This window comes from Ramlibacter monticola (assembly GCF_016722785.1).
Classification (GTDB): domain Bacteria; phylum Pseudomonadota; class Gammaproteobacteria; order Burkholderiales; family Burkholderiaceae_C; genus Ramlibacter; species Ramlibacter monticola.
Genome location: NZ_JAEQNE010000003.1, coordinates 108391 through 162924, shown reverse-complemented (window position 1 = coordinate 162924; position 54534 = coordinate 108391). Strand labels below are relative to the sequence as shown.

Genomic DNA, 54534 nt, shown 5'->3' with positions numbered 1-54534 from the left:
GGACAGCTGGTGTGGCCGATGTTCGCGGCGGGCTGGGTGCTGTCGCTGCTGGAACGCGGCAAGGCGGCCTGGGCGCGGCTGCAGCCGGTGCTGGATGCGCCCCTGGGCGTGGAGGATCGCGGCACGGTCCCTTCGGTGCAGCCCGGGGCGATCGCCTTCCGCGAGGTGCGCTTCGGCTACGCGCCCGGCGCGCGCGCCGCCCTGGACCGCGTCTCGCTCGTGCTGCCGCCCGGCCGCACGCTGGGGCTGGTGGGCCCCACCGGCGCGGGCAAGACCACGCTGCTGAAGTTGCTGCTGCGCCAGCACGCGCCCGATGCGGGCGAGCTGCGCTGGAACGAGGTGCCGCTGCCGGACTACACGCTGGCCGCGCTGCGCGCCGGCATCGCCTGGGTTCCGCAGGAGCCCTTCCTCTTCTCCGCCCCGGTGGCCGAGAACATCGCGCTGGCGAAGCCAGGCGCGACCCGCGCCGAAGTGGAGCGGGCCGCGCAGCTCGCCGCCGTGCACGAGGACATCCTGCGGCTGCCGCGCGGCTACGACACGCCGGTGGGCGAGCGCGGCGTGACGCTGTCCGGCGGGCAGCGCCAGCGGGTCGCGATCGCGCGGGCGCTGCTGGCCGACGCGCCGCTGCTGCTGCTGGACGACGCCCTGTCGGCGGTGGACACCGAGACCGAGGCGCGCATCCTGGCCCACCTGCGCAAGGCGCGGGTCGGGCGCACCGTCGTCATCGTGAGCCACCGGCTGAGCGCGGTGGTCGACGCCGACGAGGTCGTGGTGCTGCGCGACGGCCACATCGTGGAGCAGGGCGGGCACGCGGCGCTGGCCGCGGGCCACGGCTGGTACGCGCGCCAGTGGCGCTACCAGCAATTGCAGGCAAGCCTCGATGCCAGCTGAATCGGTCGACACTCCGCGCGAGGGCCTCGCGCCCGCGCCCCGCAGGCGCTTCCCCGCGCAGGCCGCCTCGCTGCTGCTGCGCGCCGCCCTGCCGGAGCGCCGCCACCTCTGGCAGGGCGTGCTGTGGCTGCTGGCCGCCGCCGGCCTCGAGGCGCTCGGGCCGCTGGCGGGCAAGTACCTGATCGACAACTACCTGCTGCCGCGCGACGCCGACCTGCCGCGGATCGCGGGCCTGCTGCTCGGCGCGCTGTTCGCCGGCGCCGTCGCGAGCTGGCTGCGCTACCTGCAGCTGGTGCGGCTGGCCGGCGTGGCGATGCGTTCGGTGCAGCGCCTGCGCGAGCAGGTGTACCGGCACGTGCTGCGGCTGCCCATGGCCTTCTTCGACCACGCCATCACGGGCCAGCTCGTGAGCCGCGTCACCAACGACACCGAGGCGGTGAAGACGCTCTACGTGCAGGTGCTGTTCGTGATCCTGGACAGCCTGATCCTGCTGGCCGGCGCGATGATCGCCATGCTGTGGCTGGACTGGCGGCTGATGCTGATCGTGGCGGCGCTGGTGCCGGCGGTGACGCTGATCGTGGTGCTGTACCAGCGCCTGTCGGCGCCGGCGGTGACGCGCAGCCGCGAGCTGCGCAGCGAGCTGAACGCGCACGTGGCCGAGTCGATCGCGGGCATGGCGGTGCTGCAGGCCGCCAATGCGGCGCCCCGCTTCCGGGAGCGCTTCGGCTCGCTCAACGAAGGGCACTACCAGTCGCGGCTGGGCGAGCTGCGCGCCAATGCCTGGCTGCTGCGGCCGGTGCTGGACTTCCTCAACGTGGGGCTGCTGGCGGTTATCCTGTGGGTGTTCGGGCAGCGCGCTTCCAGCGGCCCGCTCGGCGCGCTGGAGGTCGGCATCGTCTACGCGTTCATCAGCTACATCTCGCGCGTGATCGAGCCGCTGATCCAGATCACCATGCAGTTCTCGCAGCTGCAGCAGGCGCTGATCGGAGCGTCGCGGGTGCACGCCCTGCTGGCCGAAACGGAAGCGCCGGCCGCGCGCGACCAGGGCCGCGTGAGCCGGGGCGAGATCGCGATCGAGCGCCTGACCTTCGCCTACCAGCCGGGCCGGCCGGTGCTGCACGGCATCGCCCTGCGCATTCCCGCCGGCAGCTTCCACGGCATCGTCGGCCACACCGGCAGCGGCAAGACCACGCTGCTGTCGCTGCTGCTGCGCTTCTATGCCGCGCCGGGGCACGTGCGCATCGACGGCGTGCCGCTGGAGGCCATCGCCGAGGACAGCTTCCGCGCCAGCGTGGGCATGGTGCCGCAGGAGCCCTTCCTGCTGGCGGCCAGCGCGCGCGAGAACATCGCCATGGGCCGGCCGCTCACCGACGCGCAGGTGGAAGCGGCGGCACGCGCGGCGCATGCGCACGGATTCATCGCGGCGCTGGAACAGGGCTACGACACACTGCTGGGCGAAGGCGGCGCGCGGCTGTCGGTGGGGCAGAAGCAGCTGCTCGCGATCGCGCGGGCGCTGGCGGGCGAGCCGCGCATCCTGTTCCTCGACGAGGCCACGGCGCACATCGATTCGGAGACCGAGCAGCTGGTGCAGCGCACGCTGGCGCGGCTGCACGGACGGGTGACGGTCGTGGCGATCGCGCACCGTCTGTCCACCGTGCGCGACGCCGACCGCATCGTCGTGCTGAACCACGGCCGCGTCGCGGAACTCGGCACGCATGCGGAGCTGATGGCGCTGGAGGGCGGGATCTACCAGCGGCTGTACCAGTTGCAGCAGCTGGAGGAAGAGGACGAAGCGCAGCAGTGACGCTCAGCGCGAGCCCGAGCGCCTGCGCGGTGCCGCCTCCGGCTCCACGTGCACCAGCCGCCCGCTGCTCACCTGCTCCACCAGTTCCGCCGGCGTGTCGAACACCATGCGCGAACGCTCCGGTGAGAGCAGCATGCAGACGAATTCCACCGGCTGGCCGGCCTGGTCGTGCACCAGCCGGTCCACCACGATCAGGGCGGAGCCCACCTCGACCTGCAGCCGCTCGGCCTGCAGCGGATCGGCCAGCGTGGCGCTGATCTCCTGCACCAGCCGGCCCACGCGCACGCCGCGCTGCGCGAGCAGCTGGTTCAGCGAGCGCCGGGTGAGCTCGGCGCGCGTGATGCTCGCTGCCAGCGGCAGCGGGACCCATGCCGTGAGCAGCACCAGCGGCCGGCCCTGGCGCTCGCGCACCCGCACCGAGCGCTGCACCGGCGCGCCCATCGGGATCCGCAGGCGCTCGGCGACGCGGGCCGTGGCCGGCACGTCGCCGAGTTCCAGCACCTTCACGCTGGTGTCGGCGGCGAGATGCCGCACATCCTCGATGTAGCCCTCCGACGGCGCCCCCGCGGCGCGCGCAGGCTGCACCCGCACGTAGGTGCCGCGGCCCTGCACGCGCTCCAGCAGGCCTTCGCGCTCGAGGTCGCTGACGGCGCGCCGCAGCGTGATGCGCGAGACGCCGAACTGCTGGCACAGCGCCGGCTCGGGCGGCAGCTGCTGGCCCGGCTGGAACACGCCGCCCAGCAGGCGGTCGCGCAGCACCAGGAACACCTGCCGGTGCAGCGAGGTGCCCGTGCGCGCGAGGCTCAGCGGTGGGGAATCTGCGGGTTTACGCGAAGGCATGATGCGTTGACGATCTTATCGTCATAGACCTATGATGACATCATCCTATTCCTAAGACGATCCGGGGACTTTCCCGCGGTCGCCCCCTCCAAGGAGACAAGCCATGGGCCACCCCACCCGGCGGCACGCGCTGCAGGCGCTGGCCGCGCTGCTCGCCGCGACGCTGCCTTTCGCGGCGGCCGCGCAGGGCTTCCCCAGCAAGCCGATCAAGCTCGTGATCCCGCACGCGGCGGGCGGCAACTCCGACGCCTTCGGCCGCATCCTCGCGCAGAAGCTGTCCGAGCGCATCGGCCAGCAGGTCGTGGTGGAGAACCGCACCGGCGCCGGCGGCACCATCGCCTGCGCCTCCGTCGCGAAGTCGGCGCCCGACGGCTACACGCTGGTCGTGGCCGACAACGGCACCCAGGCGATCGCGCCCACCCTCTACGGCCACCGCCTGCAGTACGACGTGTTCAAGGACTTCACGCCGGTCACGCTGGCGGCCACCTTCCCCTCGCTGCTGCTGGTGCCGCCGAACTTCCCGGCGAAGACGGCGAAGGAGTTCGTGGCGCTGGCGAAGAGCCAGCCGGGCAAGCTGACCTACTCCTCGGCCGGCACCGGCAACGGCTCGCACCTGACCCTGGAGCTGTTCCGGGCCGCCGCGGGCGGGCTCGACATGGTGCACGTCCCTTACAAGGGCGGCGCCCCCGCGGTGCAGGCGCTGCTGGCCGGCGAGGTGCAGCTCACCTCCGTGAGCGTCAACACCGCGCTGCCGCACGTGCAGGCCGGCAAGGCGCGGCCGCTCGGCGTGGCGTCCGCGAAGCGTTCGCCGGCGCTGCCCGACGTGCCCACCTTCAACGAGGTCGGCATCCCGTTCGAGGCCGACAACTGGCTCGCGATCCTGGGGCCCGCCGGCATTCCCGCCGATGTCGCGGCCAGGCTCAATACCGAGATCACCGCCACGCTGCGCAGCCCCGACGTGCAGGAGCGGCTGGCGAAGCTGGGGCTGGAGGTCGTCGCCTCCTCGCCGGCCGACTACACCAAGCTGCTGGCCAGCGACGTGCCCAAGTGGGGCAAGGCCGTCAAGGACTCCGGCGCCGTCGCCGAATGAACAACGGGCAGAAAAGCATGCACTCCCTCACCACCACCGACACCTCCAACGCACCCGGCACGCTGCGCCGCACGCTGGAACGCGGCGAGTTCGTCGTCGCCCCGGGCGTGTACGAGATGTTCACGGCCAAGATCGCCGACCGCATGGGCTTCAAGGCCCTCTACATGACCGGCTACGGCGTCTCGGCCTCGCACCTCGGCCTGCCCGACGCGGGCCTCGTGGGCTACACCGACATGGTGGGCCGCGCCGGCACGATCGCGCAGGGCATCACGCGCCCGCTGATCGCCGACGCGGACACGGGCTTCGGCGGCCTGATCAACGTGCGCCACACGGTGCGCGGCTACGAGGCCGCCGGCGTGCAGGCGATCCAGATCGAGGACCAGGAGTCGCCCAAGAAGTGCGGCCACACGCCCAACCGGCGCGTGGTGCCCCTGGCCGAGGCCGTCAAGCGCATCGAAGTGGCGGTGGACGCGCGCCGCAGCAAGGACTTCCTGGTCATCGCCCGCACCGACGCACGCACCGCGCTGGGCCTGGACGAAGCGATCGCGCGCGGCCGTGCCTTCGCCAAGGCCGGCGCCGACATCGTCTTCATCGAATCGCCGGAGAGCGTGGACGAATTCCGCCGCGTCGGCGAGGAGCTCGCCGGCGGCGGCGCCTGGTTGATCGCCAACATGGTGCCGACCGGCCGCTCGCCGGAGCTGTCGGCGCAGCAGTTGCAGCAGATGGGATTCGACCTCGCGATCTGGCCCGGCGCGCTGATGTCGGTGGTGTGCCAGGCGGCGGAGGACGCGCTCGCGTACCTGGCGAGGAACGGGACGACCGAGGGCAGCCCGGTCCCCAGCTACGACATGAAGAGGCTGCACGAACTGGTTGGTTTTCCCGAAGTATGGGAATTCGAGAAACGCTACGCCTCGTGAATCCGCGCACGCTGTTCGAGAAAGTCTGGGACGAGCACGTCGTCGCGCAGCTCGCGCCCGGCATCGCTCTCCTGCACGTCGACCGCCACCTGCTGCACGACCTGGGCGGCGGCGACGCCATCGCGGCCGTGCTGCGCAGCGGGCACAAGGTGCGCAACCCCGAGCTGACCTTCGCCACGCCCGACCACGTGGTCGAGACGCGGCCGGGCCGCACCGGCGGCATCGCACCCTGGGCAGACGAACTGATCGCGAGGTTGCGCGAGCAGACCGCGAAGACCGGCGTGCGCCTGTACGACCTCGGCGACGAAGGGCAGGGCATCGTGCACGTGGTCGCGCCCGAACTGGGCCTGTCGCTGCCGGGCCTCACCATGGTCTGCGGCGACAGCCACACCTGCACCAACGGCGCCTTCGGCGCGCTCGCGTTCGGCATCGGCGCCAGCGAGGTGCAGCACGTGCTGGCCACGCAGACGCTGCCGCAGCGCCGGCCGAAGACCATGCGCGCGCATTTCGAGGGCAGGCTGCCGCCGGGCGTGGGCGCCAAGGACATGATCCTCGCGCTGGTCGGCCGCATCGGCACCGCCGGGGGCACCGGCCACGCGCTGGAGTACACCGGCGAGGCGGTGCGCGCGCTCGACATGGAAGGCCGCATGACGCTGTGCAACCTGGCGATCGAATGCGGTGCCAAGGTCGGCATGGTGGCGCCGGACGAGACCACCTTCGCCTGGCTGAAGGGGCGGCGCCACGTCCCGCGGGGGGAGGCCTGGCAGGAGGCCGAGGCCTACTGGCGCACCCTGCCTTCGGACCCGGACGCGCGCTTCGACGCCGAGGTGCTGATCGACTGCACGCAGCTCGCCCCGCACATCACCTGGGGCACCAGCCCGGAGCAGGTGGTGCGCATCGACCAGCGCGTTCCCGTCCCGGCGCAGGCGCCCGACGACGTCCACCGCCAGTCCTGGAGCGAGGCGCTCGCGTACATGGGCCTCGAGCCCGGGCAAGCGATCGCCGGCACCCGCATCGACCGCGTCTTCATCGGCTCCTGCACCAACGCGCGCCTGCCGGACCTGCGCCGCGCGGCCCGGGTCGTGAAGGGGCGGCGCGTCGCGTCGCACGTCGAAGCCTGGGTCGTGCCCGGCTCCGAGCGCGTCAAGCGCGAGGCGGAAGCCGAGGGCCTGCACGAGGTGTTCCTCGCCGCCGGCTTGCAGTGGCGCGAGCCGGGCTGCTCGCTGTGCGTCGGTGCCAACGGCGAGCTGGTGGCGCCGGGCCAGCGCTGCGTCTCCACCTCCAACCGCAACTTCGTCGGCCGCCAGGGCCCCGGCGCACGCACGCACCTGGCCAGCCCCGAGATGGCGGCGGCCGCCGCGATCGCCGGTGCCATCGTGGACGTGAGGAGCTTCTGATGCGCCAGTTCGAAGTGGTCACGGCCGTGGCCGCGCCCTACCCGCACGCCAACGTCGACACCGACCGCATCATCCGCATCGAACGCTGCGCCCGCACGCCGCGCGAGGAGATGGGCGCCTGGGCGTTCGAGATGGAGCGCTTCCTCGCCGACGGCGCCGAGAACCCCGACTTCGTGTTCCACCGCGTGCCCTTCCGCGGCGCCGGCATCCTGGTGGCGGGCGAGAACTTCGGCTGCGGCAGTTCGCGCGAGATGGCCGTCTGGGCCGTGGCCGGCCTGGGCATCCGCTGCGTGATCGCGCCCTCCTTCGGCGAGATCTTCTTCGGCAACTGCTTCCAGAACGGCGTGCTGCCGATCCGGCTGCCCGTCACGACCGTGCAGCGGCTGCAGCGGCAACTGGCCGAGGCGACCACGCGCGAGGACGCCACCCTCCGCATCGACCTGCCCCGCCAGCGCATCGCGATGCCGTCGGGCGAGGAGATCGCCTTCGAAGTCGAGCCGCTGCGCAAGCAGGCGCTGCTCGAAGGCCTGGACGCCATCGGCGCCACCCTGAAGAACGCCGCCGCCATCGCGGCCTTCCAGCAGCGCCAGCGCGCCGAACGGCCCTGGGTCTGGCAGGCCTGAACCCCGAATCCCCATCCATCCCACTCCACAGGAGACCGCTTCCCATGGACCGCGCCCAAGAATCGCCCGCCCGCATCAAGGTGTTCTGGCAGCCCGGCTGCTCCTCGTGCCTGCGCACCAAGGAATTCCTGACCAAGCAGGGCATCGAGTTCGAATCGATCAACGTGCACAACAACCCGGCCGGCATGGCCGAACTGGCGAAGCTCGGCGCGCGCAGCGTGCCCGTGGTGGCGCTGGGCGGCAAGTACACGCTGTGCCAGTCGTTCAACGACGTCGTCAAGTTCCTGGACCTCAAGACCAAGCTGATGGACCCGCTGCCGCCGGCGCAGCTGGTCGCGAAGCTGGACCTGGTCCTGGACGCCGCCGCGCGCTACGTGCGCCAGTTCGCCGACCCGGAACTGCGCGAAGTGTTCCGCAACCGCAACCGCACGCCCGGCGGCACCGCCTTCCACGTCTTCCGCGTGTCCGAGATGGGGCTGGAGGCCGCGCAGGGCATCGAGCTGAAGTTCGAGGGCTTCAACGACGTGCCGCCGGAGCACTGGAGCGGCGAGGACATCGCCCGCTGGGGCCTGCAGGTGCGCGACCGCGTGCTGGCCTGGTGGAAGGAGCAGGAGCGCAAGGACCCGGCGCTCGACTTCACCGTGCCAACCTACTACGGCCAGCGCCCCATGCACGACGTGCTGGAGCGCACCACCTGGCACGCCGCCCAGCACACCCGCCAGGTGATGCTGATGCTGGAGACCTACGGCCACCAGCCCGACGGCCCGCTCACTTCGCAGGACCTCGCCGGCCTGCCGGTGCCGGACGAAGTCTGGGACCGCTGAAGAGAATCACCCCCCAGGAGACAAAGCAGTGAAGTTCCCCTCCCTCCTCACGAAGCTGGCGCTCGGCCTGGTCGTCGCCGGCAGTGCCGCCCTCGCCGCCGCGCAGGACAACTGGCCCACCCGCCCGGTCAAGATCATCGTGCCCTTCTCGCCCGGCGGCGGCGGCGACGCGGTGGTGCGCATCATCAGCGACAAGCTCGGCGAGCGCCTCGGCCAGCCGGTGGTGATCGAGAACCGCCCCGGCGCCTCGGGCTACATCGGCGCGCAGGCCGTGGCCGGCGCGGCGCCGGACGGCTACACCATCCTCATGGGCTTCGACGGCGCCATGGTGGCCGCGCCCAACCTGATCAAGGCGCCCTTCGATCCGGTCAATGACTTCGTGCCGATCACCAAGCTCAATGACGCGACCCTGATCCTCGCCGCGCATTCCTCGGTGCCGGCGAAGAACCTCAAGGAGCTGGTGGACTACTCGAAGACGCAGCCGGGCGGCCTGGGCTTCGGCTCCTCCGGCACCGCGACCACCACCCACCTGGCGGGCGAGCTGCTCGCGCTGCGCTCGGGCGCGCAGCTGCGCCACGTGCCCTACAAGGGCGGCGGCCAGGCGGTGACCGACGTGGCCGGCGGGCAGATCCCCCTGATCTACACCGTGATCCCGACGATCGCCGGCTTCGTGAAGGACGGTCGCCTGCGCCCCATCGCGGTGTCGAGCGCGAAGCGCTCCCCGGTGCTGCCGGAGGTGCCGACGATGATCGAGTCGGGCCTCGCCGGCTTCGAGGTCAACTCCTGGTACGGGCTGTTCGCGCCGGCCAAGACGCCGAAACCGATCGTCGACCGCATCCAGCGCGAGGTGGCCGCGGTGCTGCAGCTGCCGGAGATCCGCGAGCGCTACCTGAAGGGTGGCTTCGAGCCGGTGGCCAACAAGCCCGAGGAATTCGCGCAGCAGGTCCGGGCCGACCTCGCGCGCTGGAACAAGGTGGTGAAGGACGCGAACATCCACGTGGACTGAGCGCCGCGCGCACCCATCTCCCCGGGAGAGGGGTGCGCTACTCCAGGTTCTTCGCCACCGGGCTCTCGCGCGAATAGGCCGGCATGGCCAGGAAGGCGCGGGGCTCGTAGGTCCAGAACTGCGACACCTCGGGGAAGGTGTCCACGATCGTGTTCACGAGCTGACCGTCCTTGCGCTCCACCTTGCGGATGTAGATGGTGAGGATCGGCTTGGAATACTCGTCGAGCCGGATCGGGCCCATCGGGCCGGCGGTGAGCCGCGCCTGGTGCAGCGCGCGGATGAAGGCCGGCTTGTCCTCGAAGCGGCCGTTGATGGCCTGCAGGGCCGCCTCCAGCCACAGGCCGGCCGTGTAGGTGCCGGCGGTGTAGAAGCCCGGCGTCACCTTGTATTCCCTTCTCACGGCGTCCACGAAGCGGCGGTTGTCCGCGCTGTCGATCGCCGCCGAATACCAGCTCGCGGAGTACACGCCGAGCGCCTCGTCGCCCATCAGCTGCAGGATGCCTTCGTCCACCGCGGTCGGGTTGCCGAGCACCGGTGCCTTCTGCTGGTACTCCTTGTACTGCTTCAGGAAGCGCACGCCGTTGGTGCCGGCGAAGCCGGCATAGACGCCGTCGGCGTTCTGCCTGATCTGCGAGATGTAGTTGCCGTAGTCCGGCGCGTTCAGCGGCGGCCACAGGCGCTGGATGCCCTTGCCGCCGTTGTCCTCGAAGGACTTGAAGAAGCCGGCCGCGCCCTCGTGCCCGTAGGCGAAGTCGTCGGCGATCAGCGCGATGCGCTTCATGCCCAGCTTCTTCGCCGCCCACTGCCCCAGCACGTGCGTGGGCTGCGCCGCCGTGCCGACGGCGTGGATCACGTATTCGTTCTTCTTCTGCTGCGCGAGGTCGTTCTGCGCCGCCGAGGTCGGCGTGATCAGCGGCACCTTCGCCTGCAGGATGTAGTCGTCGATGGCGATCGCCTCGAAGGTGGCCAGCGGGCCGATGATGACGGCCACCTTCTCCTTCTCGACCAGCTCCTGCGTCTTCGTCTTGGCGCCGGCCGGGTTGCCGCCCGTGTCCGCGATGACCAGTTCCACCTTGCGGCCGGCCAGCGTGTTGTTGCGTTCCTTCAGCAGCAGCTGGATGCCCTGCTCCATCTGGCGGCCGCCGGCGGCCAGCGGCCCGGTGCGCACGGTCAGGAAGCCCACCCGCAAGGGCTCGTTCTGCGCCCGCGCCAGCGTGGTCCATCCGAGGGGCGCCAGCCCCAGGAGGGCAAGGGCGAGGGTGGAGGTTCGTCGCTGCATGGCGTCGCTCCCGGGCGAGTGGCGGGGACCGCAGGATAGGGGCTGCCGCCCCGCCGCGGACGCGGGTTAATACCAGCGGCCGGACAATGCGGCTCCTGCATGCAGCCCCGCCACTTCGCCCAGCTCGTCTTCCTGTCCGCCGTCTGGGGTGGATCCTTTCCCCTGATCCGCATTGCGGCACCGGCTTTCGGTCCGCTCGTCATGGCCTGCCTGCGCTGCGCCCTCGCCGCGGTCGTGCTGGCCGTGCTGATGCGGGCCACGCGCCAGGCCTGGCCGGCGCGGGCGCACTGGATCTCGCTCACCGTCCTGAGCCTGCTGACCGTGGTGACGCCCTTCGTGCTGTTCAACTGGGCGGGGCTGGTGCTGCCGGCCGGCTATTCGGCCGTGCTGAACGCGACCGCGCCGCTGTTCGGCGTGCTGGCCGGCGCCCTGTTCAAGGAAGAGCGGTTGACGCTGCGCAAGCTCCTGGGCTGCGCCGCCGGCGTGGGTGGCGTCGCGCTGCTGGTGCGCCTGGGCCCGGTGCAGCCCGATGCGCGCGTGGTGCTCGCGGTGCTCGCCTGCGTCGCGGCCTCGGCCAGCTACGGCTTCGGCGCGATCCTGATGAAGCGGGCCACGCTGGTGCTGCAGCCCCTGCCCGCGTCGGCCGCCGTGCATGCCGCCGGCGCCCTGGTGCTGCTGCTGCCGGCGGGCGCCGGCCTACCCGCGGTGCAGCTGCGCCCCGAGGCCCTGCTCGCCATTGCCGTGCTCGGCATGGTGACTTCCGGCTTCATGTACTGGATCAGCATGCGGCTGATGCGGGAGATCTCCGCCAGCGCCGCGACCTCCTCGGCCTTCATGATCCCGATGTTCGGCGTGACCTGGGGCGGCCTGTTCCTCGGCGAGCCCTTCACGCCCGGCATGCTGCCCGGCGTCGTGCTGGTGCTGGTGGCCTGCGCCTTCGTCACCGGCTTCAACCCGCTGTGGTGGCTGGTGGCGTCGAGGCAGCCCGAGAAACCTGCAGCACGCAAAGGACTTTCCCCGGGGGAATAGCCCCTTGGGCCACTAGACGAGTTGCGCGACCCCGCCCAAAGTTCGCAGTCCACGCGGACGCGAGGTGAATTCATGACGCACAAGACCCTGGCCATGGTGGTCCTGATCGCGGCAGTGGCAGCTCCTGTGGGTGCGCAGCAGTACGTGTATCCCGCCAAGGGCCAGTCGCCGCAGCAGCAGAAGAACGATGAAGCGGCCTGCTACCAGTGGGCCGTCCAGCAGACCGGTTTCGATCCCGCCAAGCCGCCACCGGTGGCCGCACCGCCCACCACCGCCACGGGCACCGCGCCCGGTGCCGGCGTGCGGGGCGCCGCGCGGGGCGCGGTGGTCGGGGAGATCGTCGCCGACGACGCGAGCGCCGGAGCGAAGGTCGGCGCCGTGGCCGCGCGCGGGCAGAGCCGGCGGCAGAACGCGGCCGCGCAGCAGCAGGCCGGCGCCGCCAACAGCCAGATGCAGGCCAACTTCGCCCAGGCCCGAGGCGCTTGCCTCACGGGCCGCGGCTACACCGTCAAGTAGCGGCCATGCAACGCCGGACCCGCCGTCGCGGCCTCCTGGGGACACTGGCCGCGGGCGCCATCGCGCTCCAGCCGCTGTGCGGCGAAGCGCAGGTCGCCGCTTCGCCGGGCCCCTGGCGCTACCAGGCCTCCCTCTACGTCTACCTGCCCACGCTGGACGGGACCAGCCGCTTCCCCGCGGATCCCGCCCCCGGCCTCCCCTCGATCGAGGTCGACGTCGGCAACATCGCCGACAAGATCCAGGGCTTCTTCTTCGCCTCCTTCGAGGGCGACAACGGCCGCTGGGGCTTCTTCACCGATTTCATGTACCTGCACGCCGGCAACGACAAGCAGGGCAGCCGCGACTTCAACATCGGCGGCGTGCTGGACGCGAGCACCTCCGCCAGCCTGGGCTGGGACCTGCGGGGCTCCATCTGGACGCTCGCCGGTAAGTACCGCGTGCTCTCGAATCCCGCCACGAAGGTGGACCTGCTGGCCGGCACGCGCATGGCGCACCTCGAGCAGGAACTGCGCTTCGACATCGCCGGTGCGATCGGGGCGCTGCCTCCGCGCGCCCGCTCGGGCACGGCCGGGCGCACCGAGACGCTGTGGGACGGCATCATCGGCGTGAAGGGCCGCCATGTCTTCGGCGAGGGCCGGCGCTGGTCGCTGCCCTTCTACCTCGACGTCGGCACCGGCCAATCGAAGCTGACGTGGCAGGCCGCGGCCGGCGTCGGCTATGCGTTCTCCTGGGGCGAGGTCTCGCTGCTGTGGCGGTATCTCGCGTACGAGATGAAGTCGGACAAGCCGACCCACGACCTGAGCTTCAACGGACCGATGCTCGGGGCCACGTTCTCCTTCTGATCCAGGCCGGCGGGCGGACACGCCGGCCGGAAGGCGCCTGACAAGGCTCCCGCCGGGAGCGGGCAACACTTGTGGCATCGCGAGGAACCGAAGATGCCCGAGCTGCCCACGTACTTCTATCCCTTCCTGTTCGCCTTCATCGCCTTCCTCGGCGCCCGCTTCCTGGTCGGTCGCGTGGGCGACGACTCCGCCTCCCTGCCGGGCTGGATCCTCTATGCGGTGGCGATCGCCTGCGTGCTGATCGGTTTCGCCACGGCGTGGATGGACACGGGCTACTGAGCGCGGCGCCATCGGGTTGAACCCCTTGCGGCGCATCGCAGGGCGCCGGGACACTCGGCGCCTCCCGTACTCCCGCAGGGGACTCCATGGACGAGCGAGACAGGGCGCGGCGCTGGCTGGCAGGGATGGGCGTGGTGCTGCTTGCGGCCGGAGCGGCGCAGGCGCGGGTCACGCGCATCGTCATCGACGAGACGCGGCCGCTGCCCGCCGCCGATTCCGGCGGCATCGCCTTCGAGCAGGTCGCGGGCCGCGCCTTCGGCGAGCTCGATCCGGCCTCGCCCGCCAACCGGATCGTCAACGACATCCAGCTGGTCAGGGAAGCGGACGGCAAGGTGCGCTACGTCGCCACCTTCGTGCTGACGAAGCCGGTGGACCTGGCGCGCGCCAGCGGCCTCCTGTGGCACGAGGTGCCCAACCGCGGGCTGCGCCGGCCCAACGTCGTGGCCGAGCGGGCAAACGGCGACATCGACCTGACCAGCGCCTGGCAGGGCGACAACGCCGGCGCGACCGCCGTGCGCGCGACCATGGGCGTGGCTGAACCGCACTGGCTGCAGTTGCCGATCGCCCGCAACCCGGACGGCTCGCCGGTCACCGGCGAGGTGTTCGGCCGCATCGTCAACCGCGGCGGCCCCGGCTCGCAGCCGCTGATCGTGCAGACCAACCCGGTGCCGTACAAGCCGGCCAGCCTCGACACGCGGCGCGCGCGCCTGGTCTCGCGCGTGGCCGAATCCACCCGCGGCGAGGTGATCGGCGAGACGGAGATCCCGCCGGGCGACTGGGCCTGGGCGCGCTGCGACGCCGCCAACCCCTTCCCCGGCCGGCCCGATCCCACGCATGTCTGCCTGAAGAACGGCTTCGATGCAGCGAAGCTGTACCAGGTGGTCTACACCTCGGCCGACGCCTATGCGCTCGGCATCGGCTTCGCGGCGTGGCGCGACGTCGGCACGTTCTTCAAGACCGCGCGGGTGGACGACGCCGGCACGCCCAACCCGGTGGCCGGCGCGGTGACGCACAGCATAGGCCGCGGCGTGTCGCAGTCCGGCAATTTCCTGCGCGGCTGGCTGCACCTGGGCTTCAACCGCGACGAGGCGGGGCGCCAGGTGCACGACGGCCTGTGGCCCATCATTGCGGGGCGGCGCATCGCGCTCAACTTCCGCTGGGCCCAGCCCGATGGCGTGCTGGAGCTGTACCAGGCCGGCAGCGAAGGGCCGCAGTGGTGGCTGCCGCATCCCGATGCGCTGCGGCGCGTGCCCGCCGCGGGCCTGCTGGATCGCTGCAGCGAGACGCGCACCTGCCCGAAGATCGTCGAGCACTTCGGCTCGGCCGAGGTGTGGGCGCTGAAGCTCACGCCGGAGTGGATCGGCACCGATGCGCGGACGGACCTGCCGCTGCCGCCCAATGTGCGCCGCTACTACATCGCCAGCACCAACCACGGCGGCGGCGCCGGGGGCTTCGACACCAGCGTGCCCGGCGCCGCGCTGCCCACGACCGGGCCGAACTGCCCCGGCAACAACTACGGCACGGGCCTGCTGCCCGCGAATCCGGTGCCGCACACCGAGACCGTCAACGCGCTTCGCGTGCACTTCCGCAACTGGGTGATGAAGGGAATCGCGCCGCCGCCCAGCCAGTGGCCGCGGCTCGGCGACGGCACGCTGGCGCCGGCGCACAAGACCGCGCTCGGCTTCCCCACCCTGCCGCAGCTGCGCCCCACGGTGCCGGAGCAGGACTTCATCCTGCCGGTGCTCGATTACGACTGGGGGTCGGGCTTCCATGCCGCCGACGGCTCCGGCGTCGCCGGCAAGGCGCCGCCGCCGATCAGGGACGTGCTGGCCATGTACGCGCCCAAGGTCGACGAGGACGGCAACGAGCTCGGGGGCGTGCCGGTGGTGCTGCTCGATGCGCCGCTGGGCACCTACCTCGGGTGGAACATCACGGCCGGCGGCGCGCGGCCCTTCCACCAGGGCCAGATCTGCAACTACGTCGGCGGGATGATCCCGTTCGCCCGCACGGCGGCGGAGCGGCAGGCGAACGGCGATCCGCGGCGCTCGCTGGAAGAGCGTTACCGCAACCACGATGGCTACGTGGAAGCGGTGCGCCGCGCAACGGAGCGTGCGATGGCGGCGGGCTTCCTGTTGCGGGAGGACGCGGAGCGGCTGGTGCGGCAGGCGGGGGAGAGCAGGGTCCTGCGGTGAACCGCTAGGGGCGCTTGGCTGCGTATGCTGTCCCGACGTGCCTGGAGATGTAGGTGGAGAGTCCCTTGCCGGCCCGCGCGAGTTCCTTCATTGCCTCGACGTGGCGCGGGCCGGCGCTGGCATGCGTGTACACGTAGGTGCCGCCATCCTTGAAGCGGACTTCGATGAAGTCCTGGCCGATCCGGTACGCGACCACACCCGAGTCTCCGCTGAGGTTCGCGTAGCGCCGCATGCTCATGCTCCGGGCTGGCCTGCGGCAGGAAACCACGGGCACCCTGCGCGAGTCCAACCGCTTATGAAGCTGAACGCACTCATGGTCCGGTACATCGTGCATGACGTCGACGCGGCGGTCACGTTCTACACCAGCCACCTGGGCTTTCGCGCCTCTGCCCAGTCGGGGACCTACTTCGCCCTCCTCGAGCGGGAGAACCTGCAGCTCGTCCTGAGTCCTCCCAAGGGGCCGGGGGGCGGTTCGCAACCGATGCCCGACGGCCGCAGGCCTGAGCCGGGCGGATGGAACCGCATCATCGTCCGGAGCAGCAATCTCGACGGCGAGATCGAAGTGCTCAGGAAGGCCGGGGTCCGGTTTCGCAACGACATCGTCGAAGGACCGGGCGGCCGGCAAATCCTGCTGGAGGATCCCTCCGGAAACCTGGTGGAGCTGTTCGAGCCCGCGCCCGACGCCCCGCGATAGACCGCGTGGAAGCCGCTGCAGCCAGCGGCGTCACGCGATGCGGTAACGCGCCACCTTCTGCGGGTCCCACGCGACGCCGCTGCCCGGCTTCTCGGCCAGGGGCCAGTGACCGTCGACGATCTTCACCGGCTCGGCGGCGACCGCATCGCTCCAATCCATGTACTCCAGCCAGTGGCCGGTCGGCGTTGCCGCCAGGAGGTGGGCGCTGAACTCCGGCATCAGGTGCGAACTCATGGGAATGCCATGCGCCTCGGCGATGCCGGCCGCCTGCATCCAGCCGGTGACGCCGCCGATGCGCGCGACGTCGGGCATCACCAGGTCGCAGGCCTGCGCCTGCAGCGCGCGCAGCAGGTCCTTGGGGCCATCGAAGTTCTCGCCGATCTGCACCGGCAGCTGCAGCTCGCGGGCGATCTCGGCGCAGCCGGCCAGGTCGTCCTGCCGGATCGGCTCCTCCAGCCAGGAGAGGCCTTCCGATTGCAGCGCGCGGCCGCGCAGCAGCGCCTCGTGCCGCGACAGCGCCTGGTTGTAGTCCACCATCAGTTCCACGGCATCGGGCAGGCGTGCGCGCACGGCGCGCGTCACGGCCAGGTCCTCCCGCAGCGTCGGATAGCCCAGGCGCAGCTTCACCGCCTGCATGCCGCCTTCCAGCAGCTTCTCGGCTTCGTCGGCGGCCGCCTCCGGCGCCATGAGGCCGAGCCCGCAGGAGTTGTACGCGCGCACGGGACGCGGCGTGCCCCCGAGCAGGGTGGCGAGCGGCGCGCCCGCCGCCACCGCAAGCGCGTCCCACAGGGCCATGTCGAACAGTGACAGCGTCATCCGCACGAGGCCCGTCACGCCGACCAGCGCGAAGCGGCGCTGCAGCTTCGCGGCGATCTGCACCGGCGCGACGCGGTCGCCGCGCACCACCTCGCACGCGTCCTCGACCAGCGCGGCGATCGGCTTCGCGGCGCTGCGCCGGTAGCAGAAGATGTAGGCGCAGCCGGTGACGCCCTGCTCGGTGAGCAGCTCCAGCAGCAGCAGCGGCGCGGACCTGACGGTCGCGGCGCTGGTGCCCAGCACGTAGCGCAGGGGCACTTCCACCGGCGTGCAGCTCACGCTGCGCACGCGCAGATCGGACAGGTGTGCGCCGGAAGCTTCAGCCATGGCGCGGCCCGCCTTCCGCATGCAGGCACAGGATGTCGTGGATGGCGCGATTGAGCGGCGTCGGGACGCCCTTGGCCTGCCCCAGTTCGACCACGCCGCCGGCCAGCCAGCGCACCTCCAGCCGGTTGCCGCGCTCCAGGTCGTGGTGCATGGAGGAGGTCATGTCCGGCGCGACGGCGTCGGCCAGCTGCAGCCGCACCTCGGCATAGTCCTCGGCCAGCGGCACGCCGTGCGCGCGGCCCACGGCGACCACTTCGCGCATCACGTCCAGCAGGAAGGCGCGCGTCTGCGGGTGGCTGCGGATCGGGCCGATGGTCTTGCGCATGGTGGTCGTGGTGCCCGAGAGTCCCACCAGGAAGACGAACTTCTGCCAGATCTCGCGCAGGATCTGCTCCGACAGTTCGGCCTGGATGCCGCCGGCCAGGCAGGCGGCCAGCAGCGCCTCGCCGCGCGCCGAACGCGTGCCGTCGAACTCGCCGAACAGCAGCCGCTGCATGGGCCCGGTCTGGCGGATCACGCCCGGCGAGGCGATGGTGGTGGCGACGTAGCCGACACCGCCCATGACCTGGCGCGCGTCGAAGGCGGCGCGCAGGGCCCGGTCCTTCAGCACGCCGTTCTGGAACGAGATCACCGCCGTGTCCGGTCCCACCAGCGGACGGATCTGCGCCAGCGCCTGTTCGGTGTCCCACAGCTTCACGGCCAGCATCACCACGTCGACCTCGCCGATGCCGGCCGGGTTGTCGGTGACGCTCACCTGGGGCAGGTGCATGGGTTCGGGGCCTTCGATGCGCAGGCCCTGGCTGCGCATGGCCTCCAGGTGCGCGCCGCGCGCGACGAAGTGCACCTCGGCGCCCCCCCGCGCCAGCCGCGCCCCGAAATAGCCGCCCAGGCCGCCCGAACCCATGATCGCGATGCGCATCTCGTCTCCTTTGCGTCGTTGAATCCGGCGGCTATTCGCCCTGCCAGTAATCGAGCATGTCCTGGGGCCGGCCGACATGGCGGAAGCCGTCCGGTCCCATGCCGTCCGTGACGGCGAACTTGCCCGAGTCCGGATACTGGCAGACCTCGGGGTGCAGCATCGTGCTCACCGCCAGGAACTTCAGCTCGGTGGCGCCGGTGTTGACGATCTGGTGCGCCGCCTCGGGCCCGCCCGGCGGGCACGCGACCACGTCGCCGGCGCGCAGCGGCCAGGTGTCGCTGCCGAAGCGCAGTTGCCCCGTGCCTTCGACGACGAAGAACATCTCCTCGTTGAGGCGGTGGTTGTGGAAGGGGAAGGCGCGCTTGCCCGGCGGCACCACGGTCACGTTGTAGCCCAGCTTCTTCGCACCGAGCGCCGGCGCGAGCGGCGCCATCCGGCCGCCGAAGCGCTCCCCGGGCATGGCGCTGCCCTTGCTGCGCGACATCTCGGCCAGGTCGAAGTACTTCGCATCGGCGATGTTCAGGACCGGAGCAGGCATGGCGGTCTCCTCGGCGCTTCGCGCGCCTGCGGCGGATTCTGCCCCGGCCGGAAAGCCGGTCATGCCCCGCAGGGAACTGCAGGCCCCGTTACAAGCGCGCTGCCCCACGCCGCGTGAAGGAAGGCGCGCGCCGCGCCGCCGGGCCGCGCACCGCGACCTTCGGTCCCGATGAATCCGCAAGGATTAGGCCTTCTCCCTCGTTGCGGCGTAACGAATCCTCCGTCTGGCCGCGCTCCCCGGCGATCGTCACACTTCGAAACAAACAGGGGGAAGTCGATGGGGTCGCCGTTGGGAGTCGCGCCGGAAGCGCCAGAAGAACGCAGGACGGGCACGCCGGCCGACCAGGCCGCGCTGCTCGATGCACTGGCCGAGGAATTGCTGAACGACCTGCCGGTCGACGTATGGCGCAAGCTGTTCCTCGGCCCCGGCTACGACACGATCCGCTTCACGGAGGAATGCAGCACGCTGCTGGCGTGCGACCTGGCTGCCTCCGAATGGACGGAAACCGACGTCCGCACGCTGGCGAACCGCTTCGAGGGCTGCGTCGAGCAGTTCGGCCCGCGCGTGCTGATGGCGTTCGCGCGGCCGCGCGCGGCGCTGGAAGTCGCCATGCTGCTGCAACGCACCTCGCGCGCCCGCTTGCGCAGCGCCCTCGTCACCGCGCCCTGCCTGGCCGCCAGCTTCGAAATCGACGGGGTGCCGCGGCAGCTGACCCTCGGCGAAATGCCGCGCAAGGCGGCCGGCTGCGCCGACAGCACGGCCCCGGGCAGCATCCACCTGTGCGCCGCGACCTGGCGCGCACTCGGCCCGGTGGCGCTCGACCGGCTGACGCAGCGGGCGCTGGTCACCACCGAATACCAGGGCGAGGAGGTCCTCTCCGCCTCGGTCACGCTGGCCCCGCCGCCGCGGGCCGACCTGAGCACCTTCGCCGGACTCGGGCGGGTCTGAAGCGGGCGCGGTGGCGTCGCGCGACGCGGCGGGCTAGGATCGCCCGCATGAACCAGGCCGCGCCCGTTTCCCTGCTCGTGATTCCCGGCAGCTCCCGCACCGGGTCGTTGAACCTGCGCCTCGCGCGCGCGGCCAGCCGCATCGCGGAGGCACAGGGCGCTTCCGTGCACCTGCTGGACCTGCGCGCGCTGGGCCTGCCGCTCTACGACGGCGACATCGAGGCGAGCGAAGGCGTGCCCGAACGCGCCGGCGAGCTGATCGACGCGATCGTGGCCGCCGACGCCGTGTTGCTCGTCACGCCCGAGTACAACGGCTTCCCGACGCCGCTGGTGGTCAATGCCTTCGACTGGCTGTCGCGCGCGCCCGCGAGCGGCGCACGGCCCGCGGGGCTGAAGGCCACCGCCGGCAAGCCCGTGGGCCTGCTCTCCGCCTCGCCGGGGCCGCTGGGCGGACTGCGCTCGATGAACTACCTGCGCCAGTACCTGCAGATGGCTTTCGCGATGCTCGTGCATCCGCGCCAGTTCGCCCTGTCGCGCGCCGACCAGGCCTTCGATGCGGCCGGCGAACTGAAGGAAGAGAAGGCGCGCGAGACGGTGGGCGGCGTGGTGGCCTCGCTGCTGGAGCTGGCTTCCGCGCTCAGGGCGGCGCGCGCGACATAGGGGCGCGCGGCGGCAGGAGACAATCCCCGCATGCTGCGCTACTTCACCGTCCCCGTCACCCCTTTCCAGCAGAACTGCTCCGTCGTCTACGACGAGGCGACCCGCCAGGCGGCGGTGATCGACCCCGGCGGCGACCTCGACACCCTGCTCGGCGAGATCGACCGCCACGGCCTCCGGCTGGAGCAGATCTGGCTGACCCACGCGCACATCGACCACGCCGGCGGCACGGCGGAACTGGCGCGGCGCCTGTCGCTGCCCATCGTCGGCCCGCACCCGGAGGACCAGTTCTGGATCCAGGGCCTGCCGCAGCAGGGCGCGATGTTCGGCTTCCCGGCGGCGGAAACCTTCACGCCGACGCGCTGGCTGCACGACGGCGACACCGTGGAACTGGCGGGCCACACCCTGCACGTGCGACACTGCCCCGGCCACACGCCGGGCCACGTGGTGTTCCACTCGCCGGAGATGAAGCGCGCCTTCGTCGGCGACGTGCTGTTCGCCGGCAGCATCGGCCGCACCGACTTCCCGCGCGGCGACCACGCCACGCTGATCGCCAGCATCACGCAGCGCCTCTGGCCGATGGGCGACGACACCGTGTTCATTCCCGGCCACGGTCCGGAGAGCACCTTCGGGCGCGAACGGAAGAGCAATCCGTACGTCGCCGGGACCTGAGTCCGGCAACGTTTTACCGCGCGTTTACCTCCGGGGCGGCGTCCGGTCAGGTGCGCGGCCCGCCGCGCCACTATGCTGCGGCCACAGCACTGATCGGAGGTGCCCATGGTCTCTCGTCGTGCCATGCTGCTGCGCACCGGTGCCGGCCTGGCCGCCGTGGCAGGCGGCCCACGGCTGGCCCTCGCCGCCGCCGGCAGGCCCTCGGGCGCGGCCGCCGGCGCGCACGCCCTCAACCGGCTGGGCTATGGCCCGCGTCCCGGCGACCTCTCCCGCATCGCTCGCGATCCGCAAGGCTGGGTGGAGGAACAGCTGCAGCCGGCCGGCGCTGCGCTGCCCGCCGTCCTGAACGCGCGGCTGCAGGAGGACCGCTTCCTGGGCGTCCATCCCGCGGTGCTGATGCAGGGCTACATCGCCATCGCCCGGCGGGGCCGCCAGATCTCCCGCGACCGTGCCGCCGGACTGCCCACGCCCGGCTACGAACTGCGCCCGGACATGAAGGCCGCCCCCGAGTCGACGGAACTGGGCCGCTACCTGGTCGCGCTGCAGGTGGCCGCCTTCGAGTCCCGCATCTACCGCGCGCTGGAAAGCCCCCGCCAGCTCGAGGAAGCGATGGTCGATTTCTGGTTCAACCACTTCAATGTGGACCAGGGCAAGGGCCATGCACGGGTGCTCATCGGCCATTACGAGCAGTACGCGATCCGGCCGTATGCGCTGGGGCGCTTCGCGGACCTGCTGCATGCCACGGCGCGTCATCCCGCCATGCTCAGCTACCTCGACAACGCCGTGAGCGTGGCACCCGGCCGGGGCCCCCGCGGCCTCAACGAGAACTACGCGCGCGAGCTGATGGAACTGCACACGCTCGGGGTGGACGGTGGCTACACGCAGCAGGACGTGACCGAGCTGGCCCGCATCCTCACGGGCTGGACCTTCGCGCCCGTGCGGCCGGACGAGGCGCCGCCGTCGGAGCCCGTGCCGCTGCCGGGCGACCCGCGGCGCATGCCGGGCTTCCTGTTCAATGCGCGCGCGCACGACGCCGGCGGCAAGACCTGGCTGGGCTTGCACGTTCCCGCGGGCGGCGAGTCGGAGGGCGACGTCGCACTGGACACGCTGGCCCGCCACCCGTCCACCGCGCGCCATCTCGCCTTCAAGCTGGCGCAGTACTTCGTCAGCGACGCGCCCCCGCCGGCGCTGGTGGACCGCGCCGCGCGGGTGTTCCTGGCCCAGGACGGCCAGGTACTCCCGGTGCTGCGCACGCTGTTCACCAGCGAGGAGTTCTGGGACGAGCGGCAGCGCGGCTCCAAGTTCAAGACCCCGCTGCAGTTCGCCCTGTCCAGCCTGCGCGCGCTCGGTCACACGCCGGCCAACGTGCGCCCCCTGCAGTTCGAACTCGTGAGCGAGGGCATGCGCCTGTTCGGCTGCCCCACGCCGGATGGCTACAAGAACACGGAAGCGGCCTGGATGAGCCCGCACGTGCTGGGTCGCCGGGTCGAATTCGTGACCCGCGTGGCGAACAACTGGCTGGGACCGGCGCCGGTGGAACCCGAGCGCCTGCTCGCAGATCTCGGGCCGCTGGTGACGCCGCGCACCAGGGAAGCGGCCCTGCAGCACCAGGACCAGCCGCGGCTCGCCGTCGCGCTCGTGCTCGCGGGTCCCGGCATGATGCGGCGCTAGCCGCGGAAGGGAAGACCATGGACACCCGGCGACGCGCACTGTTGCAATGGGCGGCCGGCGCGGCGGCCGCGAGCGGCATCCGCCTGGCCTTCGCCGCCCCGGAGCCCGCGCCCGGCAGGCTGGTGGTGGTGCTCCTGCGCGGGGGCATGGACGGCCTGTCCCTGGTAGTGCCCCACGCGGATCCGGCCTATTACGCCAACCGGTCGGGCATCGCGCTCGCGCGGCCCGGCGAAGCCGACGGCGTGCTCCCGCTGGACAAGCTGTTCGGCCTGCATCCCGCGGCGGCCGCCCTGCTGCCCTGGTGGGACGCGAAGCAGCTTGCCTTCGTGCAGGCGAGCGGGTCGGCGGACCCGAGCCGCTCCCATTTCGATGCGCAGGACCACATGGAAACGGGCACGCCCGGCCGCAAGGGCACGCGGGACGGCTGGATGAACCGGCTGGCCGCCGTGCTCGGGGCCACCGCGCCCACGGCCGAAGCGCGCCGCATGCTGGCCTTCAGCCTCGGGCCGACGATGCCGAGGATCCTGCAGGGCGACGCCGCGGTGGCGTCCATGGAGAGCGGCCCCCGCCCGCAGGGCCCGGTGGCGGAGAGCCAGGCGACGGCGGCCTTCTCCGCGCTCTACGACGACGCCGACCCGCTCGGCCGCAGCATGCAGCAGCTCACCACCGCCCGGCGCGAGATGCAGGCCGCCCTGGGCAGCGACGACGCGAAGGCCGACGCGGGCGCGCTGTCCCTGGCCGGCCTGGCGCGCGACACCAGCCGCCTCGGCCGCCTCATGGCCGCGGATCCGCGCGTGCGCCTGGCCTTCGTGCCGGTGGCGGGCTGGGACACGCACGTCAACCAGGGCAGCGCCCGCGGCTTGCTGGCGGGCAAGTTCACCCTGTTGGCGGGGGCGCTGGACGCGCTGGCGCGGGGACTCGGGGACCACCTGCGCGAGACGACGGTGGTCGTGCTGTCCGAGTTCGGCCGCACCGTGAGGCAGAACGGCAACCTCGGCACCGACCACGGCCACGGCAACGTGGCGCTCCTGCTCGGCGCCGGGGTACGCGGCGGCAAGGTGCACGGGGAATGGCCCGGGCTCGAAACCGCGGCGTTGTACGAGGGACGCGACCTGGCGGTGACGACGGACTTCCGCGCCCTGCTCGCCGAGATCCTGGAGCAGCGCTTCCGGCTCGGCGACCGCGCCCTCGCCTCGGTGTTGCCCGAGGCGCCGGCGCAGCGCATCCACGCGGTCGCGTGAGTCGCGCAGGAGTCCCGGTCAGCGATTGCCCATCGTGGCCGGCCGGCTGGCCGCGGCCTGCCGGTACAGTCCTTCGACGCGCGGGATGTTCTCGGCCAGGCGCCGCATGCGGTCCGGCCCCGAGGGGTGCGTGGACAGGAAGGAGCCGCCCGAGCCGCCCGACGCCTGCGCCATCTTCTCCCACAGGGAGATGGACGCCTGCGGATTGAAGCCGGCGCGCGCGCCCATCTCCAGGCCCACGAGGTCCGCCTCGATCTCGTCGTCGCGGCTGAACTTGAGCGTCAGCAACTCCGTGCCGATGTTGGCCGCCACGTCGCCGAGCTGGCCCAGGCCGAACAGCTGCGCGCCGAAGGACAGCAGCGCGCCCGTGCCCTTGCTCTTGGCGATGCGTTCGCGCGCGTGCTCGCGCAGCGCATGCGCGATCTCGTGACCCACTACCATTGCGAGCTCGTCGTCGCTGAGGCGGAGCTTGTCGATGAGGCCGGTGAAGACGGCGATCTTGCCCCCGGGCATGCAGAAGGCGTTGATGCTGTCGCTGCCGATCAGGTTCACCTCCCAGCGCCAGCCGCGGGCGCGCGGGTTCCAGCGCGGCGCATCGGCGATCAGGCGGGAGGAGATCGACCGCAGCCGCTGCAGCTGCGGGTGGCTTTCGGGTGCCAGCGCGCGTTTGGCGCGGGCCTCCTGCAGCAGCTCGCCATACTGTTGCGTGGCGGCCTGTTCGAGCTCGTCGGCGGGCACCAGGGAGCGCAGCCGCGAGCTTTCGCCCACGTCGACCTGGCTGATGGCGGGTCCGGCGACGACGGCGCCGGCTGCCACTAGAAAGGCACGCCGGCCGACCCACGGCGCTGCCTTGGCGTTACAGAGTTGGCACATGGGCGAATAATCAACGAGCAGATCAAGGACAAGATGTCGGACCCCGTCGCCTCCTCCACGCAGAGCCCGCCTGCACCGCCCGCCGAAGAGCCGCGCAAGAAGAAGCGCTCGGCCATGGATGTCCTGCGTTCCGTGCGCGAGCCCAAGGTCGCGATGATGCTCGCTCTGGGCTTCTCTTCCGGGCTGCCCTTCCTGCTGACGGCCAACACCTTCGGCTACTGGCTGCGCGACGAGGGCACCAGCCTCAAGGCCATCGGCTTCATCTCCTGGGTGGGTTTCGCCTATGCCTTCAAGGTGTACTGGTCCCCGCTGGTCGACCGGATGGACATCCCGCTGTTCGGCAAGCTGGGGCGGCGCCGCGGCTGGATGTTGTTCTGCCAGATCCTGGTGGCGATCGGGCTGGTCGGCATGGCGGTCGTCGGGGTGGGGCCCGGGCTGGCCGTGATCGGTGCCTTCGCGCTGCTGGTCGCCTTCGCCTCGGCCACGCAGGACATCGCGATCGACGCCTGGCGGATCGAAGCCGCGTCGAATTCGGAGGAGGTCGGCCTCCTCACCTCGGCGGCCCAGCTGGGCTACCGCATCGCGCTGCTCGTCACCGATGCCGCCATCATCGCGGCGGCGGAACGCGTGGGCTGGCCGATCTCGTACGTGGCGATGGCCGTGCTGATGGTCGTCGGCATGGTCGCGACCTTCAAGGCCTTCGAACCCACGCGGGCCGACGAAGTCCTGCACAGCAAGCCGCCGCTGTGGAGCGCCCGCGGGCTGCTCGACGCGCTCATCGGGCCCTTCGTGGACTTCTTCCGCAAGCACAAGATGGCCGGCCTGGTGATCCTGGCCATGGTGGCGCTGTACCGGCTGCCGGACTTCGTCATGGGGCCCATGTACAACCCGTACTACCACGACCTCGGCGTCAGCAAGGACACGGTGGCGGTGGTGCGCGGCTCCTTCGGCCTGGTGGCGACCTTCGTCGGGCTGGGCGCCGCGGGGCTCACCGCCATCCGCATCGGCATCCTGCCCACCCTGATCGTGGGGCTGGTGCTGGAGGCGATCGGCACGGGGGCTTTCGCACTCCTCGCTCTGCACGTCAACGACGTGATGTTCGCCTTGGTGATGTCGATCGACTCCTTCGCGCAGGCCTTCGCGGGCGTGGCGCTGGTCACCTACATGTCCAGCCTGACCAGCCTGGGGTATACGGCCACGCAGTACGCCATGCTGTCGTCCACCTATGCGCTGCTGGGGAAATTCCTCAAGGGGTTCTCGGGCGTCGCGGTCGACACCCTGACACCGACCTACGGGCTGCTCGGCGCCTATGCCACGGCCTTCATCGGCACGGCGCTGACGGCGATCCCGCCCATGCTGCTGATCCTGCTGCTGTGGCGCATGCAGGGCCGCCACGGCACGACGGCGGCCACGGCGGGCGCGCGCGGCTAGGCACTCCCTCGCGGGAGGTTCCACGGGCATTGGAGACCGTCGTTTACTTTACTTTACGGCCGGGACAAGCGGCTGCGATGCCCGCTGACGACTATGGCCTGGAGCGGCCCCGCGTCGGTGGCCTTTGCAGTAAGTAGTATTCCCACATGCAGCAACTCCTGATGATCGAGGACGACACTCGCCTGGCCCAGATGGTCGGCGAGTACCTGGAACGTTCCGGCTTCGGCGTGACCCACGCTGCCGATGCCACGGCCGGCCTGAACCTGCTGGAGGACCCGCCCACCGGCAGCACGCCCGACCTGGTGGTGCTGGACCTGATGCTGCCCGACCTCGACGGGCTGGAAGTGTGCCGGCGCGTGCGTTCGCTGCCCGGCGAGACCGGCAAGGTGCCGGTGCTGATGCTCACGGCCAAGGGCGATCCCATGGACCGCATCGTCGGCCTGGAACTGGGTGCCGACGATTACCTGCCCAAGCCCTTCGAGCCGCGCGAGCTGCTGGCGCGCATCCGCGCGATCCTGCGCCGGCGCCACGACGGCACGCCGCCGCCGGCCAAGCTGATGCGCTTCGGCTCGCTGGAGATCGACCGCGACGCCCGCACGGTGACGGTGGGCGGCAAGCCGGCCGACCTGACCTCCTACCAGTTCGACCTGCTGGTGGTGCTGGCCGAGCGCGCCGGGCGCGTGCTCACCCGCGACCAGATCATGGAAGCCGTGCGCGGACGCGAGCTGGAAGCCTTCGACCGCTCGATCGACGTGCACATGGGCCGCATCCGCGCGGCCATCGAGGCCGACCCCAAGAACCCCAAGCGCATCCTCACGGTGCGCGGGGTCGGCTATGTCTTCGCCAAGCAGCAGGACTAGCCCCGGAGCGCCCGCGACCGCATGACCGCCTGGAATGCGCGCTGGCGCTTCCCTCTCTACCTGCGCATCTGGATCGCCGTGATCGCCACGGTGGGCCTGCTCACGATCGCCTTCGGCTGGTTGTGGCGGGTCAACCAGGAACAGACCCCGATGCGCGAGATCATCGTGCGCAACGAGGCCGGCGAGGTGATCGGCCAGAGCCGGGTGCGGCCGGTGCGGGTGCCGGGCGTGGGGCTGGAGTTCCCCATCGAGATGAAGGACGGGCGCAGCATCGTCGTCCAGCTGCCGCCGCGTCCGCGGCCGCCGGGGGACGGTCCGCCCGGGGGCCGCGGCTGGCTGCCGCGCGGCTCCACCGGCTTCCTCTGGCTGCTGGGGATCGTCGCGCTGGCGGTGGCGGTGGGCAGCTACCCCATCGTGCGGCGGCTCACGCAGCGCCTCGAGGACCTGCGCGGCGGGGTCGAGCGCTGGGGCGAGGGCGACCTGAGCGTGCGGGTGTCGGAGAGCGGCAGCGACGAGGTCGCCTTCCTCGCCAGGCGCTTCAACCACGCTGCCGAGCGCATCGAAGGGCTGGTCAAGTCGCACAAGTCGCTGCTGGCCAATGCCTCGCACGAGCTGCGCTCGCCGCTGGCGCGCATCCGCATGGGGCTGGAGCTGATGGAGCCCGAGCCTGCCCCGCGCTGCCGCGAGGAGATCACGCGCAACATTGCGGAGCTGGACCAGCTGATCGACGAGATCCTGCTGGCCAGCCGGCTCGACGCCCGCGAGTCCGACGTGGGCACCGTGGAATCGGTGGACCTCACCGGCCTGGCGGCAGAGGAAAGCGCTCGCGCCGGAGCCGAGCTGGAAGCCTCCGAGTCGGAGCAGACGCTGGTGGTGCAGGGCGTGTCCAAGCTGCTGCGCCGGGCCATCCGCAACCTGCTGGAGAACGCCCGCCGCTATACCAGCGGCCCGGTGCGCGTCAGCGTGGTCCGGCAAGGCTCCGACGCCCTGGTGCGGGTCTGCGACCGCGGCCCCGGCGTGCCCGAGCCGGAGCGCGAGCGCATCTTCGAGCCCTTCTACCGGCTGCGCGGTGCCAGCGAGCGCGAAGGCGGGGTCGGGCTGGGCCTGGCGCTGGTGCGCTCCATCGCCCGGCGGCACCACGGCAGTGCCCACTGCGAGGACAACCCCGGGGGCGGCGCCTGCTTCGTGCTCCGGCTCCCCTGCGCCTCCGTGTAACGCACCGTAAAAGCCTTCCCGGGGCCCTCGCCAAGAGCGAAGAAAGTCACGAAGATGGCCGCTTCATCCGGCGGCTCTGCCATCACCTTTAAGGGGGATGGACGTTGCGGCCGGGAAGACTAGAGTTGCATCCCATCTGTCACGACATCGCGGACACCCGGTTTACAGGTTTCAAGTCTCCCAACGACGTCCTTCCAAGGACTTGATACAGCCATCGCAAGATGGCTGTTTTTTTTGGTGGGAACTCAGAGGAGCCCGCGCACCCGCTCCGGGCTCACATCGTTGAGGCACCGGAAGTGCCCCAGCGGACACTCGCGCTCGAAGCACGGCGCGCAATCCAGCGGCGGCGCGTAATCCGGGTCCTGCTTCAGCCACACCACCTTCGCCCGCTCGTTCAGCGGCGGCGTGTGCAGCGGGCTCGACGAGCCGAACAGGGCCACCTGCGGCACGCCGAAGGCCGCGGCGACGTGCATCAGGCCCGAATCGTTGCTCACCACCCCGCCGGCGCCGGCGATCAGGGCGAAGGCTTCCAGCAGCGAGGTCTTGCCCGCCAGGTTGCGGCAGCGGTCCGGCGCCTGGGACGCGATGGACTCGCACAAGTCGGCTTCCTTGCCGGATCCGAGGAGGACCACGGGGCGATCGAGCTGCCGCGCGAGTGCGCCGAAGTGGGGCCAGCGCTTGGCCGGGCCGTATTCGGCGCCGGGGGCCATCACGACGTAGGCGCCGCGCGCGAGTCCCTGCGCTCGCAGCACTTCGTCGACCTGCGCTGGCGGGAGCGAGAGTTCCGGCCGGTCCTGCTCCAGGCCCTCCTCGCCGCTCAGCGCCGAATAGAAGGCCACCATCGGCGGCTTGTTCTTCGGGTTCTTCAGCCGCTGCGTGAGCAGGCCCACGCGCGCTTCGCCCAGGTAGCCGACGCGGCGCGGGATGCTGGCCAGGAAGGGCAGCAGCGCGCTCTTGAGCGAGTTCGGCAGCACATAGGCGACATCGAAGTTGCCTTCGAGCTGGCGCGCCAGGGCGCGCCTCTCGCGCCACTGCAGGCCGCCGTGGCGGAAGGGAAAGTCGATGACCGCGTCCACCTGCGGCATGGCGCGATACACCGGCGCCACCCAAGGCAGCGCGCCGACCGTGATCCGCTCGCCGCGCGCGTGCAGGCGGCGCAGCAGCGGCTCGGTCATGACCGCGTCACCGATCCACTGCGGGGCGACGACGAGGGCCCGCGTCGCGGCCGCCGCGCGCTGGGCGGCGGCGGTGGAGCGGAAATTGGAATCTGACCCCAATTAGTGGTGGGAGCCGAAGTGCTCGCCTTCCTTGAGCTTGTAGACGGTGCCGCAATAGGGGCACTTGGCCCCGCCGCTCTGGGCCACGTCGAGGTAGACGCGCGGGTGGCTGCTCCAGAGTGCCATGTCGGCCTTGGGGCTGGGGCAGAAGACACCGCCGTTGGCGTTGAGGTCCTTCGCCAGCAGTTCCACCACTTTTTCGGGTTTGTTGTTTGCCATTCTCAGACGCGGGTGAGCCAGTGGGCGTACTTGGGATTGCGGCCGTTCACGATGTCGAAGAAGGCGTTCTGCAGCTTCTCGGTGACCGGGCCGCGGCGGCCGATGCCGATCTGCACGCGATCGAGTTCGCGGATCGGCGTGACTTCGGCGGCGGTGCCGGTGAAGAAGCACTCGTCGGCGATGTAGATCTCGTCGCGGGTGATGCGCTTCTGCACCACCTCGATGCCCAGGTCCTTCGCGATGTGGAAGACGGTGTTGCGCGTGATGCCGTTCAGCGCGCCGGCCGACAGGTCGGGCGTGTAGATCACGCCGTCCTTGATCACGAACACGTTCTCGCCCGCGCCCTCGGAGACGAAGCCGGAGCTATCGAGCAGCAGGGCCTCGTCGTAGCCGTCGTCCAGCGCCTCCATGTTGGCGAGGATCGAGTTGCTGTAGTTGCTGACCGCCTTGGCCTGCGTCATCGTGATGTTGACGTGGTGGCGCGTGTAGCTGGAGGTCTTGACGCGGATGCCGCGCTGCAGGCCTTCCTCGCCCAGGTAGGCGCCCCAGGCCCAGGCCGCGACCATGCAGTGGATCTGGTTGCCCTTGGGGCTCACGCCCAGCTTCTGCGAGCCGATCCACACCAGCGGGCGGATGTAGCAGGATTCCAGCTTGTTGGCCTTCACCACCGCCTTCTGCGCCTCGTTGAGCTGCTCCTTGCTGAAGGGCAGGTTCATGCGCAGGATCTTGGCGCTGTTGAACAGGCGGTCGGTGTGTTCCTGCAGGCGGAAGATCGCGGTGCCGTTGACGGTGTTGTAGGCACGGACCCCTTCGAACGCGCCGCAGCCGTAGTGCAGCGTGTGGGTCAGCACGTGGATCTTCGCGTCGCGCCAGTCGACCAGCTCGCCGTCCATCCAGATCTTGCCGTCGCGGTCGGCCATCGAGGGTACTACCGGGCTCATGGTGTGTCCTTCAGGGGAATGGGTATCGCGGAATCGCGGAACCGCCCATTTTAAGGGCCGGGGGGCGGAGCCTCTTCCGCGGGGGCCTGCGGGCGGAACAGCTCCCACTTCACCAGTTTCCCGCGCAGGAACTCGCAGGTCACGTGCGAGCCCGAACCGTCGGTCCAGCGATAGACCTCCGGCTGCTGCTCCTTGGGGCTGACCTGCTCGCCCAGGGCGCGCGTCATCGCCATCACGTGCAGCAGGTTCACGCGCGGCCTCAGCTTGGCATTGAGCATCACGGCGCTGTCGCAGTAGCCGACCGGCCGGCTGGAGGCGCGCTGCAGCACTTTCATCATGCGGGTGAAGTGCAGCAGCATCCACATGACGATGCCGCCGACGGCCAGGGCCACGCCGGCCCAGCCCAGGCCGCGCCAGGCGATGGCCACGACCCCGACGCCCAGCAAGGGCAGTACGACTTTCTGCAGGTTCATGCCGCGATTGTGCTGCCGTCGGCGGGCAGGTTTCCGGTGGCCAATGCGTATGCCCAGTCGTGGCGGCCGCAGTTGGCGGCCAGCTGCTGCATGCCGTCCCAGTCATAGGCGACGCTGCACAGGCGCGCGTTCCAGCAGGCGCCGCGGCGCTCCACGACGGCGTAGCGGGCGTGCGGGGTGCCGTTCCGCACCCGGTGCCGGGCCGGCTCCTCGTCGTCGTAGGCCTGCAGGCCCACGCTGCCGGGGTTGAGCACCAGGGTGCCGTCCACCATCGCGGCGCGCGGCACGTGGCTGTGCCCGCACAGCACCAGGCTGGCGTGGCGGCAATCCTCCTCGCCGGCGCCCAGCCGCGAGGCGATTTCCTCGGAGCTGGCCGCGCGCAGGCCGGTCGAGCCGTGCAGGCCGAAGTCGGGCGTCACCGTCTCCAGCAGGTATTTCAGGTCGCTGCCCGGCGTGCCGTGGACCAGGAACACGTCCTCGCCCAGCCAGCGGCTCGGCGGCAGCGACCGCAGCCACTGCGCATGCTGCGCGCCGATCTGGCTGGCGGCATAGCCGTCGCTGCCGCCGACGTCGCGGTCGGCGCGCTGCCACTGCGCGAGCAGGGCGCGGTCCTGGTTGCCGGCAATGGTGACGAAGTCGCGCGCGAGCAGCAGCTCCGCGGTCTCGGCGGGCATCAGCGGGCCGCTCAGGATGTCGCCCAGGTTCACCACCGCGTCGACGCCTTCGCCCTCCACTTCGTCCAGCACCGCCTTCAGCGCCGGCAGGTTGCCGTGGATGTCCGACAGCACCGCGATCTTCATGCGAGCTCCCGCACCACGTCCAGCGCCTGCTCGATCCGCTCCACCGGGTGGATCGTGAGCCCTTCCAGTTCGCGGGCACCGCCCTTGGGCGCATTGGCCTTGGGCACGATCGCGACCGAGAAGCCCAGCTTGGCCGCCTCGCGCAGCCGCTCCTGGCCGCGCGGCGCCGGCCGCACCTCGCCCGCCAGGCCCACCTCGCCGAACGCGATGAAGCCCTTGGGCAGCGCGCGGCCGCGCAGCGAGGAGGTGATCGCCAGCATCACCGCCAGGTCCGCCGCCGGCTCGCTGATGCGCACGCCGCCCACGGCATTGACGAACACGTCCTGGTCCAGGCAGGCGACGCCGGCATGGCGGTGCAGCACCGCCAGCAGCATCGCGAGGCGGTCGCGGTCCAGGCCCACCGACAGCCGGCGCGGACTCGGCCCGCCGCTGTCCACCAGCGCCTGGATCTCCACCAGCATCGGCCGCGTGCCTTCCAGCGTCACCAGCACGCAGCTGCCCGGCACCGGCTCGCTGTGCTGCGACAGGAAGATCGCGCTGGGATTGGCCACGCCCTTGAGTCCCTTCTCGGTCATGGCGAACACGCCGATCTCGTTGACCGCGCCGAAGCGGTTCTTGATCGCACGCACCAGCCGGAAGCTCGAATGCGTGTCGCCCTCGAAATAGAGGACGGTGTCGACCATGTGCTCCAGCACGCGCGGGCCGGCCAGCGCGCCCTCCTTGGTCACGTGGCCCACCAGCACGATGGTGGTGCCGCCGGATTTGGCCGCACGCGTGAGGTGGGCGGCGCATTCGCGCACCTGCGCCACCGAGCCCGGCGCCGAGGTGAGCTGGTCGGAGTACACCGTCTGGATCGAGTCGATCACCGCCACCGCGGGCTGCTGGGCGGCGATCGTGGCCTGGATCTTTTCCAGCTGGATCTCCGCCAGCACCTTCACCTGCGAGTGGTCCAGCCCGAGCCGGCGCGAACGCAGGGCGACCTGGGCACCGCTCTCCTCTCCGGTGACGTACAGGGTGGGCACGCCGGCGCGCTGCAGGCCGTCCAGCGCCTGCAGCAGCAGGGTGGACTTGCCGATGCCCGGATCGCCGCCGATCAGGACCACGCCCCCTTCGACGATGCCGCCGCCCAGCACCCGATCGAGTTCGCCGATGCCGGTCGGCGTGCGCGCCACTTCGGCCGCCTCGATGTCGGCCAGCACGGCGATTTCCGACGCCGGCGCCAGTGAGGCGAAGCGGTTGCGACTGCCGCCATTCGCCGATTCAACGACACCTTCGATGAGGGTATTCCATGACCCGCAATGGGGGCACTTGCCTTGCCACTTGGGGGAACTGCCGCCGCACTCGGTGCAGGCGTAGACGGTCTTCTCCTTTGCCATTGACCCGAGTGTAGGCTTGAGTACCATGCGGCTCGTGACCGCACCCCAACCCTTTTCCGAATTCGAGGCCGCCGAACGCGCCCGCGGGTGCACCGAGGTGCTGGCGCGCTCCTACGAGCCGAATACCGTGATCACCGAACACACGCACGAATTCACCGCGCGCGCGCTGGTGGTGCAAGGCGAGATGTGGCTGACGCAGCAGGGGGCAACGCAGCACCTGCAGGCGGGGGACCGGTTCGAGGTGATCCGCGGCACGCCCCACACGGAGAAGTACGGCCCGCAAGGGGCGACGTACTGGGTCGCGCGGACGCTGTAGCGGTCCGCGCTCACACTGCGCCCAAGGCGCGCAACTGCCGCACCGAGGGCAGCGCGCGCACCGCTACGACGGGGCGCCGCCCGACCACGCCATGGACCGCTTCAAGCCCTCGACGGTGCCCGGCTGCCGCACGCCGCACGTCCGGCTCGACGAGCGACGCGCTGCCGGCCGGCGGCCCCACCCTGCTCGTCGGACCAGCGCCACGTTGGCGATCGATCCCTGGCTCGACAGGAATAGCGCTGCGAGCCCCTGAAGGATTTCGTGCCCATCGGGCTGAGCGGCGCGGCGCTGCTGGTGGTGATGAATCCCGCCCTGCCCGTCCGGCACATCGCCGAGCTGGTCGCGCCCGCCGGAACCCCGCGCGAGCTCGTTCAGCGCTACGCTGACGCGATGGCGAACAGGAGCGCCGGCGCGGCGATCGACTGAAGCCGGGGGCGAAGGCCCCGCTTGACGACGGGCGAGATTCATTTAACATGTTAAATAACTCTGCGACCCGCAACGACGTGAGCCCCGCCTTCGCGCACCGCAACCTCCCGCGCCTGCTGCTGCAGGCGCGCGAGTCCCTCATGACGCGCACCCGGCCCAGCCTGCGCGAGCACGGCCTGTCGGACCAGCAGTGGCGCGTGCTGCGCGTGCTCGGCGAGCACGGCACGCTGGAGACGGGCCGGGTCGCGCGCGAGGCCTACATCCTGGGCCCCAGCCTCACGGGCGTGCTGGCGCGCATGGAGCGCGACGGGCTGGTCCGCCGCGCCCGCGATCCGGCCGACCAGCGCCGCACGGTGGTGGAGGCGACGGCGAAGGGATTGAAGATGGTGGAGCGCCTGTCGACCACCGTCGAAAGGCACTACCAGTGGCTGGAGAAGTCGCTGGGCAGGCAGAAGCTGGCGCAGCTCTATGCGCTGCTGGACGAACTCATCGCACTGGAGCAAGCATGAGCCTGGTGAAGCGAGGCACGGTGTACGGGACGCTGCTGAATTTCCGCGGCGAGCTCGACGCCCTCGGCCCCAAGATGAACGAAGCCCCCTACAAGGCGGCGCCGCAGGCGCCCGTCCTGTACGTCAAGCCGGCCAACACCTGGACCGAGAACGGCGGCGCCATCGCGCTGCCCGCCCACGTCGCCGAGGTGGAGGTCGGGGCGACCGTGGCGATGGTGATGAAGTCGGCGCGCGAGGTGGCCGGCTACCTGCTGATGAACGACGTGGCGATCCCGCACGAGAGCCTGTTCCGTCCGCCGGTGAAGTTCAACTGCCTCGACGGCTTCCTCGGCATCGGAGACCGCATCCGCGCCCGCAACGAGGCCGGCGATCCCGCGGTGTTCAAGCTGGAGGTGCGCGTCAACGGCGAGCTGAAGCAGACCGTGCGCTTCTCGCAGCTGGTGCGCCCGGCGGAGAAGCTGCTGGCCGACGTCAGCGAGTTCATGACGCTGGCCGAAGGCGACATGCTGATGCTGGGTTGCGACGTGGGCCGCCCGCGCGTGCGCGTGGGCGACCGCGTGGAGATCAAGATGCCGGCGCTGGGCACCCTCACCAACACCTTCGTCGCGGAGGCCGCATGAAGCGCGCGCGCGTGATGCACCAGGGCGTGCTGCACAACGCCACCGAACGCGACGGCCAGCTGCTGCTGGAAGACGGCCAGCGCGTCTGGCAGGACCAGGTCACCTGGCTGCCGCCGCTGCCCCCGACCGACCAGCCGCGCACGATCCTGGCCCTGGGCCTCAACTACGCCGACCACGCGAAGGAGCTGGCCTTCCAGGCGCCGGAGGAACCGCTGGTGTTCCTCAAGGGCGAGCGCGCGCTCACCGGCCACCGCCAGTCCACGCGCCGCCCGGCCGACGTGCAGTTCATGCACTACGAATGCGAGCTCGCGGTGGTGGTCGGGCGCAAGGCGAGGAAGGTGAAGCGTGACGACGCCTACGACTTCGTGGCCGGCTACACCGTCGCCAACGACTACGCGATCCGCGACTACCTCGAGAACTGGTACCGCCCCAACCTGCGGGTGAAGAACCGCGACGGCGCGACGCCGGTGGGCCCGTGGCTGGTGGACCGCGCGGACGTCGCGGACCCGATGGCGCTGGCCCTCAGGACGACGGTCAACGGCCACGTCACGCAGCAGGGCAACACGAAGGACATGATCTTCGACATCCCCTGGCTGATCGAGTACTTCTCCGGCTTCATGACGCTGAACCCGGGCGACCTGATCCTCACCGGCACGCCCGACGGCGTGGTGGACTGCAAGGTGGGCGACGTCGTGGTCACCGAGATCGAGGGCGTCGGTGCCCTGATGAACACCATTGCCGCCTGACCCCATGCGCATCGACCACCTGATCGGCGGCAAGTCCGTCGCCGGCCGCGACTACTTCGAGACCGTCAACCCGGCGACGCAGGAGGTGCTGGCGGAGGTCGCTTCCGGCGGCGAGGCGGAAGTGAACGAGGCGGTGGCCGCGGCGAAGGCGGCCTTCCCGCAATGGTCGTCGCTGGCCGCCCCGGAACGCGCGAAGCTCGTTCGCAAGCTCGGGGAGCTGATCACGCTGAACGTCGCGGAGCTGGCACAGACCGAGACGAACGACACGGGCCAGGTCATTGCGCAGACCGGCAGGCAGCTGGTGCCGCGGGCGGCCGACAACTTCCACTACTTCGCCGAGATGTGCGTGCGGGTGGACGGGCACACCTATCCCACGCCCACGCACCTGAACTACACCTTGTTCCACCCGGTGGGCGTGTGCGCGCTGATCTCGCCGTGGAACGTGCCCTTCATGACGGCCACCTGGAAGGTCGCGCCCTGCCTCGCCTTCGGCAACACCGCGGTGCTGAAGATGAGCGAGCTGTCGCCGCTCACCGCGTCGCGCCTGGGCGAACTGGCGCTGGAAGCGGGCATCCCGCCCGGGGTGCTGAACATCGTGCACGGCTACGGCCGGGAGGCGGGCGAGCCGCTGGTGCGGCATCCCGACGTGCGCGCGATCTCCTTCACCGGCTCCACCGCCACCGGCAACCGCATCGTCAGGGAGGCGGGGCTCAAGAAGTTCAGCATGGAGCTGGGCGGCAAGTCCCCCTTCGTGGTGTTCGAGGACGCGGACTTCGAACGCGCGCTGGACGCCGCCGTGTTCATGATCTTCTCCAACAACGGCGAGCGCTGCACCGCCGGCAGCCGCATCCTGGTGCAGAAGTCGATCTACGCGAAGTTCACCGAGCGCTTCGTCGCGCGGGCGAAGAAGCTCGCCGTGGGCGATCCGCTGGACGAGAAGACCCTCCTCGGGCCGATGATCTCGCAGGGCCACCTGGCCAAGGTGCGCGGCTACATCGAGCAGGGGCAGAAGGAAGGGGCCACGCTGCTGTGCGGCGGCCTCGAGACCCCGCACCTGTCCGGCCGCGTGAAGAAGGGCAACTACGTGCTGCCCACCGTGTTCGCCGACGTCGACAACCGCATGAAGATCGCGCAGGAGGAGATCTTCGGGCCGGTGGCCTGCCTGATCCCCTTCGACACCGAGGAGGACGCCGTGCGCCTCGCCAACGACGTCGCCTACGGCCTGTCCTCCTACGTCTTCACCGAGAACGTGGGCCGGGCGCACCGCGTGGCGGCGGCCATCGAGGCCGGCATGTGCTTCGTCAACAGCCAGAACGTGCGCGACCTGCGCCAGCCCTTCGGCGGCACCAAGGCCTCGGGCACGGGGCGCGAGGGCGGCACCTGGAGCTACGAAGTGTTCCTCGAGCCCAAGAACGTCGCCGTTTCGCTGGGTCACCATCCCATCCCGCACTGGGGTGCGTGATGGGATGCCGCCCCAGCGCTCCGGCGGGCGCATTGACGCTCCCCCCACCCCAACCCCTCCCCTCGAGGGGAGGGGCTTTCACGTCCAGGAGACGGCATGGGTAAACTGGCCTTGGCGGCGAAGATCACGCACGTCCCCTCGATGTACCTGAGCGAGCTGCCGGGCCCGCGCCATGGCACGCGGCAGGACGCCATCGAGGGGCACATCGAGATCGGCCGGCGCTGCCGCGAGCTCGGGGTGGACACCATCGTGGTGTTCGATACCCACTGGCTGGTCAACGCCAACTACCACGTGAACTGCGCGCCCGATTTCAAGGGCCTGTACACCAGCAACGAGCTGCCGCACTTCATCAGCAACATGGAGTACGCCTTCCCGGGCAACCCGGAACTCGGCGGGCTGCTGGCGAAGGTGTGCAACGACTGGGGCGTGGAGACGCTGGCGCACGAGCGCACGACGCTGGCACCCGAGTACGGCACGCTGGTCCCCATGCGCTACATGAACCAGGACCGGCACTTCAAGGTGGTCTCGGTCTCGGCCCTTTGCCAGGCGCACTACCTGAACGACAGCGCCCGGCTGGGCTGGGCGATGCGCCGCGCGGTGGAGGACCACTACGACGGCACCGTGGCCTTCTTCGCCTCCGGATCGCTGTCGCACCGCTTCGCGCAGAACGGGCTCGCGCCGGAGTACGCCTTCCGCATCTGGAGCCCGTTCCTCGAAACGCTGGACCGCGACGTGATCCGCCTGTGGCAGGCCGGCGAGTGGAAGACCTTCTGCGGCATGCTGCCCGAGTACGCGGCCAAGGGCCACGGCGAGGGCTTCATGCACGACACGGCGATGCTGCTGGGCGCGCTCGGCTGGTCGGCCTACGGCGGCCGCGCGGAGGTGGTCACGCCTTACTTCGGCGCCTCCGGCACGGGGCAGATCAACGCGGTGTTCCCCGTCACGCCGGTCGCGGACGACGCGATCCCGAAGGCGCAGGCCTCGGCGGCCGAGGGCTACACCCACGTCAACCAGCGGCTGTGAGCCATGCCCCACTGCGTCATCCTCTACACCCCCAACATCGAGCCGAAGACGGACGTCACGGCGCTGTGCCGCAAGCTGGCGGACACGATGCTCGCGATCCGCGACGAGGCGGGCAAGCAGGTCTTCCCCACCGGCGGTACGCGGGTGCTGGCCTACCCGGCGGCGCACCACGCGGTAGCCGACGGCAAGGGCGACTATGCGTTCATGTACCTCAACATCCGCATGGCGGCGGGCCGCAGCGAGGCGGTGAAGAAGGAGGCCGGCGACCGGCTGCTCGCGGTGGTGAAGGAACACTTCGCGCCAATCTTCGCGCAGGAACTGATCGGAATCACGCTGCAGATCGACGAGAGCGCGGGGCAGGTGTACGACGGGAAGCACAGCACGCTGCATCCGCTGTTCAGCAGTTAGGCGCACGTTTTCGCGCCAGAGGAGATTCATGTTCGACCAGGAACTCGTCCAGCAACTCGCCCGCGAACTGCACGAAGCGGAGCAGTCGCGCCGCCAGGTCGAGCACTTCTCGAAGCGCTTCCCCGGCATGACCGTCGCGGACGGCTACGCCATCTCGCGCACCTGGGTCGCCATGAAGATCGCCGGGGGCCGCCAGGTGCGCGGCCACAAGATCGGCCTCACCTCGCGCGCCATGCAGCAGGCCAGCCAGATCGACGAGCCCGACTACGGCACGCTGCTGGACGACATGTTCTTCGAACCCGGCGAGATCCCCACCCAGCGCTTCATCGCGCCGCGCGTGGAAGTCGAACTCGCCTTCATCCTCAAGAAGACGCTCCAGGGCAACACGGTCGACGTGGACGACGTGCTGGCGGCCACCGACTACGTCCAGCCCGCCATCGAGATCATCGACGCCCGCATCGAGCAGTTCGACCGCCACACCAGGGCGCCGCGCAAGGTGTTCGACACCATCAGCGACAACGCCGCCAACGCGGGCCTCGTCCTGGGCGGCCACCGGACCGACCCGCGCGCGGTGGACCTGCCCTGGGTGGGCGCCATCCTGCGCCAGAACGGCGTGGTGGAGGAAACGGGCCTGGCCGCGGGCGTGCAGGGACATCCCGCGCTGGGCGTGGCCTGGCTTGCGCGTAAGCTTGCGCCCTGGGGCGAGCGGCTGGAAGCCGGAGAGGTCGTGCTGGCCGGCTCCTTCACCCGGCCGGTGCCGGCGCAGCGCGGCGACGCCTTCCTCGCCGACTACGGCCCGCTGGGCCGGTTCGCGTTCACATTCACCTGAAGGGGACGAGTCACCATGCAAACGCCCATCAACACCTTCAAGAAGGCCCTGCAGGACAAGCGCACGCAGTATGGCCTGTGGTGCAGCCTGCTCGGCCCGCTCAACACCGAGATCTGCGCCGCCGCCGGCTTCGACTGGCTGCTGCTCGACTCCGAGCACACGCCCAACGACCTGCAGAACCTGATGATCCAGTCGCAGATCATCGCCGCCTACCCGGGCGTGCAGACCGTGGCCCGCATCCCCATGGGGCACGGCTACGTCGGCCAGGCGCTGATCAAGCAGTACCTCGACCTCGGCATCCAGACGCTGCTGGTGCCGATGGTGGACAACGCCGACCAGGCGCGCGCGCTGGTGCGCTGCATGCGCTACCCGCCCGACGGCATCCGCGGCATGGCCGCCACGCGCGCCTCCGGCTGGGGCCGCAACGCCAACTACGCGAAGGAAGCGAACCGTGAAGTCTGCCTGCTGGTGCAGGTGGAGACGCAGGAAGGCGTGCGCAACGTGGACGCCATCGCGGCCGTCGAAGGCATCGACGGCGTGTTCGTCGGCCCGGCGGACCTGTCCGCCGCCTTCGGCCACGTCGGCGATCCCTGGCATCCCGAGATGATGAAGATGCACGAGGACCTGTTCGCGCGCATCCAGAAGGCCGGCAAGGGCGTCGGCATCCTGACGCTCGACGAGACGCTGGCGAGGAAGCACGTCGAGATGGGCGCCACCTTCATCGCGGTGGGCACCGACAGCAACCTGATGGTCAAGGGCACCAGCACCCTGGCCGCGAAGTTCAAGGGCGCGGCCCCCGTGCCGCAGTCGGCGAAGCCGCAGAACTACTGAGGACCCGTCCATGAACGCAGTCCTGCAGCCGCGCGCACCCGGCCTGCACCCCGAGGAATGGTCCGCCCGCGTGCAGCTCGCCGCCGCCTACCGCATCTTCGACATGCTCGGCTGGACCGAGATGATCTACAACCACATCACGGTGCGGCTGCCGGACGAGGTCACCGGCGGGCAGAAGCAGTTCCTCATCAACCCCTTCGGGCTGCACTACTCCGAGGTGACGGCGAGCAACCTGCTGAAGATCGACGTCGAAGGCCGCAAGCTCGACGCCGACAACCCGTGGCCGGTGAACCCCGCGGGCTTCACGATCCATGCGGCCATCCACGAGCACGTGCCCGATGCGCACTGCGTGATGCACACGCACACCACCAACGGCCTGGCGGTGGCCTGCACCGAGGGCGGGCTGGCGCAGAACAACTTCTATTCGGCGCAGCTGCATGACATGGTGGCCTACCACGACTTCGAGGGCATCACGATCCACGCCGAGGAGGCGCCGCGGCTGCTGGCGAGCCTGGGCCGCAAGCCGCTGATGATCCTGCGCAACCACGGCCTGCTGGCCGCGGGCGCGACGCTGCCCCTGACCTTCGTGCGCCTGTGGACGCTGCAGCGCGCCTGCGACATCCAGGTGGCGCAGGCGGCGCTGGGCCGCGCCATCGCGGTCCCGGAGGCGGTGGCGCGAAAGACCACGCACGACTCCTTCCAGTTCGACCAGCAATTCGGCGCCGGCCAGGACGTGTTCGACGCCATGACGCGCCTCTACGAGAAACGCCACGGGGACGACTACAGGAAATGAGCCCCCACGCTTGTCACTACGGGCACTGCGCTGCCTCCCGAGGGGGCTCCAGCCTCCTCGAGGCGGCTCGGCGGAGGCTGGGATGAAGAAGGTCTGCATCTACGGCGCCGGCGCCATCGGCGGCTGGATCGGCGCGAAGCTCGCGCGGGCGGGTTGCGAGCTGTCGGTGGTCGCCCGCGGCGCGACGCTGCAGGCACTGGAGTCGACCGGCCTGCGGCTGGACGAAGACGGCACGACGCTGCAGCAAGAGGTGCGCGCCAGCGCCTCGCCCGCCGAGCTGGGCGTGCAGGACCTGGTGATCGTCGCCGTGAAGGCGCCGGCGATGGCCGAGGTCGCCAGGGCGATCCGGCCGCTGCTGGGTCCCGACACGGTCGTCCTCACGGCCATGAACGGCGTGCCCTGGTGGTTCTTCCAGGGCTTCGGCGGCCCCTACGCGGGCACGCGCCTGAAGTCGATCGACCCGGACGGCACGATCGCGGAAGCGGTTCCAGCGCGCCACATCGTCGGCTGCGTGGTGCACGCCAGCTGCGCGCTGCGCTCTCCCGGCCACGTGCAGCACCACTTCGGCAACCGGCTGATCCTCGGCGAGCCCTCCGGCGAGAAGAGCGAGCGCGTGCAGCGCCTGGGCGCGCTGCTGGCGGAAGCCGGCTTCGAGGCGGTCGTCTCCGAGCAGATCCAGAAGGACGCCTGGTACAAGCTGTGGGGCAACATGACGGTCAACCCCGTCAGCGCGATGACCGGCGCCACCACCGACCTCATCCTCAACGACGACCTGGTGCGCGCCTTCATCTCGCGCGTGATGCTGGAAGCACGCGAGATCGGCGAACGCATCGGCATCCCGATCGCGCAGCAGCCGGAGGACCGCCACCAGGTCACGCGCAAGCTGGGCGCCTTCAAGACCTCGATGCTGCAGGATGTGGAAGCCGGCAAGCCGGTCGAGATCGACGCCCTGGTCACCGTGGTGAAGGAGATGGGCGAGATGACCGGCGTGGCCACGCCCTTCACCGACGCCCTGCTCGGACTCTCCCGCCTGCACGCCCGCGTGCACGGCCTCTACTGACATGGCCCCCACGCTCCGCACTTCGTGTCGTCGCTGCCCCCCGAGCGGGCGGGTCCGCCTTGGGGCGGCCCGGCGGCGGACCTGATGGCGGCCATCCCCGCACCCGCCCGCGCGATCAGCGGCGCGGCCTTCGCCACCCTGCTGCTGATCGCGCTGATGATGGGCGCGAACCACGTCGCCGCCCGCATCGCCTTCAACAACGGGGTCGACGTCGCCACCGCGGTGGTGTTCCGCAGCACCGTGACGGCGCTCGTGATCGTCGCGATCCTGGCCTCGCAGGGCCTGCGGCCCCGCTTCAGCCCGCGCCACAAGCGCATGCTGCCAGCGATCGGCCTGCTGGTCGGCGTGCAGAGCCTGTGCCTCTATTCCTCGGTGGCGCGGCTGCCGGTGGCGCTGGCCCTGCTCGCCTTCAACACCTACCCGATCTGGACGGCCTTCTGGGACGCGGTCGTCTACCGCCGCCGGCCCGAGAAGACCATGTTGGCCGCCATGCCGGTGATCCTGGTCGGCCTCGCCCTGGCGCTGGACGTCTTCGGCGCCGCCTCGGGCCTGAGCACCTCCGGCCAGTGGACGCGCATCGGCGCCGGCGTGGGCTTCGCGCTGGCGGCGGCGGCGACCTTCGGGCTGGCCCTGGTGCTCACTCAGCACGAGGCCGGCGACGTCGACGGCCGGGTGCGCACCGCCACCACCATGACGATGGCCAGCCTGGTGGCGCTCACCATGGTGGCCTCGCAAGGAGGCTTCCACCTGCCCTCGGCGCCGGCCGGCTGGGCCGGGCTTGCGACCCTGACCTTCCTGTACGGCACCGCCTTCACGATCATGTTCACCGTGCTGCCGCGCCTCGGCGTGGTCGGCAACTCCGCGATCATGAACGTGGAGCCGGTGTTCGCGCTGGTGCTGGCGTGGCTGGTCCTGGGCCAGGCGATCGCGCCGGTGCAGGTGGCAGGCGCGCTGCTGGTGGTCGGGGCGGTGATGGCCCTGGGGCTGCGCAAGCGGTGAGGGTGTGCGCGTTCACGACGCATCACACCAACGGACAGCCCCTGGCCGCAACCCTCACTCCGCCACGACCACCGGCACCCGCGGCGCCAGCGCGCACATCAGCTCGTAGCCGAGCGTGCCCGCGGCGGCGGCGACTTCGTCGATCGGCAGGATCGCGCCGTCGGCGGCGCGGCCCCACAGCGTGACCGGCGCGCCGGAGCCTGCCTGCGGCACCGGCGTGAGGTCCACCGCGATCATGTCCATGCTGACGCGCCCCAGCAGGCGCGTGCGCACGCCGTCCACCAGCACCGGCGTGCCGGTGCCGCAGTGGCGCGGGTAGCCGTCGGCATAGCCGCAGGCGATCACGCCGATACGGATCGGCCCTTCGGCCGTGAAGCTGGAGCCGTAGCCGACCGAGTCGCCCGCCTGCAGCTGCTGCACGGCCAGGATGCGCGTGGCCAGGGTCATGGTGGGCTGCAGCCCCCAGTGCGCGATGTCGTTCTGCGGGAAGTCCGGGGCGCTGCCGTACACCGCGATGCCGGGGCGGATCCAGTCGCCGCGCACGTGGGCGTCGCCCGCGTGCCGCAGGGCGGCGGCGCTGTTGGACAGCGTGCGCTCGCCGGGGAGGTCGCGCGTCGCTTCGTCGAAGGCGCGCACCTGGTGGGCGACGCCGCGCGTGCCGTCGGCGTCGCTGAAGTGGGTCATGAAGGAGATCTCCTCCACCTGCGGCAGCGCGTCCAGCCGGGCCCAGGCGGCGCGGAAGCGCTGCGGCGTGAACCCCAGCCGGTTCATGCCGGAATTGAGCTTTAGGAACACGCGGTGCGGCACCTGCGTCTTGTGCGCCGCCAGCCAGTCGATCTGCTCGTCGCAGTGCACCGTGTGCCACAGGCTCAGGCGCGAGCACAGTTCCAGGTCGCGCGGCTCGAACACGCCTTCCAGCAGCAGGATCGGCCCGCGCCAGCCCAGGGCGCGCACGCGCTCGGCCTCCTGCAGGTCCAGCAGCGCGAACCCGTCGGCGCCGCGCAGCGCGTCGTACACGCACTCGATGCCGTGGCCATAGGCATTGGCCTTGACCACGGCCCACACCCGCGCGTCGGGTGCGGCGTCGCGCATGCGCGCCAGGTTGTGGCGCAGGGCCTCGGTATGGATGGTCGCCTGGATCGGACGGGGCATGAATGCTTTCTCCCTCCTTCCGGATTCTGTCATTACCCAGCGTGATATAACCCCGTGTCGCTTGGAGACAGCAGAAGAATCCCGATGGCCCCTGTGGGGCGGAGCCATCCACAACCAGCATCGATGAAGCGCGGTTTCTACACCATCATGGCGGCGCAGTTCTTCTCGTCGCTCGCGGACAACGCGCTGTTCATCGCCGCCGTGGAACTGCTGAAGTCCTCGCGCGCCCCCGCCTGGCAGGCCGCGGCGCTGGTGCCGATGTTCGCGCTGTTCTACGTGGTGCTGGCGCCTTTCGTGGGAGCGTTCGCCGACGCGAAACCCAAGGGCCGGGTGATGTTCCTCAGCAATGCGATCAAGGTGGTCGGCTGCCTGATGATGCTGCTGGGCATGCACCCGCTGGCCTCCTACGCCATCGTGGGCCTGGGCGCAGCCGCCTACTCGCCGGCCAAGTACGGCATCCTCACCGAACTGCTGCCGCCCTCCCAGCTGGTCAAGGCCAACGGCTGGATCGAAGGCCTGACGATCGCCTCCATCATCCTGGGCATCCTGCTGGGCGGCCAGCTGGTGGGCGTGGCGGTGTCGCACCGCATGCTGGCGCTGGACTTCCCGATGATCGACACCGGGATCGACACGCCGCCCGAAGCGGCCATCTTCGTCCTGATCTTCGTCTACTGCATCGCCGCCTGGTTCAACACGCGCATCCCGCTGACCGGCGTGGAGATGCGGCCGATCCCGCGCAACCTGCTGGAACTGGTGCCCGATTTCTGGAGCTGCAACGGCCGGCTCTGGCACGACAAGCTGGGGCAGATCTCGCTGGCCACCACCACCCTGTTCTGGGGCGTCAGCGGCAACCTGCGCTACATCATCCTGGCCTGGAGCGCCGCGGCCCTGGGCTACTCCACCACCCAGGCCTCCTCGCTCAGTGGCGTGGTGGCGCTGGGCACCGCCGCCGGCGCCATCCTCGCGTCGATGCGCATGCGGCTGGAACGCGCTACCACGGTGATGCCCCTGGGCATCGCCATGGGCGTGCTGGTGATCTGCATGAATTTCATCGGCAACGTGTGGGTGGCCGCGCCCTTCCTGATCCTGATGGGCGCCCTGGGCGGCTACCTGGTGGTGCCCATGAACGCGCTGCTGCAGCACCGCGGCCACAACCTGATGGGCGCCGGCCGCTCGATCGCGGTGCAGAACTTCAACGAGCAGGCCTGCATCCTGGGCCTGGGCGCCTTCTACAGCCTCTCCGCCGGCCTGGGCCTGACGGCCTTCGGCGCGATCACCGCCTTCGGCCTGGTGGTGGCCGGCGTGATGTGGCTGATCCAGCGCTGGCACTCGCGCAACTGCGTGCGGCACAAGGAGGAGGTCGAGCACCTGCTGGCGCTCGCCCGGCACGACAACGTCCATGGCTGACCGCGCCGCGCCCGTCGCGGCCCTCGTCGTCAACGCGTTCGTCTGGGGCCTCTCCTGGTGGCCGTTCCGCGCCCTGCAGGACCACGGCGTCCACGCCCTGTGGTCCACCTCCGTGATCTACCTGGTGGCCTTCGCCGGCTTCGTCGTGCTGCGGCCGGCGGCCCTGCCCGAGCTGCTGCGCACGCCGGGGCTGTGGCTGCTGGCCGCCGCCGCCGGCATGACCAACGTCGGCTTCAACTGGGCGGTGACCATCGGCGACGTCGTCCGCGTCGTGCTGCTCTTCTACCTGATGCCGGCCTGGGCCGTGCTGCTCGCCTGGCCGATGCTGGGCGAGCGGCCCTCGCCGGCCGGCCTGGGACGGCTGCTGCTGGCGCTCGCGGGCGTGGCCACGGTGCTGGACACCGGCGGCGTCGGCCTGCCCTGGCCGCGCACCCTGGCGGAGTGGCTGGCGCTGGCGGGCGGCTTCAGCTTCGCGCTGACCAACGTGCTGCTGCGGCGCCTGTCGCAGGTCACCTCGGCGTCGCGCGTGCTGGCGATGTTCGGCGGCGGCTCGCTGCTGGCCGGCGCGGTGGCGACGGGCGGCGTGCTGCAGGGCAGCATCGCCGCCCTGCCGGCGCTGCGCGGCGCCGGCTGGGGCCTCGCGCTGCTGCTGGCGGGCGGCTTCCTGGCCGCCAACCTGTGCCTGCAGTACGGCGCTTCGCGCCTGCCGGCGCACACCACCGCGCTGGTCATGTTGTCGGAAGTCGTCTTCGCCAGCCTGTCCTCGGTCGCGCTCGGAGCGGCCGAACTGGCGCCGCGCACGCTGGCCGGCGGCGCGCTGATCCTTGGCGCCGCGGCGTGGTCGGCGTGGCCCCGCAAGACGGCAGCCGGCGCACAATAGGCCGCATGGCCAGCGTCTACGACTTCGAAGCGCAGCAGATCGGCGGGTCCGCGGTGCCGCTGGCGCAGTTCCGCGGCAAGCCCCTGCTGATCGTCAACACCGCCAGCGCCTGCGGCTTCACGCCGCAGTTCGCGGGGCTGGAGGAACTGCACAAGGCCTACGGACCGCGCGGCCTGGTGGTGCTCGGCTTCCCCTGCAACCAGTTCGGCTCGCAGGACCCGGGCAGCAACGAGGAGATCGTGCAGTTCTGCCAGGCGAACTACGGCGTGAGCTTCCCGATGATGCAGAAGGTCGAGGTCAACGGGGAGCACGCGCATCCGCTGTACCGGTGGCTCACCGCCGAAGCGCCGGGCCTGCTCGGCTCGAAGGGCATCAAGTGGAACTTCACCAAGTTCCTGGTGGGCAAGGACGGCCGGGTGCTGCGCCGCTACGCGCCGATGGACGCGCCGGCCAAGCTGGCGAAGGACATCGAGGCGGCGCTGGCGTCCTGACGCTTCCGCTCAGGCGAGCGCGGCGTCCAGCAACTCCACCCAGTGCCGCACCGGCGTGTCGGTGCCGCTTTGCAGGTGCGCGATGCAGCCGACGTTGGCCGACAGGATCGCCTGCGGCTTCAGCGCCGCCAGGTGCCCCAGCTTGCGATCGCGCAGCGTCTGCGCGATCTGCGGGTGCAGCACGGAATAGGTGCCGGCGGAGCCGCAGCACAGGTGCGATTCGTTCAGCGCCACGCGCAGCTCGAAGCCGAGCGCGGCCATCCCCTTCTCGACTCCGCCCTTGAGCTTCTGCCCATGCTGCAGGGTGCAGGGCGGGTGGTAGGCATACACGCCCGGCCGCGGTCGCACCTTGTCCTTCAGCAGCGGGACCAGCTCCGGCAGCAGCTCGCTCAGGTCGCGCGTGAGTTCGGAGATGCGCTGCGCCTTCTCCGCGTAGGCGGGGTCGTGCTGCAGGTGGTGCCCGTACTCGCGCACGGTCACGCCGCAGCCGGAGGCGTTCATCACGATCGCCTCCACCTCGCCCCTCAGCACGTAGGGCCACCAGGCGTCGATGTTGCGGCGCATCTGGGCGCGGCCGCCGTCCTGGTCGTTCAGGTGGAACTTGACCGCGCCGCAGCAGCCCGCCTGGGCGGCCACCAGGGTCTGGATGCCGGCCGCATCGAGCACGCGCGCCGTCGCCGTGTTGATGTTGGGCATCATCGACGGCTGCACGCAGCCGGCCAGCATCAGCACCTTGCGCGCATGGGTGCGCGTCGGCCAGCCGCCGGCGTGCTGCCGCGCCGGCACCTTCTCGCGCAGCGGCCCCGGCAGCATGCCGCGCACCAGCTGCCCCAGCTTCATGGCGGGACCGAAGGCCGGCGAACTCAGGCCGTCGCCCAGCGCCCGGCGCAGCGCGCGCGAAGCCCCGCTGCGCGGCACCTTGCGCTCCACGATGCCGCGGCCGATGTCCACCAGGCGGCCGTAGTCGACGCCGCTGGGACAGGTGCTCTCGCAGTTGCGGCAGGTCAGGCAGCGGTCCAGGTGCAGCTGCGTCTTCTCGGTCGGCTGCACGCCTTCGAGCACCTCCTTCATCAGGTAGATGCGCCCGCGCGGGCCATCGAGCTCGTCGCCGAGGATCTGGTAGGTGGGGCAGGTGGCGGTGCAGAAGCCGCAGTGCACGCACTTGCGCAGGATGGCTTCGGCCTCGGCGCCCTCGGGCGTGCCCTGGAACTCCGGGGAGAGATGGGTCTGCATCAGAGATGGGGGTAGAGCCGCCCGCGGTTGAAGACGCGGGCCGGGTCGAACTGCAGTTTCAGCTGCTCGTGGATGGCGGCCAGCGGCGGCGCCAGGGGGGTGAGGCGCTCCTGCGCGTCGGAACGGCCGGTGCGGAACAGGGTGGCATGGCCGCCGGTGGACCGTGCCTGCTGCCGCACGCGCGCGCCATCGGCCGCCTCGCAACGCACCCAGCGCTGCGCCCCGTGCCATTCGACCAGGGGCGCTTCGGGAAGGTCCAGCACGGGCGCCGTCTGCGGCACCGACAGCCGCCACAGGTCGCGGCCCTCGAGGCCGGCGAACCAGGGCATGCTCTGGTCGCGGCAGGCATTCCATTCGGTGGCCGCGCCGGCCGTGTCCAGGCGTTCGCCGCCCAGCCCGCGGCAGGCCGCTTCGACCGCCGCGACGGCGCCGCGCAGGCGCAGGTAGAGCGTGCCGCCGTCGGCAGGCTCCCAGCAGCTCGCATTGAGCGGCAGCGGCTGGCCGCCCCAGGCGTTGAGGCGGCGCAGCGCCTCGTCCTGCGGGAGGCGGAATCGCAGCGTGGCCTCGGCCGGCGGCACCGGCAGCACCTTGAGGCTGACTTCGGCGATCAGGCCCAGCGTGCCCAGCGCGCCCGCCATCAGGCGCGAGACGTCGTAGCCGGCCACGTTCTTCATCACCTGGCCGCCGAACACCAGCTCCTCGCCGCGGCCGTTGACCAGCACGAGGCCCAGGATGTAGTCGCGCACCGCGCCGACGCTGGCGCGCGCCGGCCCCGCCAGGCCGGCCGCCACCATGCCGCCGACGGTCGCTCCGCGGCTTGCTGCGGAGCCGCTGCCGGTGTCCCGCTCCCCCAAGGGCTCGCGGGGAGTGGCGCCGGCCTCGAAGTGCGGCGGCTCGAAAGGCAGGCACTGCCCGCACTCCGCGAGAGCCTGTTCGAGTTCCGCCAGCGGCGTCCCCGCCCTGGCCGTCACCACCAGCTCGCTCGGCTCGTAGCTCACGATCCCCTGCAGGCCGCGCGTGTCCAGCGGCTCGCCTTCCAGCCGCCCGCCGTAGAAGTCCTTGGTGCCGCCCCCTCGGATGCGCAGGGACGTGCCTTGCGCGGCAGCGGCGCGGATGCGGTCGGCGAGTTCGGCGAGGGCGGGATCCATGGCGCGCAATGTTACGGGCACGGCGGGGCACGCCGGCGCGGCGGGTTTGTCCGGGGTCAGTCGCTGAAGAAGTTGACCGGCAGGCCCGGCACGTCGACCTGCGCGGCGAACACGCAGCCCGAGTCGGGCAGCGCGGCGAGTTCTTCCGGCGGCCGCCCGTGGCGCGCCGTCGTGAGGTAGAGCGTGCGAAGGTCCGGGCCGCCGAAGCAGGGCATGGTGGGACAGCGCGCCGGAACCTCGAATTCGCCGACGACTTCGCCCGCCGGGGACAGGCGCAACAGCCGGCCGCCCTCGAACATGGCCACCCAGTAGTGGCCTTCGGCATCCACCGCCGCGCCGTCGGGGCGGCCGCCGTAGCCGGCTTGCCCCGGCTGCCAGCCGGCTGGCCTGCCATCGAAGCGGTGGAACACGCGGTGGTGCCGCATCGCGTTGCCGCTGGCCTGCCAGTCCCAGGCGTGCACCGTGTGGCTCGCGGTGTCGGTCCAGTAGAGGGTGTGCTGGTCGGGCGACCACGCCAGCCCGTTCGAATTCGTCGCGTTCGTCGCCTTCACCTCCACCAGCGGCCGGCCGCCGTTGCCGTTGTCGGGCCGGCAGTCGATGGAATAGAGCTCCGCCTTGCGCGCGTCCTTCGGTTCGTAGTACGTGCCGGCCCAGAAGCGGCCCAGGGGATCGGCCTTGCCGTCGTTGAAGCGCGAATGCTCGTCGTGGTGGAACCGGAGGATGCATTGCAGCGGGCCGCCCCAACTGTGCGCGCGGTAGATGCCGTCGCGCAGCGCCAGCACCAGCCCGCCCCGCTCGGCGGGGGCGATGCAGCCCGGTTCCTGCGCGAGCGCCCAGTGCTCGCGCGCGCCGGTCGCGGGCGCGAGGCGGTGCACCCGCCGGCCGAGGATGTCGACCCAGTACAGGCGCTTCTCGCCCGGGTGCCAGAACGGCGACTCGCCCAGCGCAGCGGGCTCCGCCACGGCGACCTGCCACTTCACGGCGCGTCCTCCGCTTCGATGGCCATCTGGGCCACCATCGTTTCGCCCGGCTGCAGGATGCGCAGCCCGAGCTCCTCGGCCGCCGCGCCCTGTGCGTAGAGGTGCACCGCGTTGTTGACGTGGCTCACCGGCTCGATCGCGACATGGTCCCGGCCGGGCGTGGTGAAGACGACGAGGCGCGTGAGCCCGGAGCGTACCGTGACCTTGACGCGCCCGTCGTGCAATCGCGCGAGGCCGTTCCAGCCGTCGTAGCAGTGATCGACGTCCAGCGTGCCGCAGTCGGCCTTCAGCCCCTGCGCGGGCTGGCGCACCGTGGGCAGCTTGTCGGGGCCGGTCTCCCAGCGCCCGGTCGCCTCGAAGGCGATGCGGCTGCCGGACCTCTTGACGAAGTACGGATGCCAGCCGAGGCCAGCGGGCGCCGGCTGCTCCGACTGGTTGGTCAGGGCCAGCGTCATCTCCAGGGCGCCGGGGCGCAGGCGCAGCGTGTGCGAGCAGTCGAAGGCGAAGGGCCAGGAGGCATCGGGTCGGTGCTCGTAGGAGAGCATCGCCGAGGTGGCATCGTCGTCCAGCACCGTCCAGGGCCGCTGCCAGCCCACGCCGTGGATGGCGTGCGGCTCGTCGCCGTTGTTGCGCACCAGGGGATGCTGCGTGCCCTGCCAGACCAGGCTGGCGTGGCCGATGCGGTTGGAGAAGGGCACCAGCGGATAGCTGCCCGCCTGCCGCGCCGAGGCGAGCTGCGCGGCCGGCGTGGAGCGCAGCACCGGCTCGCCCTCCAGCCAGAGGCCGGCGATGCAGCCCCCGAGTTCCGGCTTCAGCTCGCAGCGCAGCCGCCCGGCACGCAGTTCGATCATGGGCCTGGTCTCCTTTTTCGGCCCATTGTGCTCCACGGTCCTGCGCAGCGCGCGGATCAGACAGCTGACCTCGCGAACCTGCTTCTTGCGGGAGGACGGCCAGGGGCACGCGTCAACGGAGCCACTGCGCATGAACTTGCCGCGGCGCAGGACCAGAGCGGGGCTGTCCGGCTCGGCGACATAAAGGAGGAGGCGCGGGCGCCGCGCTCACCCGGGGCGCGGTTCTCATCCGCGCCGGGGGACAGTCGCAGAGACGGACAGCCCCGCTCTGGTCCGGCAAGAGAGCCACTGCGCGCCTGCGCGCCCCCCGCTCCGCACCCAGCGCCCCGCACCCGGCGCCACCGCACCCTCGCGCCACCGCGCGTCCCCGCGGACTCTCTCATCCCGCGGACATGAACCCTGTCCAGCAGCCTCCCCCGACAGCGGCGAAGAACCAAAAAAAAAACGGCCCACCGAAGCGGGCCGAACATCCAAAGGAGACTCTTGCGCAATCAGCGGCTGTAGGCCGTCTCGCCGTGGCTGGAGATGTCGAGGCCTTCGCGCTCCTCCTCCTCGCTGACCCGCAGGCCGACGAGCAGGTCGACGATCTTGTAGGCCGCGAAGGCAACCACGCCGGACCAGACGATGGTGGTCAGCACGCCCTGGAACTGGATCCAGACCTGGCTGGCGATCGAGTAGTCGGGGCTGACCTTGTTCGCCACGTAGTCGTAGATGCCGACGCCACCCAGGGACGGGGAGGCGAACACGCCGGTCAGCAGCGCGCCCAGGATGCCGCCCACGCCGTGCACGCCGAACACGTCGAGCGCGTCGTCGGCGCCGAGCAGGCGCTTGAGGCCGTTGACGCCCCACAGGCAGACCAGGCCGGCCAGCAGGCCGATGACGATGGCGCCCATCACGCCGACGAAGCCGCAGGCGGGGGTGATCGCCACCAGGCCGGAGACGGCGCCGGAGGCGGCGCCCAGCATGGAGGCCTTGCCCTTGGAGAGCGCTTCACCGGCGATCCACGACAGCGTGGCGGCGGCGGTGGCGAACAGCGTGTTGGCGAAGGCCAGGCCCGCGGTGCCGGTGGCTTCCAGGTTGGAGCCGGCGTTGAAGCCGAACCAGCCCACCCACAGCAGCGAGGCACCGACCATGGTCAGCGTCAGGCTGTGCGGCGCCAGCGCCTCGCGGCCGTAGCCAATGCGCTTGCCCACCACGTAGGCGCCCACCAGGCCGGCCACGCCGGCGTTGATGTGCACCACGGTGCCGCCCGCGAAGTCCAGCGCGCCCTTGGCCCACAGCCAGCCGGCCGCGGCGGTGACGGTCTCCAGCGTCTTGGCGTCGGTGATCGCATCCGGGCCGTCCCAGTACCACACCATGTGGGCGATCGGCAGGTAGGCGAAGGTGAACCACAGGGCGCAGAACAGCAGCACCGCGGAGAACTTGATGCGCTCGGCAAAGGCGCCCACGATCAGCGCGCAGGTGATGGCCGCGAAGGTGGCCTGGAAGGTGACGAAGGAAAGCTCCGGGATCACCACGCCCTTGCTGAAGGTCGCGGCGACCGACTCCGGCGTGATCCCCGACAGGAAGATCTTGCTGAAGCCGCCCATGAAGGGGCTGCTCGCCGTGAAGGCCACGCTGTAGCCGTAGATCGCCCACAGCACGTAGATCATGGCCGTCACCACGAACACCTGCATCAGCACGGACAGCATGTTCTTGCTGCGCACCAGGCCGCCGTAGAACAGGGCCAGGCCCGGGATCGTCATCATGATCACCAGCGCCGTGGCGACGGTCATCCAGGCGGTGTCGCCCTTGTTCGGCACCGGCGCGGGCGCCGCCGTCGCCGCTGCGGCAGGCGCGGCGGTGGCGGCCGCGGCCGCGGCGGGCGCCTCGGGCTTGGCGGCTTCGGCCGGCGTGGCCGTCGCCGCCGGGGCGGCAGCCGCGGGCGCCGCCGTGGCGGTCGCGGCCGCGGGGGCGGCCGGCGTGGCCGGCGCCTGCGCGATGGCAGCGGTGCTGCCGATCAGCAGTCCCAGGACGAGGCCCAGGGAAGCGAGTGATTTCCTCATGGCGGTGCTCTCTCGGGTGATGTGGGTCATGCTCAGAGCGCTTCCTTGCCGGTCTCCCCGGTGCGGATGCGGACGACCTGCTCGAGGTCGTACACGAAGATCTTTCCGTCGCCGATCTTTCCCGTGCGCGCGGCGGCCTCGACGGCCTCGATGACGCGCTCGACGAGGTCGTCCGCCACCGCCGCTTCGATCTTCACCTTCGGCAGGAAGTCGACGACGTATTCAGCGCCGCGGTAAAGCTCGGTATGGCCCTTCTGGCGGCCGAAGCCCTTGACCTCGGTGACGGTGATGCCCTGCACGCCGATGCCCGAGAGGGCCTCGCGCACTTCGTCGAGCTTGAAGGGTTTGATGATGGCGGTGACGAGTTTCATGGCGCTCTCCTAGGGGGCGATCAGAAGTTGTACGTGTACTTGACGCCCAGCACCGCGGTGGCCTTGCCCAGGTTCTTCAGGTCCGGCGCGGGACCCCGGTAGGCGTCGGTGGAGGTGTCGACATAGGCGAGGGAGGCGCTGAAGCCGTTGCCGAAGTCCTTGCCGAGCGTGAGCGACCAGTCCGTGTACGAGGACACGGAGTTGTTGTTGACGCTCTGGTGGCCGAGGTGCGGCGTGAGCGTCAGGCCGTACCAGGGCAGTTCGAAGGTGGCGTTGAGGTCGACGTAGTAGCTGTTCTTGCTGTCCGCGAAGCCGAACAGGTTGGTGACGGCGTGCGAGTACTTCAGCGTGGCCGGGCCCCAGGTGCCGGCGATGTAGAGCTCGGTCGTGTCGGGGTTGATCGGCATGGAGGAGCCCGGATACAGGTAGCGCAGCACGCCGACATCGAGGCCGACCGGGCCGGTGGTGAACTTGTAGC

The 54534-nt window shown here is 70.9% G+C and carries 59 protein-coding genes (2 of these 59 cut by a window edge); 38 read left to right on the top strand and 21 right to left on the bottom strand.

All coding sequences use genetic code 11. From position 1 onward, the window contains the following. Together JJ685_RS14215 and JJ685_RS14210 are read left to right on the top strand one after the other, a co-directional pair. Positions 1-891 carry the 3' portion of an ABC transporter transmembrane domain-containing protein gene (locus JJ685_RS14215; protein WP_201674925.1) on the top strand. Its footprint begins 852 nt before the window's first position, so only the last 891 of its 1743 coding nucleotides appear in the window; its start codon lies beyond the left edge, outside the window; it ends in the stop codon at positions 889-891. Continuing rightward, positions 881-2695 (top strand): ABC transporter ATP-binding protein, encoded by a 1815-nt coding sequence (locus JJ685_RS14210; protein ID WP_201674924.1) that lies wholly within the window; start codon positions 881-883, stop codon positions 2693-2695. The genes JJ685_RS14215 and JJ685_RS14210 overlap by 11 nt, the downstream gene beginning before the upstream one ends. Before the next feature lie 3 nt (positions 2696-2698). Here JJ685_RS14210 and JJ685_RS14205 read toward each other — a convergent pair whose 3' ends face one another. Continuing rightward, entirely contained in the window at positions 2699-3535 is an 837-nt protein-coding gene (locus tag JJ685_RS14205; protein WP_201674923.1) for a GntR family transcriptional regulator, read from the bottom strand. A 103-nt stretch (positions 3536-3638) separates the two neighbouring features. On the opposite strand from JJ685_RS14205, the gene JJ685_RS14200 reads away from it, so the two are divergent. Genes JJ685_RS14200 through JJ685_RS14175 form a run of 6 tightly spaced genes read left to right on the top strand, consistent with a single transcriptional unit; the run spans position 3639 to position 9392 of the window. Further along, a complete protein-coding gene (locus tag JJ685_RS14200) occupies positions 3639-4625 on the top strand; it encodes a Bug family tripartite tricarboxylate transporter substrate binding protein (protein ID WP_201674922.1) in 987 nt (328 codons plus the stop codon). A gap of 17 nt (positions 4626-4642) precedes the next feature. Continuing rightward, positions 4643-5542, top strand: a complete 900-nt coding sequence (locus tag JJ685_RS14195; protein WP_201674921.1) for an isocitrate lyase/PEP mutase family protein — start codon at positions 4643-4645, stop codon at positions 5540-5542. Then, positions 5539-6939 (top strand): 3-isopropylmalate dehydratase large subunit, encoded by a 1401-nt coding sequence (gene leuC / locus JJ685_RS14190; RefSeq protein ID WP_330901767.1) that lies wholly within the window; start codon positions 5539-5541, stop codon positions 6937-6939. The genes JJ685_RS14195 and leuC overlap by 4 nt, the downstream gene beginning before the upstream one ends. Continuing rightward, complete coding sequence (gene leuD, locus JJ685_RS14185; protein WP_201674919.1) at positions 6939-7562, top strand: 3-isopropylmalate dehydratase small subunit; 624 nt, start codon at positions 6939-6941, stop codon at positions 7560-7562. Before leuC ends, leuD begins: the two co-directional genes overlap by 1 nt. A gap of 44 nt (positions 7563-7606) precedes the next feature. After that, positions 7607-8386 (top strand): glutaredoxin domain-containing protein, encoded by a 780-nt coding sequence (locus JJ685_RS14180; protein WP_201674918.1) that lies wholly within the window; start codon positions 7607-7609, stop codon positions 8384-8386. A gap of 28 nt (positions 8387-8414) precedes the next feature. Then, on the top strand, positions 8415-9392 hold the full coding sequence (locus JJ685_RS14175) for a Bug family tripartite tricarboxylate transporter substrate binding protein (RefSeq protein ID WP_201674917.1): 978 nt from the start codon (positions 8415-8417) through the stop codon (positions 9390-9392). 37 nt (positions 9393-9429) lie between these two features. Here the strand turns inward: JJ685_RS14175 and JJ685_RS14170 are convergent, their stop codons facing one another. Beyond that, entirely contained in the window at positions 9430-10671 is a 1242-nt protein-coding gene (locus JJ685_RS14170; protein WP_201674916.1) for an ABC transporter substrate-binding protein, read from the bottom strand. 99 nt (positions 10672-10770) lie between these two features. On the opposite strand from JJ685_RS14170, the gene JJ685_RS14165 reads away from it, so the two are divergent. The 5 genes from JJ685_RS14165 (at position 10771) to JJ685_RS14145 (ending at position 15529) form a co-directional block, all read left to right on the top strand. Beyond that, on the top strand, positions 10771-11700 hold the full coding sequence (locus JJ685_RS14165; RefSeq protein WP_201674915.1) for a DMT family transporter: 930 nt from the start codon (positions 10771-10773) through the stop codon (positions 11698-11700). A gap of 72 nt (positions 11701-11772) precedes the next feature. Next, complete coding sequence (locus JJ685_RS14160; RefSeq protein WP_201674914.1) at positions 11773-12216, top strand: hypothetical protein; 444 nt, start codon at positions 11773-11775, stop codon at positions 12214-12216. 5 nt (positions 12217-12221) lie between these two features. Next, entirely contained in the window at positions 12222-13058 is an 837-nt protein-coding gene (locus JJ685_RS14155; RefSeq protein WP_201674913.1) for a hypothetical protein, read from the top strand. Between the two features lie 93 nt (positions 13059-13151). After that, the gene (locus JJ685_RS14150; RefSeq protein ID WP_201674912.1) at positions 13152-13337 is read left to right on the top strand and encodes a hypothetical protein; all 186 of its coding nucleotides are present in this window, start codon (positions 13152-13154) and stop codon (positions 13335-13337) included. An 86-nt stretch (positions 13338-13423) separates the two neighbouring features. After that, a complete protein-coding gene (locus JJ685_RS14145; RefSeq protein ID WP_236599000.1) occupies positions 13424-15529 on the top strand; it encodes an alpha/beta hydrolase domain-containing protein in 2106 nt (701 codons plus the stop codon). Between the two features lie 4 nt (positions 15530-15533). Here the strand turns inward: JJ685_RS14145 and JJ685_RS14140 are convergent, their stop codons facing one another. Then, a complete protein-coding gene (locus JJ685_RS14140; protein WP_201674911.1) occupies positions 15534-15761 on the bottom strand; it encodes a hypothetical protein in 228 nt (75 codons plus the stop codon). A gap of 63 nt (positions 15762-15824) precedes the next feature. Here JJ685_RS14140 and JJ685_RS14135 point away from each other — a divergent pair, with 63 nt between their 5' ends. Further along, positions 15825-16223 carry a VOC family protein gene (locus JJ685_RS14135; protein ID WP_201674910.1) on the top strand — a complete coding sequence of 133 codons (399 nt, stop codon included), beginning with the start codon at positions 15825-15827 and terminating at the stop codon, positions 16221-16223. Between the two features lie 30 nt (positions 16224-16253). On the opposite strand, the gene JJ685_RS14130 is transcribed toward JJ685_RS14135, so the two are convergent. Genes JJ685_RS14130 through JJ685_RS14120 form a run of 3 tightly spaced genes read right to left on the bottom strand, consistent with a single transcriptional unit; the run spans position 16254 to position 18823 of the window. After that, positions 16254-17366 carry an enolase C-terminal domain-like protein gene (locus JJ685_RS14130; RefSeq protein ID WP_201674909.1) on the bottom strand — a complete coding sequence of 371 codons (1113 nt, stop codon included), beginning with the start codon at positions 17364-17366 and terminating at the stop codon, positions 16254-16256. Next, a complete protein-coding gene (locus JJ685_RS14125; RefSeq protein WP_201674908.1) occupies positions 17359-18285 on the bottom strand; it encodes a ketopantoate reductase family protein in 927 nt (308 codons plus the stop codon). The genes JJ685_RS14130 and JJ685_RS14125 overlap by 8 nt, the downstream gene beginning before the upstream one ends. A gap of 31 nt (positions 18286-18316) precedes the next feature. Then, positions 18317-18823, bottom strand: coding sequence for a cupin domain-containing protein (locus JJ685_RS14120; RefSeq protein ID WP_201674907.1), 507 nt, complete (start codon positions 18821-18823; stop codon positions 18317-18319). A gap of 276 nt (positions 18824-19099) precedes the next feature. Here JJ685_RS14120 and JJ685_RS14115 point away from each other — a divergent pair, with 276 nt between their 5' ends. From JJ685_RS14115 to JJ685_RS14095, 5 genes are all read left to right on the top strand, one after another. After that, entirely contained in the window at positions 19100-19771 is a 672-nt protein-coding gene (locus JJ685_RS14115) for a hypothetical protein (protein ID WP_201674906.1), read from the top strand. A gap of 47 nt (positions 19772-19818) precedes the next feature. Continuing rightward, a complete protein-coding gene (locus tag JJ685_RS14110) occupies positions 19819-20430 on the top strand; it encodes an NADPH-dependent FMN reductase (protein ID WP_201674905.1) in 612 nt (203 codons plus the stop codon). A gap of 30 nt (positions 20431-20460) precedes the next feature. Beyond that, positions 20461-21099 (top strand): MBL fold metallo-hydrolase, encoded by a 639-nt coding sequence (locus tag JJ685_RS14105; protein WP_201674904.1) that lies wholly within the window; start codon positions 20461-20463, stop codon positions 21097-21099. Positions 21100-21204: 105 nt separating this feature from the next. Continuing rightward, positions 21205-22770, top strand: coding sequence for a DUF1800 domain-containing protein (locus JJ685_RS14100; protein ID WP_201674903.1), 1566 nt, complete (start codon positions 21205-21207; stop codon positions 22768-22770). A 17-nt stretch (positions 22771-22787) separates the two neighbouring features. Next, complete coding sequence (locus JJ685_RS14095) at positions 22788-24011, top strand: DUF1501 domain-containing protein (protein WP_201674902.1); 1224 nt, start codon at positions 22788-22790, stop codon at positions 24009-24011. A gap of 18 nt (positions 24012-24029) precedes the next feature. Here JJ685_RS14095 and JJ685_RS14090 read toward each other — a convergent pair whose 3' ends face one another. After that, complete coding sequence (locus JJ685_RS14090; RefSeq protein ID WP_201674901.1) at positions 24030-24884, bottom strand: M48 family metallopeptidase; 855 nt, start codon at positions 24882-24884, stop codon at positions 24030-24032. 33 nt (positions 24885-24917) lie between these two features. Between JJ685_RS14090 and JJ685_RS14085 the strand changes: the two genes are divergently transcribed. From JJ685_RS14085 to JJ685_RS14075, 3 genes are all read left to right on the top strand, one after another. Then, the gene (locus JJ685_RS14085) at positions 24918-26315 is read left to right on the top strand and encodes an AmpG family muropeptide MFS transporter (protein WP_201674900.1); all 1398 of its coding nucleotides are present in this window, start codon (positions 24918-24920) and stop codon (positions 26313-26315) included. 146 nt (positions 26316-26461) lie between these two features. Beyond that, entirely contained in the window at positions 26462-27175 is a 714-nt protein-coding gene (locus JJ685_RS14080; RefSeq protein ID WP_201674899.1) for a response regulator, read from the top strand. A gap of 21 nt (positions 27176-27196) precedes the next feature. Continuing rightward, entirely contained in the window at positions 27197-28390 is a 1194-nt protein-coding gene (locus JJ685_RS14075) for a sensor histidine kinase (RefSeq protein WP_201674898.1), read from the top strand. 245 nt (positions 28391-28635) lie between these two features. Here the strand turns inward: JJ685_RS14075 and waaF are convergent, their stop codons facing one another. The 6 genes from waaF to radA are packed head-to-tail and all read right to left on the bottom strand — an operon-like array spanning position 28636 to position 33476. Further along, on the bottom strand, positions 28636-29667 hold the full coding sequence (waaF, locus tag JJ685_RS14070) for a lipopolysaccharide heptosyltransferase II (RefSeq protein ID WP_269117401.1): 1032 nt from the start codon (positions 29665-29667) through the stop codon (positions 28636-28638). Further along, positions 29668-29886 (bottom strand): zinc-finger domain-containing protein, encoded by a 219-nt coding sequence (locus JJ685_RS14065; RefSeq protein WP_201674897.1) that lies wholly within the window; start codon positions 29884-29886, stop codon positions 29668-29670. It abuts the gene before it with no gap. Between the two features lie 2 nt (positions 29887-29888). Continuing rightward, complete coding sequence (locus tag JJ685_RS14060; protein ID WP_201674896.1) at positions 29889-30827, bottom strand: branched-chain amino acid transaminase; 939 nt, start codon at positions 30825-30827, stop codon at positions 29889-29891. 50 nt (positions 30828-30877) lie between these two features. Then, complete coding sequence (locus tag JJ685_RS14055; RefSeq protein ID WP_201674895.1) at positions 30878-31300, bottom strand: glycerate kinase; 423 nt, start codon at positions 31298-31300, stop codon at positions 30878-30880. Then, positions 31297-32100: a metallophosphoesterase family protein gene (locus tag JJ685_RS14050; protein ID WP_201674894.1), complete on the bottom strand. Its 804-nt coding sequence runs from the start codon at positions 32098-32100 to the stop codon at positions 31297-31299. The genes JJ685_RS14055 and JJ685_RS14050 overlap by 4 nt, the downstream gene beginning before the upstream one ends. Continuing rightward, positions 32097-33476, bottom strand: a complete 1380-nt coding sequence (gene radA / locus JJ685_RS14045; protein ID WP_201674893.1) for a DNA repair protein RadA — start codon at positions 33474-33476, stop codon at positions 32097-32099. Before radA ends, JJ685_RS14050 begins: the two co-directional genes overlap by 4 nt. A gap of 34 nt (positions 33477-33510) precedes the next feature. Between radA and JJ685_RS14040 the strand changes: the two genes are divergently transcribed. From JJ685_RS14040 to JJ685_RS13980, 13 genes are all read left to right on the top strand, one after another. Then, complete coding sequence (locus JJ685_RS14040; protein WP_330901766.1) at positions 33511-33792, top strand: cupin domain-containing protein; 282 nt, start codon at positions 33511-33513, stop codon at positions 33790-33792. A gap of 261 nt (positions 33793-34053) precedes the next feature. Next, positions 34054-34218 (top strand): hypothetical protein, encoded by a 165-nt coding sequence (locus JJ685_RS14035; protein ID WP_201674891.1) that lies wholly within the window; start codon positions 34054-34056, stop codon positions 34216-34218. 47 nt (positions 34219-34265) lie between these two features. Next, entirely contained in the window at positions 34266-34727 is a 462-nt protein-coding gene (gene hpaR / locus JJ685_RS14030; RefSeq protein ID WP_236598999.1) for a homoprotocatechuate degradation operon regulator HpaR, read from the top strand. Beyond that, a complete protein-coding gene (locus tag JJ685_RS14025; protein WP_201674890.1) occupies positions 34724-35347 on the top strand; it encodes a fumarylacetoacetate hydrolase family protein in 624 nt (207 codons plus the stop codon). The genes hpaR and JJ685_RS14025 overlap by 4 nt, the downstream gene beginning before the upstream one ends. Next, the gene (locus tag JJ685_RS14020; RefSeq protein ID WP_201674889.1) at positions 35344-36093 is read left to right on the top strand and encodes a fumarylacetoacetate hydrolase family protein; all 750 of its coding nucleotides are present in this window, start codon (positions 35344-35346) and stop codon (positions 36091-36093) included. Before JJ685_RS14025 ends, JJ685_RS14020 begins: the two co-directional genes overlap by 4 nt. A gap of 4 nt (positions 36094-36097) precedes the next feature. Beyond that, positions 36098-37555, top strand: coding sequence for a 5-carboxymethyl-2-hydroxymuconate semialdehyde dehydrogenase (hpaE, locus tag JJ685_RS14015; RefSeq protein WP_201674888.1), 1458 nt, complete (start codon positions 36098-36100; stop codon positions 37553-37555). A gap of 96 nt (positions 37556-37651) precedes the next feature. After that, positions 37652-38578: a 3,4-dihydroxyphenylacetate 2,3-dioxygenase gene (hpaD, locus tag JJ685_RS14010; protein ID WP_201674887.1), complete on the top strand. Its 927-nt coding sequence runs from the start codon at positions 37652-37654 to the stop codon at positions 38576-38578. 3 nt (positions 38579-38581) lie between these two features. Further along, complete coding sequence (locus JJ685_RS14005) at positions 38582-38986, top strand: 5-carboxymethyl-2-hydroxymuconate Delta-isomerase (protein WP_201674886.1); 405 nt, start codon at positions 38582-38584, stop codon at positions 38984-38986. A 28-nt stretch (positions 38987-39014) separates the two neighbouring features. Next, positions 39015-39815, top strand: a complete 801-nt coding sequence (gene hpaH / locus JJ685_RS14000; RefSeq protein WP_201674885.1) for a 2-oxo-hept-4-ene-1,7-dioate hydratase — start codon at positions 39015-39017, stop codon at positions 39813-39815. Positions 39816-39830: 15 nt separating this feature from the next. Further along, positions 39831-40646 (top strand): aldolase/citrate lyase family protein, encoded by an 816-nt coding sequence (locus JJ685_RS13995; RefSeq protein ID WP_201674884.1) that lies wholly within the window; start codon positions 39831-39833, stop codon positions 40644-40646. A 10-nt stretch (positions 40647-40656) separates the two neighbouring features. Further along, positions 40657-41439, top strand: a complete 783-nt coding sequence (locus JJ685_RS13990; protein WP_201674883.1) for a class II aldolase/adducin family protein — start codon at positions 40657-40659, stop codon at positions 41437-41439. A gap of 82 nt (positions 41440-41521) precedes the next feature. Further along, positions 41522-42499, top strand: a complete 978-nt coding sequence (locus tag JJ685_RS13985; protein ID WP_201674882.1) for a 2-dehydropantoate 2-reductase — start codon at positions 41522-41524, stop codon at positions 42497-42499. An 84-nt stretch (positions 42500-42583) separates the two neighbouring features. After that, entirely contained in the window at positions 42584-43498 is a 915-nt protein-coding gene (locus tag JJ685_RS13980; protein ID WP_201675380.1) for an EamA family transporter, read from the top strand. A gap of 54 nt (positions 43499-43552) precedes the next feature. On the opposite strand, the gene alr is transcribed toward JJ685_RS13980, so the two are convergent. After that, the gene (alr, locus tag JJ685_RS13975; RefSeq protein ID WP_201674881.1) at positions 43553-44650 is read right to left on the bottom strand and encodes an alanine racemase; all 1098 of its coding nucleotides are present in this window, start codon (positions 44648-44650) and stop codon (positions 43553-43555) included. Positions 44651-44773: 123 nt separating this feature from the next. Here alr and lplT point away from each other — a divergent pair, with 123 nt between their 5' ends. Genes lplT through JJ685_RS13960 form a run of 3 tightly spaced genes read left to right on the top strand, consistent with a single transcriptional unit; the run spans position 44774 to position 47428 of the window. Continuing rightward, positions 44774-46057 carry a lysophospholipid transporter LplT gene (gene lplT, locus JJ685_RS13970; RefSeq protein ID WP_201674880.1) on the top strand — a complete coding sequence of 428 codons (1284 nt, stop codon included), beginning with the start codon at positions 44774-44776 and terminating at the stop codon, positions 46055-46057. Continuing rightward, positions 46050-46937 carry a DMT family transporter gene (locus tag JJ685_RS13965; protein WP_201674879.1) on the top strand — a complete coding sequence of 296 codons (888 nt, stop codon included), beginning with the start codon at positions 46050-46052 and terminating at the stop codon, positions 46935-46937. Before lplT ends, JJ685_RS13965 begins: the two co-directional genes overlap by 8 nt. 5 nt (positions 46938-46942) lie before the next feature. Further along, positions 46943-47428, top strand: a complete 486-nt coding sequence (locus JJ685_RS13960; protein WP_201674878.1) for a glutathione peroxidase — start codon at positions 46943-46945, stop codon at positions 47426-47428. Positions 47429-47437: 9 nt separating this feature from the next. Here the strand turns inward: JJ685_RS13960 and glcF are convergent, their stop codons facing one another. The 7 genes from glcF to JJ685_RS13925 form a co-directional block, all read right to left on the bottom strand. After that, the gene (gene glcF, locus JJ685_RS13955; RefSeq protein WP_201674877.1) at positions 47438-48661 is read right to left on the bottom strand and encodes a glycolate oxidase subunit GlcF; all 1224 of its coding nucleotides are present in this window, start codon (positions 48659-48661) and stop codon (positions 47438-47440) included. Further along, a complete protein-coding gene (gene glcE / locus JJ685_RS13950; protein ID WP_201674876.1) occupies positions 48661-49809 on the bottom strand; it encodes a glycolate oxidase subunit GlcE in 1149 nt (382 codons plus the stop codon). Before glcE ends, glcF begins: the two co-directional genes overlap by 1 nt. Before the next feature lie 56 nt (positions 49810-49865). Then, complete coding sequence (locus JJ685_RS13945) at positions 49866-50789, bottom strand: SMP-30/gluconolactonase/LRE family protein (RefSeq protein ID WP_201674875.1); 924 nt, start codon at positions 50787-50789, stop codon at positions 49866-49868. Beyond that, positions 50786-51640, bottom strand: a complete 855-nt coding sequence (locus tag JJ685_RS13940; RefSeq protein WP_201674874.1) for an aldose 1-epimerase — start codon at positions 51638-51640, stop codon at positions 50786-50788. Before JJ685_RS13940 ends, JJ685_RS13945 begins: the two co-directional genes overlap by 4 nt. Positions 51641-52131: 491 nt before the next feature. Then, positions 52132-53685, bottom strand: coding sequence for an ammonium transporter (locus tag JJ685_RS13935; RefSeq protein ID WP_201675379.1), 1554 nt, complete (start codon positions 53683-53685; stop codon positions 52132-52134). Between the two features lie 32 nt (positions 53686-53717). Further along, positions 53718-54056 (bottom strand): P-II family nitrogen regulator, encoded by a 339-nt coding sequence (gene glnK / locus JJ685_RS13930; protein ID WP_201674873.1) that lies wholly within the window; start codon positions 54054-54056, stop codon positions 53718-53720. Between the two features lie 20 nt (positions 54057-54076). Then, positions 54077-54534: the 3' portion of a TorF family putative porin gene (locus JJ685_RS13925; RefSeq protein ID WP_201674872.1), read on the bottom strand. The gene runs 286 nt beyond the window's last position; the window shows 458 of its 744 coding nt (coding positions 287-744); its start codon lies off the right edge, out of view — the gene reads right to left on this strand; its stop codon occupies positions 54077-54079.

Bases quoted from the DNA above. Each gene is read 5' to 3' on its own strand.
- JJ685_RS14210 (WP_201674924.1), top strand. From the start codon at position 881: ATGCCAGCTGAATCGGTCGACACTCCGCGCGAGGGCCTCGCGCCCGCG.
- JJ685_RS14205 (WP_201674923.1), bottom strand. From the start codon at position 3,535: ATGCCTTCGCGTAAACCCGCAGATTCCCCACCGCTGAGCCTCGCGCGC.
- JJ685_RS14200 (WP_201674922.1), top strand. From the start codon at position 3,639: ATGGGCCACCCCACCCGGCGGCACGCGCTGCAGGCGCTGGCCGCGCTG.
- JJ685_RS14195 (WP_201674921.1), top strand. From the start codon at position 4,643: ATGCACTCCCTCACCACCACCGACACCTCCAACGCACCCGGCACGCTG.
- leuD (WP_201674919.1), top strand. From the start codon at position 6,939: ATGCGCCAGTTCGAAGTGGTCACGGCCGTGGCCGCGCCCTACCCGCAC.
- JJ685_RS14180 (WP_201674918.1), top strand. From the start codon at position 7,607: ATGGACCGCGCCCAAGAATCGCCCGCCCGCATCAAGGTGTTCTGGCAG.
- JJ685_RS14170 (WP_201674916.1), bottom strand. From the start codon at position 10,671: ATGCAGCGACGAACCTCCACCCTCGCCCTTGCCCTCCTGGGGCTGGCG.
- JJ685_RS14165 (WP_201674915.1), top strand. From the start codon at position 10,771: ATGCAGCCCCGCCACTTCGCCCAGCTCGTCTTCCTGTCCGCCGTCTGG.
- JJ685_RS14160 (WP_201674914.1), top strand. From the start codon at position 11,773: ATGACGCACAAGACCCTGGCCATGGTGGTCCTGATCGCGGCAGTGGCA.
- JJ685_RS14155 (WP_201674913.1), top strand. From the start codon at position 12,222: ATGCAACGCCGGACCCGCCGTCGCGGCCTCCTGGGGACACTGGCCGCG.
- JJ685_RS14150 (WP_201674912.1), top strand. From the start codon at position 13,152: ATGCCCGAGCTGCCCACGTACTTCTATCCCTTCCTGTTCGCCTTCATC.
- JJ685_RS14145 (WP_236599000.1), top strand. From the start codon at position 13,424: ATGGACGAGCGAGACAGGGCGCGGCGCTGGCTGGCAGGGATGGGCGTG.
- JJ685_RS14140 (WP_201674911.1), bottom strand. From the start codon at position 15,761: ATGCGGCGCTACGCGAACCTCAGCGGAGACTCGGGTGTGGTCGCGTAC.
- JJ685_RS14135 (WP_201674910.1), top strand. From the start codon at position 15,825: ATGAAGCTGAACGCACTCATGGTCCGGTACATCGTGCATGACGTCGAC.
- JJ685_RS14130 (WP_201674909.1), bottom strand. From the start codon at position 17,366: ATGGCTGAAGCTTCCGGCGCACACCTGTCCGATCTGCGCGTGCGCAGC.
- JJ685_RS14125 (WP_201674908.1), bottom strand. From the start codon at position 18,285: ATGCGCATCGCGATCATGGGTTCGGGCGGCCTGGGCGGCTATTTCGGG.
- JJ685_RS14120 (WP_201674907.1), bottom strand. From the start codon at position 18,823: ATGCCTGCTCCGGTCCTGAACATCGCCGATGCGAAGTACTTCGACCTG.
- JJ685_RS14115 (WP_201674906.1), top strand. From the start codon at position 19,100: ATGGGGTCGCCGTTGGGAGTCGCGCCGGAAGCGCCAGAAGAACGCAGG.
- JJ685_RS14110 (WP_201674905.1), top strand. From the start codon at position 19,819: ATGAACCAGGCCGCGCCCGTTTCCCTGCTCGTGATTCCCGGCAGCTCC.
- JJ685_RS14105 (WP_201674904.1), top strand. From the start codon at position 20,461: ATGCTGCGCTACTTCACCGTCCCCGTCACCCCTTTCCAGCAGAACTGC.
- JJ685_RS14100 (WP_201674903.1), top strand. From the start codon at position 21,205: ATGGTCTCTCGTCGTGCCATGCTGCTGCGCACCGGTGCCGGCCTGGCC.
- JJ685_RS14095 (WP_201674902.1), top strand. From the start codon at position 22,788: ATGGACACCCGGCGACGCGCACTGTTGCAATGGGCGGCCGGCGCGGCG.
- JJ685_RS14090 (WP_201674901.1), bottom strand. From the start codon at position 24,884: ATGTGCCAACTCTGTAACGCCAAGGCAGCGCCGTGGGTCGGCCGGCGT.
- JJ685_RS14085 (WP_201674900.1), top strand. From the start codon at position 24,918: ATGTCGGACCCCGTCGCCTCCTCCACGCAGAGCCCGCCTGCACCGCCC.
- JJ685_RS14080 (WP_201674899.1), top strand. From the start codon at position 26,462: ATGCAGCAACTCCTGATGATCGAGGACGACACTCGCCTGGCCCAGATG.
- JJ685_RS14075 (WP_201674898.1), top strand. From the start codon at position 27,197: ATGACCGCCTGGAATGCGCGCTGGCGCTTCCCTCTCTACCTGCGCATC.
- JJ685_RS14065 (WP_201674897.1), bottom strand. From the start codon at position 29,886: ATGGCAAACAACAAACCCGAAAAAGTGGTGGAACTGCTGGCGAAGGAC.
- JJ685_RS14060 (WP_201674896.1), bottom strand. From the start codon at position 30,827: ATGAGCCCGGTAGTACCCTCGATGGCCGACCGCGACGGCAAGATCTGG.
- JJ685_RS14055 (WP_201674895.1), bottom strand. From the start codon at position 31,300: ATGAACCTGCAGAAAGTCGTACTGCCCTTGCTGGGCGTCGGGGTCGTG.
- JJ685_RS14050 (WP_201674894.1), bottom strand. From the start codon at position 32,100: ATGAAGATCGCGGTGCTGTCGGACATCCACGGCAACCTGCCGGCGCTG.
- radA (WP_201674893.1), bottom strand. From the start codon at position 33,476: ATGGCAAAGGAGAAGACCGTCTACGCCTGCACCGAGTGCGGCGGCAGT.
- hpaR (WP_236598999.1), top strand. From the start codon at position 34,266: ATGTTAAATAACTCTGCGACCCGCAACGACGTGAGCCCCGCCTTCGCG.
- JJ685_RS14025 (WP_201674890.1), top strand. From the start codon at position 34,724: ATGAGCCTGGTGAAGCGAGGCACGGTGTACGGGACGCTGCTGAATTTC.
- JJ685_RS14020 (WP_201674889.1), top strand. From the start codon at position 35,344: ATGAAGCGCGCGCGCGTGATGCACCAGGGCGTGCTGCACAACGCCACC.
- hpaE (WP_201674888.1), top strand. From the start codon at position 36,098: ATGCGCATCGACCACCTGATCGGCGGCAAGTCCGTCGCCGGCCGCGAC.
- hpaD (WP_201674887.1), top strand. From the start codon at position 37,652: ATGGGTAAACTGGCCTTGGCGGCGAAGATCACGCACGTCCCCTCGATG.
- JJ685_RS14005 (WP_201674886.1), top strand. From the start codon at position 38,582: ATGCCCCACTGCGTCATCCTCTACACCCCCAACATCGAGCCGAAGACG.
- hpaH (WP_201674885.1), top strand. From the start codon at position 39,015: ATGTTCGACCAGGAACTCGTCCAGCAACTCGCCCGCGAACTGCACGAA.
- JJ685_RS13995 (WP_201674884.1), top strand. From the start codon at position 39,831: ATGCAAACGCCCATCAACACCTTCAAGAAGGCCCTGCAGGACAAGCGC.
- JJ685_RS13990 (WP_201674883.1), top strand. From the start codon at position 40,657: ATGAACGCAGTCCTGCAGCCGCGCGCACCCGGCCTGCACCCCGAGGAA.
- JJ685_RS13985 (WP_201674882.1), top strand. From the start codon at position 41,522: ATGAAGAAGGTCTGCATCTACGGCGCCGGCGCCATCGGCGGCTGGATC.
- JJ685_RS13980 (WP_201675380.1), top strand. From the start codon at position 42,584: ATGGCGGCCATCCCCGCACCCGCCCGCGCGATCAGCGGCGCGGCCTTC.
- alr (WP_201674881.1), bottom strand. From the start codon at position 44,650: ATGCCCCGTCCGATCCAGGCGACCATCCATACCGAGGCCCTGCGCCAC.
- lplT (WP_201674880.1), top strand. From the start codon at position 44,774: ATGAAGCGCGGTTTCTACACCATCATGGCGGCGCAGTTCTTCTCGTCG.
- JJ685_RS13965 (WP_201674879.1), top strand. From the start codon at position 46,050: ATGGCTGACCGCGCCGCGCCCGTCGCGGCCCTCGTCGTCAACGCGTTC.
- JJ685_RS13960 (WP_201674878.1), top strand. From the start codon at position 46,943: ATGGCCAGCGTCTACGACTTCGAAGCGCAGCAGATCGGCGGGTCCGCG.
- glcF (WP_201674877.1), bottom strand. From the start codon at position 48,661: ATGCAGACCCATCTCTCCCCGGAGTTCCAGGGCACGCCCGAGGGCGCC.
- glcE (WP_201674876.1), bottom strand. From the start codon at position 49,809: ATGGATCCCGCCCTCGCCGAACTCGCCGACCGCATCCGCGCCGCTGCC.
- JJ685_RS13940 (WP_201674874.1), bottom strand. From the start codon at position 51,640: ATGATCGAACTGCGTGCCGGGCGGCTGCGCTGCGAGCTGAAGCCGGAA.
- JJ685_RS13935 (WP_201675379.1), bottom strand. From the start codon at position 53,685: ATGAGGAAATCACTCGCTTCCCTGGGCCTCGTCCTGGGACTGCTGATC.
- glnK (WP_201674873.1), bottom strand. From the start codon at position 54,056: ATGAAACTCGTCACCGCCATCATCAAACCCTTCAAGCTCGACGAAGTG.